Source organism: Streptococcus sp. SK140 (genome assembly GCF_000259525.1).
In the GTDB taxonomy this organism is placed as follows: Bacteria; Bacillota; Bacilli; order Lactobacillales; family Streptococcaceae; genus Streptococcus.
The window spans coordinates 1-57,671 of sequence record NZ_AJML01000040.1 but is presented as its reverse complement, the minus strand read 5'-3'; the positions used below and the strand labels follow the sequence as shown (position 1 = coordinate 57,671).

49 protein-coding genes, 1 tRNA gene, 2 pseudogenes and 1 other annotated feature (1 of these 53 running past the window's edge) are annotated in these 57,671 nt (G+C 40.3%); of the genes and pseudogenes, 9 read left to right on the top strand and 43 right to left on the bottom strand.

Annotated features, from left to right (window positions below):
• Nucleotides 1-219: the 5' end (the start) of a CapA family protein gene (locus HMPREF1116_RS12025; RefSeq protein WP_000437960.1), read on the bottom strand. Its footprint begins 1,101 nt before the window's first position; only the first 219 of its 1,320 coding nucleotides appear in the window; its start codon is at nucleotides 217-219; its stop codon lies off the left edge, out of view.
• Nucleotides 220-379: 160 nt separating this feature from the next.
• On the opposite strand from HMPREF1116_RS12025, the gene def reads away from it, so the two are divergent.
• Both def and rlmB read left to right on the top strand, forming a co-directional pair.
• Nucleotides 380-991 carry a peptide deformylase gene (gene def, locus HMPREF1116_RS10850; RefSeq protein ID WP_001272934.1) on the top strand — a complete coding sequence of 204 codons (612 nt, stop codon included), beginning with the start codon at nucleotides 380-382 and terminating at the stop codon, nucleotides 989-991.
• 44 nt (nucleotides 992-1,035) lie between these two features.
• The gene (rlmB, locus tag HMPREF1116_RS10845; RefSeq protein WP_000855759.1) at nucleotides 1,036-1,764 is read left to right on the top strand and encodes a 23S rRNA (guanosine(2251)-2'-O)-methyltransferase RlmB; all 729 of its coding nucleotides are present in this window, start codon (nucleotides 1,036-1,038) and stop codon (nucleotides 1,762-1,764) included.
• Nucleotides 1,765-1,943: 179 nt separating this feature from the next.
• On the opposite strand, the gene trxB is transcribed toward rlmB, so the two are convergent.
• The 7 genes from trxB to HMPREF1116_RS10810 all read right to left on the bottom strand — a co-directional run bounded on the left by trxB (nucleotide 1,944) and on the right by HMPREF1116_RS10810 (nucleotide 6,299).
• Entirely contained in the window at nucleotides 1,944-2,855 is a 912-nt protein-coding gene (gene trxB, locus HMPREF1116_RS10840) for a thioredoxin-disulfide reductase (protein ID WP_000272327.1), read from the bottom strand.
• Nucleotides 2,856-2,920: 65 nt separating this feature from the next.
• Entirely contained in the window at nucleotides 2,921-3,145 is a 225-nt protein-coding gene (locus tag HMPREF1116_RS10835) for a DUF4059 family protein (RefSeq protein ID WP_000960970.1), read from the bottom strand.
• Between the two features lie 79 nt (nucleotides 3,146-3,224).
• On the bottom strand, nucleotides 3,225-3,968 hold the full coding sequence (locus HMPREF1116_RS10830) for an amino acid ABC transporter ATP-binding protein (RefSeq protein ID WP_000590980.1): 744 nt from the start codon (nucleotides 3,966-3,968) through the stop codon (nucleotides 3,225-3,227).
• Entirely contained in the window at nucleotides 3,968-4,768 is an 801-nt protein-coding gene (locus tag HMPREF1116_RS10825) for an amino acid ABC transporter permease (RefSeq protein WP_001103454.1), read from the bottom strand. Before HMPREF1116_RS10825 ends, HMPREF1116_RS10830 begins: the two co-directional genes overlap by 1 nt.
• A 156-nt stretch (nucleotides 4,769-4,924) precedes the next feature.
• Nucleotides 4,925-5,281, bottom strand: a complete 357-nt coding sequence (locus tag HMPREF1116_RS10820; RefSeq protein ID WP_000889099.1) for a Spx/MgsR family RNA polymerase-binding regulatory protein — start codon at nucleotides 5,279-5,281, stop codon at nucleotides 4,925-4,927.
• 12 nt (nucleotides 5,282-5,293) lie between these two features.
• Nucleotides 5,294-5,785 carry a methylated-DNA--[protein]-cysteine S-methyltransferase gene (locus HMPREF1116_RS10815; protein WP_155811959.1) on the bottom strand — a complete coding sequence of 164 codons (492 nt, stop codon included), beginning with the start codon at nucleotides 5,783-5,785 and terminating at the stop codon, nucleotides 5,294-5,296.
• Between the two features lie 13 nt (nucleotides 5,786-5,798).
• Entirely contained in the window at nucleotides 5,799-6,299 is a 501-nt protein-coding gene (locus tag HMPREF1116_RS10810; protein WP_000405823.1) for a GNAT family N-acetyltransferase, read from the bottom strand.
• A 134-nt stretch (nucleotides 6,300-6,433) separates the two neighbouring features.
• Between HMPREF1116_RS10810 and HMPREF1116_RS10805 the strand changes: the two genes are divergently transcribed.
• Both HMPREF1116_RS10805 and trhA read left to right on the top strand, forming a co-directional pair.
• Nucleotides 6,434-6,889 (top strand): DUF1836 domain-containing protein, encoded by a 456-nt coding sequence (locus HMPREF1116_RS10805; protein ID WP_000858715.1) that lies wholly within the window; start codon nucleotides 6,434-6,436, stop codon nucleotides 6,887-6,889.
• Nucleotides 6,879-7,526: a PAQR family membrane homeostasis protein TrhA gene (gene trhA / locus HMPREF1116_RS10800; RefSeq protein WP_001097751.1), complete on the top strand. Its 648-nt coding sequence runs from the start codon at nucleotides 6,879-6,881 to the stop codon at nucleotides 7,524-7,526. The genes HMPREF1116_RS10805 and trhA overlap by 11 nt, the downstream gene beginning before the upstream one ends.
• 32 nt (nucleotides 7,527-7,558) lie before the next feature.
• Here trhA and pdxT read toward each other — a convergent pair whose 3' ends face one another.
• From pdxT to HMPREF1116_RS10770, 6 genes are all read right to left on the bottom strand, one after another.
• Nucleotides 7,559-8,131, bottom strand: coding sequence for a pyridoxal 5'-phosphate synthase glutaminase subunit PdxT (gene pdxT / locus HMPREF1116_RS10795; protein ID WP_000689968.1), 573 nt, complete (start codon nucleotides 8,129-8,131; stop codon nucleotides 7,559-7,561).
• Complete coding sequence (gene pdxS / locus HMPREF1116_RS10790) at nucleotides 8,132-9,007, bottom strand: pyridoxal 5'-phosphate synthase lyase subunit PdxS (RefSeq protein WP_006153788.1); 876 nt, start codon at nucleotides 9,005-9,007, stop codon at nucleotides 8,132-8,134.
• A 138-nt stretch (nucleotides 9,008-9,145) separates the two neighbouring features.
• The gene (locus tag HMPREF1116_RS10785) at nucleotides 9,146-9,778 is read right to left on the bottom strand and encodes a Pr6Pr family membrane protein (RefSeq protein ID WP_000127873.1); all 633 of its coding nucleotides are present in this window, start codon (nucleotides 9,776-9,778) and stop codon (nucleotides 9,146-9,148) included.
• Nucleotides 9,779-9,780: 2 nt separating this feature from the next.
• Entirely contained in the window at nucleotides 9,781-10,119 is a 339-nt protein-coding gene (locus HMPREF1116_RS10780) for a zinc ribbon domain-containing protein YjdM (protein ID WP_001061595.1), read from the bottom strand.
• 139 nt (nucleotides 10,120-10,258) lie between these two features.
• Entirely contained in the window at nucleotides 10,259-10,930 is a 672-nt protein-coding gene (cmk, locus tag HMPREF1116_RS10775; protein ID WP_000849395.1) for a (d)CMP kinase, read from the bottom strand.
• 8 nt (nucleotides 10,931-10,938) lie between these two features.
• Nucleotides 10,939-11,427 (bottom strand): SAG1386/EF1546 family surface-associated protein, encoded by a 489-nt coding sequence (locus HMPREF1116_RS10770; protein WP_000410177.1) that lies wholly within the window; start codon nucleotides 11,425-11,427, stop codon nucleotides 10,939-10,941.
• A 45-nt stretch (nucleotides 11,428-11,472) separates the two neighbouring features.
• Between HMPREF1116_RS10770 and HMPREF1116_RS12020 the strand changes: the two genes are divergently transcribed.
• Entirely contained in the window at nucleotides 11,473-11,670 is a 198-nt protein-coding gene (locus HMPREF1116_RS12020) for a ferredoxin (RefSeq protein ID WP_075230460.1), read from the top strand.
• 105 nt (nucleotides 11,671-11,775) lie between these two features.
• Here the strand turns inward: HMPREF1116_RS12020 and HMPREF1116_RS10765 are convergent, their stop codons facing one another.
• The 6 genes from HMPREF1116_RS10765 to HMPREF1116_RS10740 form a co-directional block, all read right to left on the bottom strand.
• The gene (locus HMPREF1116_RS10765) at nucleotides 11,776-12,723 is read right to left on the bottom strand and encodes a glycosyltransferase family 2 protein (protein ID WP_000364637.1); all 948 of its coding nucleotides are present in this window, start codon (nucleotides 12,721-12,723) and stop codon (nucleotides 11,776-11,778) included.
• Nucleotides 12,707-13,726, bottom strand: a complete 1,020-nt coding sequence (galE, locus tag HMPREF1116_RS10760) for a UDP-glucose 4-epimerase GalE (RefSeq protein WP_001156558.1) — start codon at nucleotides 13,724-13,726, stop codon at nucleotides 12,707-12,709. The genes HMPREF1116_RS10765 and galE overlap by 17 nt, the downstream gene beginning before the upstream one ends.
• Nucleotides 13,727-13,829: 103 nt before the next feature.
• Nucleotides 13,830-14,927: an NAD(P)/FAD-dependent oxidoreductase gene (locus tag HMPREF1116_RS10755; RefSeq protein ID WP_000754688.1), complete on the bottom strand. Its 1,098-nt coding sequence runs from the start codon at nucleotides 14,925-14,927 to the stop codon at nucleotides 13,830-13,832.
• 16 nt (nucleotides 14,928-14,943) lie between these two features.
• On the bottom strand, nucleotides 14,944-15,741 hold the full coding sequence (locus HMPREF1116_RS10750; RefSeq protein ID WP_000647628.1) for a Nif3-like dinuclear metal center hexameric protein: 798 nt from the start codon (nucleotides 15,739-15,741) through the stop codon (nucleotides 14,944-14,946).
• On the bottom strand, nucleotides 15,728-16,405 hold the full coding sequence (locus HMPREF1116_RS10745) for a tRNA (adenine(22)-N(1))-methyltransferase (protein ID WP_007555963.1): 678 nt from the start codon (nucleotides 16,403-16,405) through the stop codon (nucleotides 15,728-15,730). The genes HMPREF1116_RS10750 and HMPREF1116_RS10745 overlap by 14 nt, the downstream gene beginning before the upstream one ends.
• Before the next feature lie 101 nt (nucleotides 16,406-16,506).
• Nucleotides 16,507-18,843 carry a cation-translocating P-type ATPase gene (locus HMPREF1116_RS10740; protein WP_000360029.1) on the bottom strand — a complete coding sequence of 779 codons (2,337 nt, stop codon included), beginning with the start codon at nucleotides 18,841-18,843 and terminating at the stop codon, nucleotides 16,507-16,509.
• Nucleotides 18,844-18,975: 132 nt separating this feature from the next.
• On the opposite strand from HMPREF1116_RS10740, the gene HMPREF1116_RS10735 reads away from it, so the two are divergent.
• Complete coding sequence (locus HMPREF1116_RS10735) at nucleotides 18,976-19,725, top strand: lysophospholipid acyltransferase family protein (RefSeq protein WP_000500175.1); 750 nt, start codon at nucleotides 18,976-18,978, stop codon at nucleotides 19,723-19,725.
• 117 nt (nucleotides 19,726-19,842) lie between these two features.
• Nucleotides 19,843-19,915, top strand: a tRNA-Thr gene (locus HMPREF1116_RS10730).
• A gap of 509 nt (nucleotides 19,916-20,424) precedes the next feature.
• Here the strand turns inward: HMPREF1116_RS10730 and pyk are convergent.
• The 15 genes and pseudogenes from pyk to HMPREF1116_RS10655 form a co-directional block, all read right to left on the bottom strand.
• Entirely contained in the window at nucleotides 20,425-21,930 is a 1,506-nt protein-coding gene (gene pyk, locus HMPREF1116_RS10725; protein WP_001042821.1) for a pyruvate kinase, read from the bottom strand.
• Nucleotides 21,931-21,996: 66 nt separating this feature from the next.
• The gene (gene pfkA, locus HMPREF1116_RS10720) at nucleotides 21,997-23,004 is read right to left on the bottom strand and encodes a 6-phosphofructokinase (protein WP_000820873.1); all 1,008 of its coding nucleotides are present in this window, start codon (nucleotides 23,002-23,004) and stop codon (nucleotides 21,997-21,999) included.
• Between the two features lie 81 nt (nucleotides 23,005-23,085).
• Nucleotides 23,086-26,187: a DNA polymerase III subunit alpha gene (locus tag HMPREF1116_RS10715; RefSeq protein ID WP_000561490.1), complete on the bottom strand. Its 3,102-nt coding sequence runs from the start codon at nucleotides 26,185-26,187 to the stop codon at nucleotides 23,086-23,088.
• A 117-nt stretch (nucleotides 26,188-26,304) separates the two neighbouring features.
• Nucleotides 26,305-26,705 (bottom strand): annotated as a pseudogene (locus tag HMPREF1116_RS12015) (phenylalanine--tRNA ligase beta subunit-related protein); the annotation flags it as partial.
• Between the two features lie 58 nt (nucleotides 26,706-26,763).
• Complete coding sequence (gene gloA / locus HMPREF1116_RS10705) at nucleotides 26,764-27,150, bottom strand: lactoylglutathione lyase (RefSeq protein WP_000157160.1); 387 nt, start codon at nucleotides 27,148-27,150, stop codon at nucleotides 26,764-26,766.
• Between the two features lie 57 nt (nucleotides 27,151-27,207).
• Nucleotides 27,208-27,567: a 50S ribosomal protein L20 gene (gene rplT, locus HMPREF1116_RS10700; RefSeq protein ID WP_000124830.1), complete on the bottom strand. Its 360-nt coding sequence runs from the start codon at nucleotides 27,565-27,567 to the stop codon at nucleotides 27,208-27,210.
• Between the two features lie 51 nt (nucleotides 27,568-27,618).
• The gene (gene rpmI, locus HMPREF1116_RS10695) at nucleotides 27,619-27,819 is read right to left on the bottom strand and encodes a 50S ribosomal protein L35 (RefSeq protein ID WP_001125942.1); all 201 of its coding nucleotides are present in this window, start codon (nucleotides 27,817-27,819) and stop codon (nucleotides 27,619-27,621) included.
• A 32-nt stretch (nucleotides 27,820-27,851) separates the two neighbouring features.
• Nucleotides 27,852-28,382: a translation initiation factor IF-3 gene (gene infC / locus HMPREF1116_RS10690; protein WP_000848177.1), complete on the bottom strand. Its 531-nt coding sequence runs from the start codon at nucleotides 28,380-28,382 to the stop codon at nucleotides 27,852-27,854.
• A 15-nt stretch (nucleotides 28,383-28,397) separates the two neighbouring features.
• Nucleotides 28,398-28,528, bottom strand: a sequence feature (ribosomal protein L20 leader region).
• 87 nt (nucleotides 28,529-28,615) lie between these two features.
• A complete protein-coding gene (pgdA, locus tag HMPREF1116_RS10685) occupies nucleotides 28,616-30,007 on the bottom strand; it encodes a peptidoglycan-N-acetylglucosamine deacetylase PgdA (protein WP_029694782.1) in 1,392 nt (463 codons plus the stop codon).
• 262 nt (nucleotides 30,008-30,269) lie between these two features.
• On the bottom strand, nucleotides 30,270-31,997 hold the full coding sequence (ezrA, locus tag HMPREF1116_RS10680) for a septation ring formation regulator EzrA (protein WP_001282633.1): 1,728 nt from the start codon (nucleotides 31,995-31,997) through the stop codon (nucleotides 30,270-30,272).
• A gap of 81 nt (nucleotides 31,998-32,078) precedes the next feature.
• Nucleotides 32,079-34,025: a DNA topoisomerase (ATP-hydrolyzing) subunit B gene (gene gyrB / locus HMPREF1116_RS10675; RefSeq protein ID WP_000134067.1), complete on the bottom strand. Its 1,947-nt coding sequence runs from the start codon at nucleotides 34,023-34,025 to the stop codon at nucleotides 32,079-32,081.
• Nucleotides 34,026-34,039: 14 nt separating this feature from the next.
• Entirely contained in the window at nucleotides 34,040-34,603 is a 564-nt protein-coding gene (locus HMPREF1116_RS10670) for an HAD family hydrolase (RefSeq protein WP_007555957.1), read from the bottom strand.
• A gap of 105 nt (nucleotides 34,604-34,708) precedes the next feature.
• Nucleotides 34,709-35,260, bottom strand: a complete 552-nt coding sequence (locus HMPREF1116_RS10665) for a DJ-1 family glyoxalase III (protein WP_001140916.1) — start codon at nucleotides 35,258-35,260, stop codon at nucleotides 34,709-34,711.
• 10 nt (nucleotides 35,261-35,270) lie between these two features.
• Entirely contained in the window at nucleotides 35,271-36,494 is a 1,224-nt protein-coding gene (locus HMPREF1116_RS10660) for an FtsW/RodA/SpoVE family cell cycle protein (protein WP_000830648.1), read from the bottom strand.
• Between the two features lie 32 nt (nucleotides 36,495-36,526).
• A complete protein-coding gene (locus HMPREF1116_RS10655; RefSeq protein WP_000980873.1) occupies nucleotides 36,527-38,980 on the bottom strand; it encodes a bifunctional DnaQ family exonuclease/ATP-dependent helicase in 2,454 nt (817 codons plus the stop codon).
• Between the two features lie 118 nt (nucleotides 38,981-39,098).
• Between HMPREF1116_RS10655 and HMPREF1116_RS10650 the strand changes: the two genes are divergently transcribed.
• Nucleotides 39,099-39,284, top strand: a complete 186-nt coding sequence (locus tag HMPREF1116_RS10650) for a hypothetical protein (protein WP_001068556.1) — start codon at nucleotides 39,099-39,101, stop codon at nucleotides 39,282-39,284.
• A 23-nt stretch (nucleotides 39,285-39,307) separates the two neighbouring features.
• Here the strand turns inward: HMPREF1116_RS10650 and HMPREF1116_RS10645 are convergent, their stop codons facing one another.
• The 8 genes and pseudogenes from HMPREF1116_RS10645 to HMPREF1116_RS10620 form a co-directional block, all read right to left on the bottom strand.
• A complete protein-coding gene (locus HMPREF1116_RS10645; RefSeq protein WP_001206769.1) occupies nucleotides 39,308-40,156 on the bottom strand; it encodes an NAD(P)H-hydrate dehydratase in 849 nt (282 codons plus the stop codon).
• 3 nt (nucleotides 40,157-40,159) lie between these two features.
• Nucleotides 40,160-40,984: a hypothetical protein gene (locus HMPREF1116_RS10640; protein WP_000636156.1), complete on the bottom strand. Its 825-nt coding sequence runs from the start codon at nucleotides 40,982-40,984 to the stop codon at nucleotides 40,160-40,162.
• 127 nt (nucleotides 40,985-41,111) lie between these two features.
• Nucleotides 41,112-41,171: pseudogene (locus HMPREF1116_RS12415) on the bottom strand (hypothetical protein); the annotation flags it as partial.
• Complete coding sequence (locus HMPREF1116_RS0102470; protein ID WP_025171310.1) at nucleotides 41,171-46,561, bottom strand: SIALI-17 repeat-containing surface protein; 5,391 nt, start codon at nucleotides 46,559-46,561, stop codon at nucleotides 41,171-41,173. The pseudogene HMPREF1116_RS12415 and the gene HMPREF1116_RS0102470, both read right to left, overlap by 1 nt.
• 171 nt (nucleotides 46,562-46,732) lie before the next feature.
• Nucleotides 46,733-54,640 (bottom strand): SIALI-17 repeat-containing surface protein, encoded by a 7,908-nt coding sequence (locus tag HMPREF1116_RS10635; RefSeq protein WP_000361153.1) that lies wholly within the window; start codon nucleotides 54,638-54,640, stop codon nucleotides 46,733-46,735.
• A 238-nt stretch (nucleotides 54,641-54,878) separates the two neighbouring features.
• The gene (locus HMPREF1116_RS10630; RefSeq protein WP_000192098.1) at nucleotides 54,879-55,733 is read right to left on the bottom strand and encodes a bifunctional methylenetetrahydrofolate dehydrogenase/methenyltetrahydrofolate cyclohydrolase; all 855 of its coding nucleotides are present in this window, start codon (nucleotides 55,731-55,733) and stop codon (nucleotides 54,879-54,881) included.
• 132 nt (nucleotides 55,734-55,865) lie between these two features.
• Entirely contained in the window at nucleotides 55,866-56,600 is a 735-nt protein-coding gene (locus HMPREF1116_RS10625) for an amino acid ABC transporter ATP-binding protein (RefSeq protein ID WP_000140935.1), read from the bottom strand.
• Nucleotides 56,600-57,283, bottom strand: a complete 684-nt coding sequence (locus HMPREF1116_RS10620; protein ID WP_001011628.1) for an amino acid ABC transporter permease — start codon at nucleotides 57,281-57,283, stop codon at nucleotides 56,600-56,602. Before HMPREF1116_RS10620 ends, HMPREF1116_RS10625 begins: the two co-directional genes overlap by 1 nt.
• A 196-nt stretch (nucleotides 57,284-57,479) precedes the next feature.
• Here HMPREF1116_RS10620 and HMPREF1116_RS10615 point away from each other — a divergent pair.
• Nucleotides 57,480-57,671: DUF1797 family protein (locus HMPREF1116_RS10615; protein ID WP_000443575.1), on the top strand; the 192-nt coding region annotated here is incomplete at its 3' end.

Sequence of the window (57,671 nt, the reverse complement as noted above, 5' to 3'; positions counted from 1 at the left end):
TGACTGTTGGTGTGTGGAACTTGGATCACTACTGCTTAAAGAAATCCCTCGAGCTCCTTCTACTAATAAAGTAAGCATCATCGAGATAACTACCGAAGTTAACAAGACCACAATAAAAGTGCGATTATTCCACTGCTTATAGTTCCTGAAAAACCGAACAGTATTTCTAATAGCTTGTAAAACGGGACCATTTTTTCTTCTACTACTACGTTGTTCCATAACTTTTCTCCCATAATTTTAAAGTCATATTTCTTATTCTATTATACCACAGACAAATAGGTATTTCCTTTTATTATATTATTTTTTAGCAACTTCTGTGACTTTCTTTCTCATCTGTTTTGTGTTATCATGTAATTGTAATGGAAGGAAAGGAAAGAATATGTCTGCTATAGAACGAATTACCAAAGCTGCTCATTTAATCGATATGAAAGATATTATCCGCGAAGGGAACCCTACTCTTCGTGCCGTTGCCGAAGAGGTCTCTTTCCCCTTGAGCGACCAAGATATCATTCTTGGAGAAAAAATGATGCAATTTTTGAAACACTCGCAAGATCCTGTTATGGCTGAAAAATTAGGTCTACGTGGAGGTGTTGGGCTTGCTGCACCACAGCTGGATATCTCAAAACGCATCATCGCCGTACTGGTACCAAATATCACTGAGGATGGCGAAACACCTCAGGAAGCCTATGACTTACAAGCTGTAATGTACAATCCTAAAATCGTCTCACATTCAGTCCAAGATGCTGCTCTAGGCGAAGGGGAAGGTTGCTTATCTGTTGACCGTGCTGTTCCAGGTTATGTTATCCGCCACGCTCGAGTAACTGTCGACTATTTTGATAAGAATGGAGAAAAGCACCGCATCAAACTTAAGGGCTATAACTCTATTGTAGTTCAACACGAAATTGACCACTTAAATGGCATTATGTTCTACGATCGTATCAATGAAAAAGACCCATTTGAAGTTAAAGATGGTTTGCTCATTCTTGAATAAAGAAAATCCCGTTGTAAGACGGGATTTTGTGTTATAATGAAGATATGAAAACAAACGATATTGTCTATGGCGTTCATGCCGTCACAGAAGCTCTCTTAGCAAATACTGGAAACAAACTCTACCTTCAGGAAGATTTACGAGGAAAGAATGTAGAAAAGGTTAAAGAACTGGCTACTGAAAAGAAAGTATCCATTTCTTGGACTTCCAAAAAATCACTTTCTGAGATGACTGAAGGAGCTGTTCACCAAGGTTTTGTCTTGCGCGTTTCTGAATTTGCCTATACTGAACTTGAGCAAATTCTTGCTAAGACACGTCAAGAAGAAAACCCACTACTACTAATCCTTGATGGTTTAACGGACCCACATAATCTCGGTTCTATCTTGAGAACAGCGGATGCAACCAATGTTTCAGGTGTCATCATTCCCAAACATCGAGCTGTCGGTGTTACTCCTGTCGTAGCAAAAACAGCAACAGGTGCGATTGAACACGTTCCTATCGCCCGCGTTACCAATCTCAGCCAAACCTTGGACAAACTCAAGGATGAAGGCTTCTGGACATTTGGTACAGATATGAACGGAACTCCTTGCCACAAATGGAATACCAAAGGAAAGATTGCTCTCATCATCGGAAATGAAGGCAAAGGTATCTCTAGTAACATTAAAAAACAAGTAGATGAAATGATTACTATTCCTATGAATGGTCACGTACAGAGCCTCAATGCCAGTGTTGCTGCTGCCATTCTCATGTACGAAGTCTTTAGAAATCGACTCTAATAAAAAGTGAGGTTGGGACAAAAGATCCCGACCTCACTTTTTATTATCAATCAAATTTTGACGCGGTAGCTGATTGAACTTTTTGTTCGTCTTTTAAACTCCAAAAAGCTCTAATCAAACTCGCGGGCTGGGACTACGAAATCGAGACTTTGTCTATCGATTTCTGTCCCACCGCCTTTTTAACTATGTTCAGTAATATATTTATAGGCCTCTTGACCTGCAATAGCGCCATCTCCGACAGCTGTTGTAACTTGTCGAAGGTCTTTCTGACGAACATCCCCAACTGCAAAGACCCCTGCAACGCTTGTCTTCATGTGGTCATCTGTCACAATCCAACCTGCCTGGTCTCGAATCTGCAACTCTTGGACGAAGTCACTAACAGGGTCCAATCCAACATAGATGAAGACACCACCAAAGGCTTGTTCTGTCACTTGTCCTGTTTTAACATTTTCAATGGCAACTGACTCTACACGGTTCTCACCCTTGATTTCTTTGACAACAGAATCCCAAATGAAATTGATTTTTTCATTGGCAAAAGCTCTATCTTGCAAGACTTTTTGAGCACGAAGCTCATCACGACGGTGAATGATAGTTACAGACTTAGCAAATCGTGTTAAGAAGATTGCTTCTTCAACTGCTGAGTCACCTCCACCTACAACCAACAAATCTTGGTCACGGAAAAAGGCTCCATCACAAACCGCACAGTAAGAAACACCACGGCTATTGAGTTCTTCTTCACCTGGAACTCCCAAGAGACGATGCTTAGAACCTGTCGCTACGATAACTGTGCGAGTTTCATAAACTTGGTCGTCTGTTACGACTTTTTTAAATTCCCCATGATCCTCAACATTTTCAACAAAGCCATAGAGATGTTCAACACCTAGATTTTCAAGAGGTTCAAACATCTTTTCAGCTAATTCAGGACCACTGATATTAGCATAACCTGGATAGTTTTCAATGTCAGAAGTATTATTCATCTGACCTCCTGGAAGGCCTCCTTCAATCAAAGCCACTTTCAGATTACTGCGTGCTGCATACAAGGCTGCAGTCATCCCAGCAGGACCTGCACCGATAATAATCGTATCGTACATTCTCTTTCCTTCTTTCTTGTTGTAACTATTTTTATTCTAACGAATTAAATCCCATTTTACAACTATTAAGCCTTGAGAACCAACAAGATGCTCATGGTTGCAAATGACAATACTGGAATGGTCAAAACTCCAATCATAATCATATCGTAGAGATGGGCTTGACGTGCTTTAGCAGTTTTGTCAACCCCCGACAGAGCTCTAAGTCCAATCCAGAGTCCCAAAATAATCAAGACCAGTAGAATTGTCAACACTAAACTCTCTAAATACAAAGCAAATAGCTGAACTAGCATGCTCTCTCTCATTTCTATTAATTTTAAAGAGTAAACCCAGTTAGCCTAGCCAACTGAGTCTTTCTTATCTTCTATTATATCAAATATAGGTCCGTTTGTAACTAGCAAAGAATTCTTTTGTTCGTTCTTCTTTAGGATGATTGATAATCTCATCTGGTGTTCCAGACTCAATAATCTTTCCTTTATCCAAGAATAAAACCTTATCAGCTACTTGAGAAACAAAGGACATATCGTGACTGACCAAAATCATAGTTTGACCTGATTTGGCAGCATTAGCGATAGATCTTTCTACCTCACTAACTAATTCTGGGTCAAGGGCTGAAGTAGGTTCATCCAAGAGCAAGATAGCTGGCTTCATGGCCAAAGCACGCGCCAAAGCTACCCGTTGTTTTTGCCCACCTGATAAGTGGCGAGGATAGTGCTGTTGACGATCTGAAAGACCAACCTTAGCCAGCTCTTCTTTAGCAATCTTAGTTGCTTCTTCGTCGGATAATTTCTTGACAACTACCAAACCTTCCTTGACATTGTCTAGAGCTGTTCTACGTTCAAATAAGTTGAACTGTTGGAACACCATGGACAACTTGCGACGAAGAGTCAAGATTTCATCTTGAGTAATTTGAGAAAAGTCAACTTTAAAGTCATCAATCTGAATGCTTCCACTATCAGGTGTTTCCAGATAATTTAGGCTACGAAGAAAGGTAGATTTCCCTGCTCCTGAGGAACCAATCAAAGCCACTACTTCCCCTTTTTGAATATCTAAATTCAGATGATCCAAGACGGTTTGACCTGAAAAGGATTTGCTTAAATTTGAAATCTTAATCATTAGCGAAGGTCTCCTTTCACATCTGTTTTCACATTATCTGGTGCTTCGATGGCCATTTTTCTCTCAATAAAGCGACCAAGATTTTCAATAGCGATATTTACCACCCAGTATACAAGAGCAACTGAGATGAAACGTTCGAAGTAACGGTAGTCTGCACCACCCAAAATCTGAGCTTGGGCAAAGACTTCTACAACACCAGCACTAAAGGCTAGGGAAGTACCCTTAGTCAAACCGATTAGGGAGTTAATCAAGGTTGGAGTCGCTACTACTGCTGCATTTGGAATAATTACCCGACGGTAAACTTGTGCACGTGTCATTCCAAGACTACGAGCGGCTTCAATCTCTCCAGGATTAACAGAAAGAATAGCGGCACGGATAGTTTCACTAGCGTAAGCTGCTTCGTTAAAAGCAAAAGCTACAATGGCAAAAGCTGCTGCCGGAATAGCATTGATATTAAAAGCAGTCCCCCATTGTTGATTCAACGCTTTTAATGCCAGAGGAATTCCATAGTAAGTCAACATCAGCTGCACTAGGATTGGTGTCCCTTTTAAGAAACTAACAAAGAATGCTTGTAATGGATAAAGAATTCTAACGCGATTAATTTTTACAATAGCAAAAACCAAGGCCAAGATTATACCAAAAAAAGCACCAAATACTGTCAACATCAATGTTGTTGGCAATTGTTGTACAATTCTTGGAATCCCATCAAAGACAGAACGAAAACTAAACAGTTTGCCGTCTGGAATATACTGCATCAAGTTTTGGTACCAATCTGATGCTAAAATTGTTGTAACATTCATAGAAACATCCTCTCCTGATAATGAATCATTCTATCATACTTCTGCCTAAATTTAAAATATTTGCTACGAGCAGAAGAGACTTTGTCTACCTACTAGTTTATCATACTTTAAAAGTGTGAGGTTATATATTTTACCTATCAAGGAGATAGAAAAAAACTATTTCAAATCCAAGTTGTCGTAGGTTTTACGATAACCAATCTGCTTCACAGCACCATTCTCCACTAATATTGGACGTTTTAATAACATACCATCACTGGCCAAGAGTTTGGCTGCTTCTTTATTGGATAAAGTCCCAACCTTATCTTTTAAGCCCAGTTCACGGTATTTAATTCCACTGGTATTGAAAAATTGCTTCAACTCAAATCCTGAAGTTTCAAGCCAATTTAAAATGACTTCTTCACTCGGAGTTTCTTCTACAATATGAACATCTTTATACTCTAATTCGAGTTGATCTAACTCTTTTTTGGCTTTTTTACAAGTTGTACATTTTGGATATTCGATAAATTCTAACATTTTCTTTTCTTTCTATTCCTTATTCTCTTGAAATACTGCACCTTCATGCTTTAAGAGCCAAGCCTTCTTGTCAATTCCTGAAGCATAGCCTGTTAGACGATTACCTGCACCTAATACGCGGTGACAAGGTACTAGGATAGACCATGGGTTGCGCCCCACAGCACCTCCGATTGCCTGAGCCGAAGCTATCTGCAAGTCCTTAGCTATTTGTCCATAAGTAACTGTCTGACCAAAAGGAATTCCCCGCAAGTAGTTCCAGACTCTTTTTTCAAAGTCACTACCAACAGGAGCCAAAGGTAACTGAGACAAATCCTGATTCTCCCCTTTAAAATAGGCTTCCAAATTACAAGCAATTTGACTTAAGATTGGATGACTTTCCACCTCAACTAGATTACCTACCGACAAGCCTCTCTCAAAATAACTCTGTGCTTCAACCCATATCCCATACAGATAGTGATCATCAGCTACCATAGATATGATGCCAATTGGAGAACTGTACAGCATCTTTGCATACTTCTTAGGCATTTGATTTTAATTTTTGGTAGGCCAAGCGTTCTCCATCTACTGGAACTTTACCGACCTGTTTAAAACCAAGCTTTTCAAAGATATGTTGCATGGCCTTGTTTTTAGCATGTGTATCTGAACGAAAATCTAGGTAATCAAAGCCTTCAATCAAGCCTTCCAAGAAGGTCTGGGCAACACCTTGGCCTTGGACATCTCTAGAAACCGCAATCCGATGAAATACAAGGCATTCCGGTTCTCTTCCCTCCCAACTTCCATTATAAATGGCTTCATAAGCTTTTTCTGGACTTTTAGTCACTGCTGCATAGGCTAAAAGTTCTCCTTCGTCCAAGGCTACATAAGCCTGACCAGAGATGATATCTTCAATAATCGTGTCGGCATTTGGGTAATCATTTTGCCACTGGGTGCTACCAGCTTCCGCCAAGCATTTTTTAGCATCCTCAATCACCTGCATAATTGCATCTACTTCGTTTGGAAAGGCTAAACGAATTTCCATCTTATCTCCTCTTTTCTGACTAGTTTCTCTCATCATAGCATAATTTAAAGCTTTCGACAAGCAGTTAAAACTTGACTTTTTATTTCTATTATTTTATAATCTAGTTATCAAAACTAGATAAACAGGAGTTGGAAATGAAAACTACTTTTTCCTACCCAGAATGGGACGAAATTCCAAATATTGATCTCTATTTGGACCAGGTCCTACTTTATGTGAATAAAGTTTGTTCCCCTATTTCTCTTGCTAAAGAGAAAGGTTTAACTGCATCAATGGTGAACAACTATGTCAAACACGGCTATATCAGCAAACCTGAAAAGAAAAAATACCAACGCAAACAAATCGCCCGATTGATTGCTATCACAACTCTCAAGTCTGTTTTTTCAATCCAGGAAATTGCTCAAACCCTGAATATCCTACACACAGAGACTAACTCAGAAGAGCTTTACAATGCTTTTGTGGACTACATGAACGAAGACATTGACCCAGCCAATCCTATTATCCAAGCAAGTTGCCAAACGGTAAAACTCTATCATCAGACACTAGCTCTTGTCTATACAGAAAATGAAGAGGAGGAAACAAATGAATACTAGTTTTAAACTTAGCAAACGCCTTAGTTTTGGAGAAGAGATAGCAAACAGTGTCACCCATGCTGTAGGGGCACTTATCATGCTGATTTTGCTCCCTATCTCATCGACTTATAGTTATGAAGCTCATGGATTTTTATCATCGATTGGGGTGTCGATTTTCGTTATTAGCCTCTTTCTCATGTTCCTTTCATCGACCATCTATCATTCTATGGCTTATGGTTCCACTCATAAGTATGTCTTGCGCATTATCGACCATTCCATGATTTATGTTGCGATTGCTGGTTCTTATACTCCTGTCGTTTTGACCTTGATGAATAACTGGTTTGGTTACCTGATTATTGCTATCCAATGGGGAACAACTATTTTTGGTATTCTTTATAAAATCTTTGCCAAAAAAGTCAATGAAAAATTTAGTCTAATTCTCTACTTAATCATGGGTTGGTTAGTTGTGGCTATCCTACCAGCAATCATCAGTCAAACAAATCCAATCTTTTGGACTCTTATGGTATCAGGTGGGCTTTGCTATACAGTTGGTGCTGGATTTTACGCTAAGAAGAAACCATACTTCCACATGATCTGGCATCTCTTCATCCTAGCAGCTTCAGCTCTCCAATATATTGCCATTGTTTATTATATGTAAAAAATAGGTCGAGACAAAATCCCGACCTATTTTTATTTGCACATATTGATAAAGTATTGATGCAAGCGAAGATCATTTGTTAATTCCGGATGAAATGAAGTCACTAGCATATTCTTTTCTTGAGCTGCAACGATTTGATTGTTCACTACTGCCAGAACATCAACACCCTTACCAACTTCACTAATAATAGGTCCACGGATAAAGGTCATGGGAATTTTGCCAACACCCTTGCACTCTGCTTCTGTATAAAAGCTTCCTAGCTGACGTCCAAAGGCATTGCGCTCAACTACTATATCCATAGTCGCCAGATGACTTTCCTCTTGAGAAGCGATTTGTCTCGCTAGCAAGATCAAACCTGCACAAGTTCCAAAGACTGGTAAACCATTGAGAATAGCATCTCTTAGAGGAAGTAGCATCTGCTGATCACGTAGGAGTTTTCCCATAGCTGTCGACTCACCTCCAGGTAAAATCAATCCTGACAGATTACTCTGATGCTGCTGAAAATCTTCTAGGTTTCGCAGTTCAATACTTTCTACTCCTAGTTTGGCAAGGACTTTCTCATGCTCTACAAAGGCGCCTTGCAAGGCCAATATTCCAATTTTCATCTATTTTCCTCGCTCAGCCATGAGAATTTGGATTTCATTCTCATTGATACCAACCATGGCTTCTCCCAAATCTTCTGAGATTTGAGCTAAAATTTGAGGATTTTGATAGTTTGTGACTGCCTTGACAATGGCTGCTGCACGTTTAACAGGATCACCCGACTTGAAAATTCCTGAACCAACAAAGACACCTTCTGCACCTAGCTGCATCATGAGAGCAGCATCTGCTGGTGTTGCAACTCCTCCAGCTGCGAAGTTGACAACTGGTAATTTCCCATGTTCGTGGACGTATTGAACTAATTCTACCGGAACTTGGAGTTCTTTTGCTGCGACATAGAGTTCATCTTCACGGAGATTTTGAATGCGACGGATTTCTTGATTCATCATACGCATATGGCGAACTGCCTGAACGATGTCTCCTGTTCCTGGCTCCCCTTTTGTACGAATCATCGATGCTCCTTCAGCGATACGACGCAAGGCTTCACCCAAGTCTTTTGCACCACAAACAAAAGGAACTTGAAATTCTTTCTTGTCCACATGGAAACGATCATCAGCTGGAGATAACACTTCACTCTCATCGATATAGTCAATCTCGATGGCTTCTAAAATCTGAGCTTCAACAAAATGCCCAATTCGAACCTTAGCCATAACTGGAATGCTGACTGCTTCTTGAATTTCCTTGATCATCTTAGGATCACTCATACGAGAGACACCACCGGCCGCACGAATATCAGCTGGGATTCGCTCCAAAGCCATAACTGCTGCTGCACCTGCAGCCTCTGCAATTCTTGCTTGTTCAGGGTTTTGAACGTCCATGATGACGCCACCTTTAAGCATTTGCGCCAAATTTTTATTTAATTCATAACGATTTTCAGTCATTTTTTCTTCCTCAATAGTTGTATTGGTAGCTACATATTTATTGTAAGGTAGAAATGACTCAAGAACAAGATAAAAAAAATTGATTTGTCCGGGTACAATTATTTCAATCATCAAAAAAAGTACCCACAGAGGGTACTTTTATTTCTTAGATTTTTTAATGTTTTTAACAAGATAAAACAGATATCCTGAAACCATGTAGACAACAAAGATAGTGGCTGCCCATTTAAAGACAAAGCCCCAACCATGTTTGGTAGCATTCAAAAAGAAATAAGGGAAGGGACTATCCTTAGCATTAGGGACATCCATCTTTAGAACAAAACCGTTTAAGAGGGCAAAAATCATATAAAGCAAAGGAAGGCTAGTCCAAAGCATGGGATCAACTAACTTATATTGACGACTCTTATCAAAAATGATGGTATCAACTAGAAACCAGAGGGGTACGATATAATGGCAAAGGAAATTTTCCAAACGGTAAAAATCTGTCGTCAAAGGAGCTAGCATGAAATGATAGATGACACAAGTAATCATAATACTCATAGTGACACCACCCTTGAGTCGCAAAAGACTTGAACTTTGCCAATGGTCACCCTCACGTCGCATCTTTAACAAAAGATAACCTGTAAAAATGACAACCAAAAGGTTGGAAAGGACTGTATAGTAAAGCAACATCCCTAAACCACCACGTTTGGTAATTTCCAGATAGACGCCTGTAAATGCTGCTAAAAACATGAAAGAGCGACTGAAAAAAATTATTTTATTCCAAGCAGTCATGATTAGATCTTTTTAACAAATTCTGATTTTAATTTCATAGCACCAAATCCATCAATCTTACAATCGATGTTGTGGTCACCTTCAACAATACGGATGTTTTTAACACGTGTCCCTTGCTTAAGGTCTTTTGGAGCGCCTTTTACCTTAAGGTCTTTGATCAAGGTTACTGTATCACCGTCAGCCAATTTATTTCCATTAGCATCGATGGCAACAAGGCCGTCTTCAACCTCTGCTTGCTCAGCAGGATTCCATTCATAAGCACACTCTGGACAGACTAGCAAGGCTCCGTCTTCATAGACATATTCTGAATTACATTTTGGGCAATTTGGTAGATTGTTCATTTTATCTCCTTCTATTTTCATGATGGTTTGATTGTCAAATTTTCGTTAACAGAATCTATTATACCTTAAAATTTAAAATTTGACAAATTGCTAAAAAACCGACTCACCACTATCGTGGTAAATCGGTTAGCATTTCAAATTAAAAATGTTTAACTGCTTCTGATTTAATTTTTTCGACAACTTCTAAAATACTTAGTCCAGTCGTGTCTAAATAGATTGCATCCTCAGCCTGTTTAAGAGGCGAAGTTTCACGATGACTATCTTTATAGTCACGCGCAGCAATCTCTTCTTTCAAAGTTTCCAAATCTGTTTCGATTCCCTTTGAAATATTTTCCTTATAACGTCGTTCTGCACGTTCATCCACTGAAGCAACAAGAAAAATCTTCAATTCAGCCTTAGGCAAGACCACTGTACCAATATCTCGACCATCCATGACGATTCCGCCTTGTTGGGCAATTTCTTGCTGAAGGGCTACCAATTTTTCACGAATAGCTGGAATGGCTGCAAAAGCAGATACAGCATTAGTTACTTCATTTTCTCGGATTGGATTTGTCACATCAACGTCCCCAACAAAAACAAGCTGTTCGCCTGTTTCAGCACGACCAAAGCTAATTGGATATTGTTCCAATAATTCAAGAAGTCGAGATGACTCTTCTGGGCTTACCTGATTGTTCAAAGCGATGTAAGTCGCAGCACGATACATGGCACCTGTATCCAAGTAGGTATATCCAAAGTCCTTAGCGATAATCTTAGCTACTGTACTCTTCCCACTGGATGCTGGTCCATCAATGGCAATCTGAATTGTTTTCATTCTAACTCCTATCTTGTCTTAAGGACATCACCAGGATTTGCAAACCAAGTACCTGAAGACATATGACCAGGGTTCAAGGCTTCAAGCTGGGCAATAGAAATGCCTGCTCTAGCTGCAATAGCTGCCTCACCTTCACCTGCAAGGACAGTAATGGTTCCTTCAGCATTTGTATGTTCCTCTGAACTACTTGAAGAAGTAGCTTCTGCTTCAGAACTTGATGCTTCAACTGAACTACTTGATGATGTTGAAGAAACTTCCTCTACCTTAGGCGCAGAAGAATCATGAAAATCTTTCAAGGCTGCCGTACGATCACTTCCACCAGATGACAGGTAGATTAGAATAGCAATCATTCCGACAACGATAACAAAGAAAATACAAGCCAAAATCGTTAAAATACGATTAGCTCCTACTCCTGATTCCTTATTTCCTCTGCTTCTGCGTTCCGAACGACTTTCCTCGATATCGTAAATATCTTCTTGCCATGGTTCCTTTTCCATACCTTACTCCTTGTTTTTTTTCTAATTTCTTATTACAATATAAATATGAAAATCACACTTATACCTGAACGATGCATTGCCTGTGGGCTATGCCAAACCTATTCTGATTTATTTGATTACCATGATAATGGTATTGTGCGTTTCTATGATGATCCTAATCTACTAGAGAGAGACATCCCAGCTAGTGAAGAGCTACTGGAAGCTGTAAAACAGTGTCCCACTCGCGCGCTCATCAAAGATTAATTTGTCATCAGTGGTAATTCAATTTCCAAATCCCACTTCCTCTAGTTTAGCATATTTTTCCAGAAAATTATAGTCTTTTGAAGGACTTATTTTTAGCAAATCTTATCATGACTCACTCTGTTCTTTTATCAGATAGAGGGGTCTTTTTTTCGTTTCCATATAAATTTTACTGATATATTTTCCGAGAATCCCAATCGTCAATAATTGGACACCACCAAGAAATAGAATGACAGCCATCAGAGAAGTCCAACCAGAAGTTGGATTGCCCAGTACGAGAGTACGGACAACTACAAACAATGTCATCACTAAAGCCAGAAAACACGACGAAAGGCCAGCAACAAAAGCTAATATCAAAGGAAAATCTGAAAAATTCACAATCCCTTCAATAGAGTAGAAAAAGAGTTGTCTAAAACTCCAACTTGTCTTACCTGCCTGCCTTTCAACATTAGGGTATTCTAAATAGTGAGTACGGAAACCAACCCAGGCAAAGAGTCCTTTGGAAAAGCGATTGTATTCTGTCAATTCTAACACTGCATCCACAACTGATCTTCTCATCATCCGAAAATCACGAACACCCGATGGAAGAGCTACTGGGCTAATTTTTTGCATAAAACGATAAAAAAGATCGGCGCAGAAACTACGTAAAAAAGGTTCTCCTTCTCGACTGGTTCTGCGTGTTCCAACGCAGTCCAAATCCGGATTCTGATCTAGTAGTTCTTTCATCTCAAGCAAGAGTCTTGGTGGATCCTGAAGGTCTGCATCCATAACTACCACCAAATCTCCTCTAGCTTGTTGTAAACCTGCATATAAGGCTGCTTCCTTCCCAAAATTACGCGAGAAAGAGATATAATGTACTGCAGGATTTTTCTCTCGATAAACCTTTAAAAGATCCAAAGTCTTATCAGTCGAACCATCATCTACAAAAATGTATTCGATTTCTGTTTCCAAATCTGGGATCAGTGCTTCAAGAGTTTGATAAAAAAGAGGAAGTACTTCCTCTTCGTTTAAGCATGGGACTATGATTGAAATCATCATCTTAGTCTTCAAATCCATTTGGATGCTTGCTTTGCCAACGCCATGCGTCTTCACACATCTCTGTAATACCAAGTTCTGCTTCCCATCCTAGCTCTTCCTTAGCCTTTGCTGGATCTGAGTAGCAAGCTGCAATATCACCCGGACGACGTTCAACGATACGGTAAGGAATTGGACGTCCGACTGCTTTTTCCATATTTTGGATAATTTCAAGCACAGAGTAACCTTTTCCTGTACCAAGATTGTATATGTTTAGACCTGAACCTTTTTGAAGCTTCTTAAGGGCTGCAACATGTCCTTTTGCTAGGTCAACAACGTGGATATAGTCACGTACACCTGTTCCATCTTCAGTATCGTAGTCATCTCCGAAGACTTGAACTTGTTCTAACTTACCAACTGCGACTTGTGTTACATACGGCAAAAGGTTATTTGGAATGCCGTTTGGATTTTCTCCTAGGTCACCACTCTCATGCGCCCCAATTGGGTTGAAATAACGAAGTAAAACAACGTTCCACTCTGAATCAGCTTTATAGATATCTGTCAAGATTTCTTCAAGCATCAACTTAGTACGACCATAAGGGTTAGTAGCTGAAAGAGGGAAATCTTCGAGGATTGGAACTGTATGCGGATCTCCATAAACAGTTGCTGAAGAGCTGAAGATGATATTCTTACAGTTAGTCTCTTCCATAACTTTCAATAGACTGACAGTTCCAGCAATATTGTTATCATAGTAGGCAAGTGGGATACGTGTAGATTCCCCTACAGCCTTCAAACCAGCAAAATGGATAACTCCTGTTGGTTCTTCATGTTTGAAAATATCACGAAGTGTATCTGTATCACGAATATCTGCTTCGTAGAAAGGAATTTCTACGCCTGTGATTCTTTCGACTACTTCAAGACTTTTACGACTACTATTGACCAAATTATCCACGACAACTACTTGGTGTCCAGCTTGAACTAGTTCAATGACAGTGTGAGTTCCGATAAAACCTGCTCCACCTGTTACCAAAATCTTTTCTTGCATTTTATTTCCTCAATTCTTGGATTATTTTTTTCATTCTACCATTTTTGATAGGGAAAGTCATTTACTTTCCTAACACTATCGTAAAATCTAAGTAAAAGATTTACTATTGTTTCTTTTTAATGTATCTTTCAGTCGGATAATCTGCTGGATCTAATACACCACTTCTCCCTTGAAGCATTTGAGCTAGATGATAACCGATAATAGGACCAGTCGTTAATCCTGAAGATCCTAGACCACTTGCTGTATAGACTCCTGATAAGTTTGGAACCTGTCCAAAAAATGGAGAGAAATCACTTGTATAAGCACGAATCCCCACACGTTCTCCAGATAAAATTGCCTCAACCAGGGCTGGATAAAATGGACTCGCCGCCTCAGCCATTTGTTGGAGCAAATTTTCATCAACTGTTAGGTCAAATCCCATATCATTTTCATGAGTAGCTCCTAGAGACAACTTCCCACCTGGAAATGGAATCAAATCCCACTCCCCTTCAGGCATAACTACAGGATAGCTTGCCATGTCTTGTTTCACTTGGTAATCTCTAAGTTGACCTTTTTGAGGGCGAACATCCACCTCATAGCCTAAAGGCTCCAAAATGTGTCCAAGCCAAGCTCCTGTGGACAAGATAACTTGGTCAAACTTTTGATTGTCTATTTGATAACCCGATGCTAAGGGTTTTAGACTGACCTCTTGCTTTACGACCTTCACTTGACTGGCTTCCAGTAAACGACTGACTAGGAGTTGTCCGTCTACTCGAGCGCCACCAGAAGCATAGAGTAATCTTTCAAATCCCACTAATCCAGGGAATAAGCTACTTGCAGCAGCTTGGTCCAAAATGGCTAATTCGCCAATTAAGGGAGATTCATCTCTACGTTGCAAGGCTAAGTCATAGAGTTCCTCGAGCTTGGAATCATCTTTTTTGAGAAGTAAGACTCCTGAGCGCTGGTAGAAATCAATCTTTTGACCATTTTTTTCTAAATCAGCTAATAAATCTACATAAAAGTCTGCTCCTAGGCGAGCCATCTTGTACCAAGCTTTATTACGTCGTTTAGAGAACCAAGGACTGATGATTCCTGCCGCTGCCTTGGTAGCTTGTCCGTACCCATGATCAAAGACAGTTACTTCGACATCTGCTTCCTTAGAGAGATAGTAGGCAGCTGTTGCCCCTACAATTCCTGCTCCTACAATGGCAACTTTTTTCATTGTCTTTACCTTCTAACTAGATATGATGGAATGGATTGGTAGAAGCCTGACTTGCGACTACTTCTAGCGACCAAGCATTCTCTTCCTTCCATTCGTTCAAGAGCGCTGCAATTCTTTCCACAAAAAGCACTTCGATATAGTGTCCTGGATCCAAAGCTAATAAACCATCTGACAGCATATCTTGGGCAGTATGATAATAAATATCACCAGTGATATAAAGATCTGCTCCTTTTGCTAAAGCATCAGAATAGAAAGATTGCCCACTGCCACCACAGATAGCCACTCTTGAGATTGTCTTTTGCAAATCCTTCTCTTGATAATACACCATACGAAGGCTATCTAGACCAAAGACTTCCTTAACATGGTCAGCAAATTCCTTAAATTTTTGAGGTCTAATCGTTCCAATACGGCCAATCCCACGTTCAGGACCTGTTTCTTGTATATAGGTTGTATCTTTAATATCTAACAGTTGGCAGAACCAGTCATTGAGACTATTTTCAACAATATCAATATTAGTATGACTGACGTAGACAGCGATATCGTGCTTGATGAGATTGATATAAATCTGATTTTGAGGACGACTAGCTACCAAGTCCTTGATTGGACGAAAGATAGGGGCGTGCTTAACGATAATCAGATCAACACCCTTGTCAATAGCTTCAGCGACTGTCTCTTCACGGATATCAAGAGCAACCATGACCTTTTGAATTTCCTTGTCTAGGGTGCCAATTTGCAGACCACGACTATCCCCTTCCATAGAAAATTCTTGTGGGCAATAGGCTTCATAACGCTTAATCACTTCACTTGCTTTCATGGTGCACCTCCTTGATGGCTTGAATTTTTTCTGCTAGAACTTGACGTTCTTCTTGATTTTTTTCTGGAATTTGACTAAGGGCAAACTCAAGCTTAGCAACTTCTTTTTGCCATTTTTGGACGAAGACTGGACTGACTTCTTTGGACAAGAATGGACCAAAGCGGACATCAGTTGCTGATAGATTCATTTTACCAGCTTCTGCAACTATGATCTCGTAGAATTTCCCAGCTTCTTCTAGAATACTTTCTGCTATGATTTGAAAACCATGTTCTTGTAACCAAGAACGCAACTCGTCTTCTCGATTATTGGGTTGAAGAATCAAACGCTCAACAGTAGCAAGTTTGTCTAATCCGTCTTCCAAAATCGTAGCAATCAAACGGCCACCCATTCCAGCAATAGTGATGACAGATACCAGATCACTTTCTTCAAATGCTGCTAAACCATTGGCTAAACGAACCTGAATTTTCTCAGTTAAACCATGACTTTTAACATTTGTAACTGCAGATTGATAGGGACCTTCTACAACCTCTCCTGCAATGGCACGATCGATGTGACCTTTTTCAACCAATTCAATGGGTAGATAAGCATGATCACTCCCGACGTCCAGTAAAACGGCTCCTTGAGGTACAAAAGAAGCTACCATTTCTAATCTCTTCGAAATCATTTTCTCTCACTTTCCAAAAGTCTATTTCTCTTTATTATACCATATTTTGTCTAGCAATCCTGTACCTAAAAAAGACCGCAATCATGGATTGCAGCCTTTCTTTATCTTCTAGCTTGATAACGACTTGTCAGGATGAAAATCACAGTAAAGATGAGCATCATGATGCCATAGACAGGTAATGTTTGTCCTGTCAGTGTTGAAATTTCAAGTAGTTTTTGGATTCTTGGGAATAGAGCCGTTCCAAGGAAGCCACCAACTGACCAAATAATCAAGAGGACACGCCATAGACTAAATGGCAAGCAAGCTCTAACTACAGACATGAAACCAATCGACGCTAGTAGATAATACAGAAGAGTCGAAATTTCAATGGCTGACCAGCCTTGACTGGTTCCAAAAATTTTAACAAAGAGAACACTAAAGACTACCATCAAGGCACTTGGTAGTGCACGGAGCATGGATTTTCTGAGGAAGTTTTGTTCGACTGGTTTAATATTTCGCTCAAAGGTCAATACGAACGGTGGGAATCCTTCCACAAACTGGTCAATCATGGTAATCTGAATCGGAATGAATGGGAAAATTAAAATCCATTCAGTACGTCCCAACAAAGCACTTGCAATACAGATGACTGCAAGCAGGAAGGAATAGATGGTCTTAATCAAGAAAATCGGAGCAATGTGGGCAATGTTATTGACCACACGACGACCTTCAAAGAGAATCTCAGGAACATCATTAAAGTCTGAGTTCAAGAGGACCAGATTTGCAATCTGACGAGTCGCTGGATCTCCTTCAGCCATCACGATGGAACAGTCTGCCTCGCGGAGAGCAAGGATATCATTGACACCATCTCCTGTCATTGCAGTCGTATGACCTGCTTTTTTCAACGTTTGGATGATCAGTTTCTTTTGATGAGGAGAGACACGTCCGAAAATCGCTGTCTCCTCAGCCATAGCAACCAACTCTTCATCAGTAATTTTCGAGCAATCTACGTAGCTGTGGTAGTCTGCAAAACCAGCTTTTTGAGCAATACTTGAAACGGTAACTGGATTATCACCAGAAATAATTTTCAAGCCCACTTCCTGAGAACGAAGATAGTCTAGAGTTTCAGCCGCCCCTTCTCGGATTGGATCTAGAATTTCAAGCAAAGCCAAGGCTTGAATATCAGATGGCTTTTGTGGCTTGTGGTGATCAAGTTTTTCTTGACTGAGGGCCAGAACTAAGACACGAGATCCTCGTTCAAGAGCTTCTCTAGCCTCAGGAACTTCAGCATTCAACAACATCTCAGGTGCACCTAGGAAAACAGTTCCGAGACCTTCCAACTCCATTGCTCCCCATTTACGATCGCTTGAAAATGGAAGACTAGAAATCATCGGATAAGCTACTTGACCTTGAAAACGTTGACGGATAGCTTGAGCTGTAGGATTTTTATCCTCGCTGTTTGCCATATAGCTGGTTAGTATGTCGGCAATAGCATCCTTGTCATAAGCCTGGGTCAGAGGAAGAACAGTCTCAACCTGCATCTTCCCTTGGGTGATGGTACCTGTCTTATCCAAGCAGAGCATATCCACGCGCGCTAGGGTTTCAACAGAGTACATCTCCTGCACCAAGACCTTTTTCAAACCAAGCTTGATAACAGCGGTTAAAAGAGAGGTAATGGTCAAGAGGGCAATCCCCTTAGGCAACATTCCCAAAAGAGCTGTAGAGGAATTCACTACAGAAGACTTCAGTGGTAAACCTTTCAAGACCAAAGCTTCAAGCAAGAGGGCAATTCCAAATGGAATGATGATTTTCCCAGTAAAGCCTGCAAGCTGGTCTAGCGATTTCATGATGCGTGAGTTGATCGGTTTAACTGTCTTAGCTTCAAGCATGAGTTTGGCTGCATAGTTATCTGCCCCTACATGATGAACTTGAGCAAAGACAGAACCACTGGCAAGAAAACTACCTGACAACATTAAGTCTTCTACTTCTTTTTGCACCAAGTCGCTCTCGCCCGTTAACATGGCTTCATTGACTTCTGCAAAGCCTTCTAATACAATCGCATCACTTGGAATTTGATCCCCTGCAGACAAGCGAATCACATCATCCAAAACAAGCTCTTCTGGATCCAAAGCAATCTCTTGTCCATCACGGATAGTCGTAATCTTTTCTTTATTCAAGAGATTGAGTTTATCAACCATATGTTTGGCACGTAGCTCGGTTACAATTCCTGAAAAAGCATTAAAACAGATAACTGCAAAGAAAACCAAGTTGCTCCAGGCTTGAACAAAAGCGAGCGCTAAAGCAATAGCAAAGTTTAAAGCATTAAAGAGAGTAAAAACATTTCGTTTTACAATCTGCCAAGTACTGGTACTAGCTGATGCTTTGAAATCATTGACCTGTCCCTGTTTCTGACGTTCATTAACTTCTGATTGGCTTAAGCCTATAATTTTATTTTTATCCATAAATTCTATCATATCATTTTTTTAAAAATAATTCTAATTTCATATGAAGAGCAATTCCGCCTAAACAAAAAAACATTTGCTTGTCCTAGTATGATAAGGTATAATAAAAGAAAGAAAATTGAAGGAGACACCATGTTTTATACTTATCTTCGTGGGCTGGTTATGTTGATTCTTTGGTCTATCAACGGTAATGCTCACTATCATAATACTGATAAAATTCCGAGTCAAGATGAAAACTATATCCTAGTTGCTCCCCATCGTACTTGGTGGGATCCTGTCTACATGGCATTTGCGACCAAACCAAAGCAATTTGTCTTTATGGCTAAAAAGGAACTTTTCTCTAATCGAATCTTTGGTTGGTGGATTCGAATGTGTGGTGCCTTTCCTATTGACCGGGAAAATCCTAGCGCTTCTGCCATTAAGTATCCTATCAATGTTCTTAAAAAGAGCGACCGATCTCTCATCATGTTTCCAAGTGGTAGTCGTCATTCTAACGATGTCAAAGGTGGCGTAGCTCTGATTGCTAAAATGGCCAAGGTTCGCATCATGCCAGTTACTTACACTGGCCCAATGACCTTAAAAGGACTCATCAGTCGCGAACGTGTCGATATGAACTTCGGAAATCCTATCGATATCTCAGACATTAAGAAAATGAATGATGAAGGAATTGAGATGGTTGCTGAACGTATCCAATTAGAATTCCAACGTCTAGATGAGGAAACGAAACAATGGCACAATAACAAAAAACCAAATCCTTTGTGGTGGTTTATTCGCATACCAGCACTGATTCTTGCTGTCTTAGTTGCGATTGTTACCATCATCTTTAGCTTTATTGCAAGTTTTATCTGGAATCCAGAAAAAAAACAAAATCAATTAGGTTAGAATAAAATGGCTGAGGGATATTCTCTTAAGCCATTTTAGTTTGACTGACAGCTGATTACTTTTAAATAAAACATTTTATTGACAAAGATTTGATTCTATAGTATACTTTTTAAGTAAGCTGATTTAGCTCAGTAGGCAGAGCGCATCCATGGTAAGGATGAGGTCGCCGGTTCGATCCCGGCAATTAGCATTGTTCATCAGTTCCTTGGTATAGGAACTTTTTTTATTGACATTTTATTGTCCTTATAGTAAAATAAAACTTGCGATGAGTCGATATGTAGCGAGAGCTACTATTGAGCAAAGGAGGTCATAACGCAGGAGCGGACCTTGAGAAATTGTGTGAACCGGTTTCTCACATGGAGATGCCTCTCAGGCTTTCTGGTTTTTCCAGAGAGCTTTTTTTTATTTTCCTAAACACTATTAAATACTATCTTTTAGCAATCCTTTCTGTCCAAATAGCAATAAGCTCAAGCAACAATCAAACACTTATAGACTTATTATCCAAAAAATCCTAGCTAGGTTTAGTCATAAAGATACAAAGATGAGCAATGAAATCTCTAATTACAGCAAAAGGTATAAGGGAAGCTGTTTTATATACCTTAGTATTGAAAGGAAAATGATATATTTTGCCCCTCGTCACAAAAAAAGACCTATCACACAAGCTAGAAAGCTTGATATGATAGGCTTTTTAATATTAGATTAACGTACAGTGCGGATACGCATTGTGTTAGTACGAACTGCTTCACCAAGTGGCACACCTGCAACGATAACGATATCGTCACCAGATTGTACAAGACCTGCTTCAACTGCTTTACGTTCAGCAATTTCAAACATGTCATCAGTTGATGATGGAGCTTCTGTCAACATTGGGATAACACCCCAGTTCAACATCAATCCACGTTCTGTCAATTCGTCAAATGTCAATGCCAAGATATCAGCATTTGGACGATATTTAGAGATCAAACGTGCTGTGTGACCAGTCTTAGTAAGAGTTACAACCAATTTGATGTCCATTGAGTTTGTAGCGTCTTTAACTGCTGAAGCCATAACTTCTGTCTTAGAGTTACGTTCAAATGAATCTGAATTCAAACGTCCGTATTCGTTAAGAAGCGTTTGAGCGTTCTTATCGATAGTTGCCATTGTACGAACAGACTCAAGTGGGTATTTACCATTTGCTGACTCACCTGAAAGCATTGTAGCATCAGTTCCGTCGATAACAGCGTTGAATACGTCTGATACTTCTGAACGAGTTGCACGTGGTTTTTCAGTCATTGTTTCAAGCATGTTTGTTGCAGTGATAACAACTTTACCAGCAGCATTCACTTTAGTGATGATCATTTTTTGGTAAACTGGAACCATTTCAAATGGTACTTCGATACCCATGTCACCACGAGCGATCATGATACCGTCAGCAGCTTCAATGATTTCGTCCAAGTTATCGATACCTTGTTGGTTTTCGATTTTAGCGAACAATTGAACGTGACCGTTACCAGTTTCTTCACAGATTGCACGAACTTCGTTAACGTCTTTTGCAGTACGTACGAATGAGATCGCGATGAAGTTGATACCTTGTTCAAGACCGAAGCGGATATCAGCGTTATCACGTTCAGCAAGAGCTGGGAAAGGAATTTTAGTGTTAGGGATGTTTACACCTTTTTGTTTAGCGATAACACCGTCGTTTTCAACTTCAACGACAAATTCACGAGTTGCATCGTCTTTTTCTACAACACGAAGACCAAGTTTACCATCGTCAACCAATACTTGGCGACCAACTTCAACGTCATCATAGATGTCAAGAGCTCCAGCAACGTTCAAAGCAATCACTTCACGAGTTGATTTGATACCTTGTTTAGTTGCAACACGGATTTTTTCACCAGTTTTGTATGAGTACTCTTTAGCTTCACCTTCAAACAATTCAGTACGGATTTCTGGTCCTTTAGTGTCAAGAAGGAAACCAACTTTTTTACCTGCAAGTTTTTCTGCAAGTTTAACAGTTGCCATACGGTCACCTTGTTCTTGGTGGTCACCGTGTGAGAAGTTGAAACGGAAAGTGTTAGCTCCTGCTTCAATCAATTGAGCAATGTTTTTAGCTGAAGCTTCAACGTCAAGTTTTTCACCCCAATATCCGTCTTCACCGAATTTTTTACCACCACGGATTTCTACCGCAGGACCCAAAGTTGCAACGATTTTTACACGTTTGTTCATGATTTTTGTGACTCCTTTATATAATTTGACCTTTTATGGTCATTTTACCAGTTTAGTTAAAGTTGATTATGACAAGCTCTTGTTCAAAGCAGAAAGTTCAAGGTCAGCTTTATGAGGATTGTTAACAACAATCTTACCATCAGCTGTTAGGCTAAACAAAGCTCCTTCTTCTGCAGTTCCAAGAATTGGATTTTCAACCATTTTCTCGTTACGGATACCAACAGCGACACCACCGATTCCTTGTTTAAGAAGTTTAACAGCGTGTGCTCCCATACGTGACGCCAATACACGGTCACGAGCAGTTGGAGATCCACCACGTTGGATATGACCAAGTTCAGTTACACGAAGGTCGCTTGTATCTCCAGCTTCTTTTAGTTTTTGACCAAATTCAGCCGCTGACATAACACCTTCTGCCAAAACGATAATGTTGTGTTTCTTACCGTGTTCATATCCAGCTTTGATACTTGCTACGATGTCTTCCATCTTGAAGCCTTCTTCAGGGATGATAATTTCATCAGCACCAGTGGCAATACCAGCCCAAAGAGCGATATCTCCAGCATTACGTCCCATAACTTCAACTACGAAAGTACGACGGTGACTTGATGAGGTATCACGAATCTTATCGATGGCATCCATTGCAGTTGTAACTGCAGTATCAAATCCGATTGTGAAATCAGTACCTACGATATCGTTATCGATTGTTCCTGGAAGTCCAATAGCAGGGAATCCATGCTCAGTCAAGCGCATTGCTCCGTGATAAGAACCGTCACCACCGATAACTACGACACCTTCGATACCGTGTTTTTTCAACTGCTCAATCCCTTTAAGTTGACCTTCGAGTTTTGCAAACTCAGGATAACGAGCAGAGTGAAGGAAAGTACCACCACGTGAAATGATGTCTCCCACTGAAGCAGCATCAAGTGGATAAATTTCGCCTGCAACCATACCTGCGTATCCATCATAGATGCCAAAAACTTCCATTCCTTCTGAGATTGCTTGACGAACTACTGCACGGATGGCAGCATTCATACCAGGGGCGTCTCCACCACTAGTCAAAACAGCAATACGTTTCATTTGGTTTTGCTCCTTTTTCTTTTAACATTCTAACTGATTATACCATAATTAAAGTTAAAATTCTTTTATTTTCATTGATTTTTAACGATAAATCGTTTTCATAGTTATTTGACTCAAAGATTCCTGCAAACTAACATCTTTTGCAACAAAATAACCCGGCAAAAGAACATTTTTTTGTTCATTTTCGTAGCGAATAATGACTGGAATTTGTCCCTTGTATTGTTCTAAAATATGATAAATTTCAGAATCATGTTCATGATCAGCAGCCTGAATCCAAAATCGTTCACTCACTGCTTCTTTTAGATTATTTAATACTAACTGAAGGCGACCGTCTCTTGCCTGCACTTTTCCATTAAGGTAGTAAAATCTTCCTTCATGTAAGAGATTGTTAAATTGACGATACTGGTCAGAAAAAACTGTGACTTCAAGCTTCGTTTTACTATCACTAACTTTCAGAAAAGCCATGTTTTCACCTTTTTTAGTACGAATGACACGAATGGATTCTATCTCAACGAGTACTGTAGCTGTCTGTCCTTCAGATAGTTCAGACAAACTCACAATTGGATAGAGGGGATTCTTTGCTAAAACCAGTAAGGGATGCGGACTGATACCAACTCCAAGCCACTCCTGTTCCTTACGAAACTTCTCGACTTGCGTAAAATCCTCACTCTCAAGCCAATTGTAGCTATTATCTGCAAACAAACTCCCCAATTCTTCCACAAAAATAAACAAAGTAGGTAAATTGGATAAGATTTTTTGGCGATTTTTTTCAAAACTATCGAATAAACCAATCTCGACTAGGGGAGTTAAAAGACTCAACTTCTGATAATTTTTAGGCAAGCGAGTGACAAAATCTTCAACACTACTAAAAGGACGACTCTCTAAAATCCAATAGGCAAAATCTCGAGGCATCCCCTTGATACTCTTAAGTCCCAAGTAAATAGTCTTGTCTGTCAATTTATCCTGATATGGGATTGTATTGATAGAGAGTGATATCAGTTCAAAACCCATTTCAAGGGCATCGAGAATATAATCTCCACTGGCATAGTTGAGCATGACTTGATAAAAGATTTCTGGGTAATGTGTTTTAAAGTAAGCAAGTTGAAAAGCTAAAGCCGCATAAGCATAAGCATGTGATCGGTTGAAACCATAACCAGCAAATTTTTCCATGACAGCAAAAACCTGCTGAGCCTGTTCCTTTCCATGACCTTTTTCGAGTGCACCTTGGATAAAACTCTCTTCCATTCGGTGCATCTCAGCTGCGTTCTTTTTACCCATGGCACGACGTAAAATGTCGGCCTTCCCAAGGCTAAAACCAGCATATCGCTGAGCTACTTGCATCACCTGTTCTTGGTAAAGCATAATTCCATAAGTTGGAGCTAAAATATCTTCCAAAACTGGGTCCAGAACCGTCACCTTTTCTTTACCATGTTTTCGAGCCACAAAGTTATCAATATAGTCGCTCGCACCTGGTCGGTTTAAAGAAGTTGTTGCTACTACTTCTTCAAAGTTTTGTGGCTTCACTCGTTTCAATAAACGGATAGCTCCAGGTTGTTCAAATTGAAAAATCCCCTTGGTCTTTCCAGCTGCAAAGAGGGCTAAAGTTTCCCTATCCTCAAGGTCAATTTCCTCAATCCTTAGCTGAATTCCTTGAGTTTCAAATAAGAGATCCTGCATTTTTTGAGCGAAAGTTAGGTTTCTTAAGCCCAAGAAATCCATCTTGAGCAAGCCATTTCCCTCGACTCCATGAGCATCATACTGGGTAATGAGCATATCCTCACCATACTTAAGAGGAATATAGTCCGTCAGATTTTTATCACTAATCACGACACCAGCAGCATGGATGGAAGTCTGTCGAGGATAGCCTTCTATCTTTTTGGCAATTTCAAAAGCCTTTTGGTACTCAATCTTACTTTGAATCAGTTGTCTAAATCCTAGATTGCCTTCATAGGCGCTTGTCAAGGTATCTTTGAAACCAATTTTCTTGGTTATGGATGTCAACTCGTACTCGGGAACACCATACCGTTTAAAAACATCTCGGATAGCCTGTTTGGCACCAAAAGTCGAGTAGGTGACTATCTGAGCAGCGTGAATACTACCATAACGGTCACGAACATAGCGTATAAATTCAGGACGATAGATATCGGGAATATCGATATCGATATCAGGCATGGTATAGCGTTCACGATTTAAAAAGCGCTCAAAGATAAGATTCTTAGCTACAGGATCAATACCAGTAATATTTAAGGCATAGGCCACTAGACTTCCAACTGCAGACCCACGTCCCATTCCCATATAATATCCCTGAGAACGACCAAAACGTAAGAGATCCCAGACAACCAAGAAATAGTCATCGAATCCCATGTCATGAATCACAGATAGTTCTTCTTCCAAACGAGCCTGATAAACTGAATCGAGTAAGCCTTTCTGTTCCAAGCCCTTAATAGCTCTTTCGCGCAACTCTTCAACAGCAGGACGCTCTGGATTGAAACGTGGAAGCTTGAGACTACTATCAATCTCATAAGTAGTTGCTCCAATCAGTTCAGAAAGATTTTCTAAGGCTTGCGGAAACTTTTCTTGAAATACTTGCTCTAAGCGATAAGCAGGTAAAAACAAGCCTTGTTGCGATTGAACATCTACCTCTCGCAAGATCACATTTTCCTTAATCGCCTTGAGCATTTGAAGCGTTTCTAAATTCTCAGATTCGAAGGAATTAACACGATAAAGTGGGAGAATGGAGTGAGAAAAATTCGACTGAGGTGTATCTGGATACACTCCGATATAATAGTCATGCCCTAAGTCCAAGGAATCAATTGCAGAATAATAGGGAACAATAACACAAACATCTTCTAGATAGGGAGAAAAATCAGTCCATTCCTTTTTACCTGTCATTTTTAGAGTCGAAAGCTTCATGAGATTTCGATAGCCATGATTTGACAAGGCTAAAAATCGAAGGTTGACGAGTTCCTCCTTATGATGAACGGTCACCTCAAGACCTAATACAGGCTGAATCTCCTGCTTTTGGCACTCTTTGATAAAATAATAAGCTCCATATAGATTGTCAACATCCATGATTCCAAGTGCTGAGTAGCCGTATGCTTTTCCTTGATCAACATACTTCCGAATGGAAATCATACTCTCCATGAAACTATAAACCGTTTTTGTATCAAGTTGTGCAATCACTCGCTATCACCTCCCTTTTTCTCCTTATATTATACCATTTTAAAAAATAGAAAAACAATTTCTTTCTTCCCTTGAAGAAAAAAGAACCACAGTTGAATTAACCGTGATTCCCACTTATCAATCTATTTCCAAGATAGGATTTGTAGTTGTTAAGTGGCTGATCTTACCACTGACACCGAAATATTTACCAATTTTAGTATGTAGTTCTAGCATTGCTTCCCGAGCTCGTGATGCCTGCTCTTCATTGATAGCTTCAATGACTAAAATAGCATCTTTGGTTTCTTGCGTTAACATGGTTCTTTGGGCTTCACGCCAGTTTAAACAGCGACAAACCGCACCGTGGCCATCAAAATAAATCATTTCATCAGCTAATGCAGAAGCCTCACTTTCAGACCCTAGTGGAAGAAGGATTCATTCCCTTGAGCTCTTCCTTGACTCACACGCTTTAATAAACCTTGAATAGAAGAACGAGCACATTTTTTGGTTTTGAATTTTGTGAATGCCTGACGCCATTCTTTTTCTTTCATTCTGCTACAAATTAAAAAAACGAGTAGCATACAAGCTACTCGATAGGAACTATAATGAATTCTCACGAATTACTTCTACCTTGTATCCATCTGGATCTTTGATAAAGTAATAGTTTGGTTGAGTCCCTGGAAGTCCATTAGGTGCTGTCACTTCATAGCCTTTGTCGCTATGTTCTTTATGAAGAGCCTCAAGATCAGGTGTGCTTAAGGCGATGTGAGCAAAACCGTCACCGACAACATAAGGTCCGTGATCATAGTTGTAAGTCAACTCTAACTCATAATCATCACCTTCAAGTCCAAGATAAACAATCGTAAAAGCGTAGTCTGGAAAGTCTCTACGACGCAATTCCTTAAAACCAAAAGCATCTTGATAAAAAGCGATTGATTTTTCAAGATTTTCTACTCGCAAGCATGTGTGTAGCATTTTTGAAGCCATTTTTTTCTCCTTTGTTTAAAAAAGACTGGGACAAACTTGCACCAGTCTTATGAATAATTATTTACCAAGTTTTGCTTTAGCTGCATCTGCAAGAGCTGTGAAAGCTGCTGCATCGTTAACAGCCAAGTCAGCAAGCATTTTACGGTTAACTTCGATCTCAGCCAATTTCAAACCATGCATCAATTGTGAGTATGAAAGTCCGTTCAAACGAGCTGCCGCATTGATACGTGTGATCCACAATTTACGGAAGTCACGTTTCTTTTGACGACGGTCACGGTATGCATAGTAGTAAGAGTTCATTACTTGTTCTTTTGCAGTACGGAACAAGATGTGTTTAGCTCCATAGTAACCTTTTGCTAATTTAAGAATACGTTTACGACGTTTGCGTGATACAACGCCACCTTTAACACGTGCCATGTTTTATTTCCTCCAAATATTTCCTAGAATTGTTTACTTACAAATACGCGATTATTTCAAGCGAGTAAGCATTGCTTTGATACGTTTGAAATCTCCTGAATGCACCATAGATGCTTTACGAAGATGACGACGTTGTTTTTTAGTTTTTCCGTGGAAACGGTGAGATGTGTAAGCACGGAAACGTTTAAGTCCACCAGAACCTGTACGTTTGAAACGTTTAGCTGATGCGCGGTGTGTTTTTTGTTTTGGCATGATTTTTTCTCCTTTATTTAACTTTCTGACAATTATTTTTTGTCAGTTGCTGGCGCCAATTGCATGAACATTTGGCGTCCATCCATTTTAGCACGTTGTTCAATGATAGCAATATCTTGAGTTGCTTCAGCGAACTCGGCTAAAACTTTTGCACCAATCTCTTTATGGGTGATCATACGCCCCTTAAAGCGAATAGATACCTTCACTTTGTTTCCTTTTTCAAGGAACTTGCGAGCATTGCGAAGTTTAGTTTCGAAATCACCCTTGTCGATAACTGGGCTCAAACGAACTTCTTTCACGGTCACAACGCTTTGTTTTTTGCGTTGCTCTTTTTGTTTCTTCTGGTACTCAAATTTGAACTTACCGTAGTCCATAATTTTCGCAACAGGAGGTTTAGCTTGAGGTTGAATGAGAACCAAGTCCACATTAGCTTCGTCCGCAAGTGCTTGCGCTTCGCTTAGTGGTTTGATACCCAATTGCTCACCTTCAAGACCGATTAAGCGAACTTCGCGTACACGAATTTCATCATTGATGAATAAGTCTTGCTTTGCTATGGTTTTCACCTCTTTTTTTAATTTAGAGAAAAACAAGAGCGGACTTGCTAACGCAAACCCGCACTACATGATTGTATTTCATTTCTGAAATTTGATCCGTAGGGGCCAGACAACGTTAGTCGCAAGGCGAGAAGTTCTCACTTCTGCTTTTCTCAACTTTTATATGATATCAAGTTTTCCCCTACTTGTCAAGATTAAAACTATCTTTTTTTAATTTTTTTAAATATTTGCCTACTGAGAACTTACTGGTTACGAGAATAGTAAATCTCATGTGGCTTCAAACGAGTGTTGAGTAGATCTGATACAGTCACAAAACTATATCCTTGTCCCTGTAGATACTCAATTACTTTTGGTAGTGAATTAACAGATGTTTGATGGATATCATGCATCAAAATGATAGAGCCATTGCTTACCTGACGCTGAATTTCTGTCAAAATCGCAGCTTCATTTTTACTCTTCCAATCCAAACTATCCACATCCCACATGATAAAGCTTAAATCAAGGCTATTACGAATATCATCTGAGATTGCACCGTATGGTGGACGCATCAATTTAGAGCTTTTGCCAAGAACTTTTGTAATAGCATCTTCGGTATCTGTAAGCTGTTTCTTAGCATCTTCCAATGACAGTTTTGTTAAAACCGGGTGATTCCAACTATGGTTTCCAACTTCATGACCTTCAGACTGCATACGTTTAAGAAGCGACTCATTACCTGCAATATTCTTTCCTTGTACAAAGAAGGTTGCTTTGACTTTGTATTTGGCCAAAATATCTAATGCTTGTGGAGTTGTATTTCCATCCGGTCCATCGTCAAAGGTAAGAGCTACTACTTTTTTATTTTTCTCAGCCTGAGCCTTCTTATAAAGTTCTGCATCCTTTTCAGTTAGATAGGACGATTGGATAACATCAAAGAAGTCTGAAATAGGCAAAGCTATTTCTTCTACATTATTGGTTGCTTTGATTGGATAAAGAACCAATTGACTATCTTTGTAAGCAAACTTCCAAGATGATAAATCGCTAGCTGAAAAATCGGCTATTACTTGATCAACAAGAGTTTGTTCAATCTTTTTATCTTGGAGCGTTGACTTGATATCCTCAAGAAACTTCTCTTTAGCTTTGCTAGCATCTGTAAAGAGCTGATCTAATGTAAACAGGGTCCCATCTTCCTTAAGATAAAGCTGATCTAATGAGATATTTTCTAATTCCACAACAGTAGAATCACTCAGGTCATAGGCCTGTTTTTTTACAAGATGGCTCTCCACACCTTTGATGGAAGAAGAATCTTTTTCAGAGTAGTAAAAAATCAAATGTTCTTTATCTTCTACCTTATCCGTAATATCTTTTACAATGATATCCTGAACAGAGGTAATCACCTTGTCCCCCGTCATAGGATAGTAAGTGATGATTTCTGCCTGCCCCTTACGAAAATGATCTTTCTGACTTCCTTGTGAATAGGAATCATCTTTTTCCTTTTTCAGTGCTTCAATTTTTTGCTCAAAAGCTTGCTTCGTCAAGACTTTATAAGCAATACCAGCACCTAATGTTAAGATTGTGAAGAATAGAAGCCCCACAATAATCCACAAATTTCTTCTCTTCTTGTCGTTTGCTTTACGGTTTGTTCTTTTTTTTGTCATAGTTTTATCATATCAAATCAGGCCTATAATTTCAATGATAAATAGGAAAATGTCCATTTTTTCAAAAAAGATAGGTAAAAGAAAGAGGTTGGGAAAAAAGATCCCTACCTCACTTTTTATTTACAATCAAACTTTGATGCGGTAGCTGATTGGACTTTTTGTTCGTCTTTTAGGCTCCAAAAACTCCTAATCATCTTCGCGGGGCTGGGACTACGAAATCGAGACTTTGTCTACCGATTTCTGTCCCACCGCCTTTTCTTAATTAAAATCGAATGATTTCTCTTGTTTTTTCATATGAGGAAACAAAGCGATTTGTTACCCCTGGTTCAGCAACTTCCAAAGCTTGGGAAATCTTTTCGAAAGATGCTTGATAATCAAAGGCATTTTCAAAGATTTCTAAAGATTCATGGAAGGCTTGTTGAATCCCTTCATCAAATGATCTGTAGCGATTAGAATATTGAAGCAATTGCTCTGTCAAGGTTGCATATTGCACAATACTGTAAGTTTCTGTTTCCAAAACTTCCATATCATGTGATGCGATTTCTAGGATACGATTAACAGACTCAATGTTGACTTGTGACTGTTCTAACTCTGCCATCAAATCCTCAGTACTATGGCTAGCAGCAAAGAACAATTTCAAGAAGTTCTGTGGAATTCCTGGAAGATTTCTCTTTTCCATGTAGCGCTTAATCGTGTGGAGACGATTTACGTAAACATTTGCCTTTTGACGAGCATTAACATCATCTTTTTCAATCTGTACTAAACGTTCGCTCACTGAAACTTGATCATCTTCAATTTCTTTTAATGTAGCTTGAACATTTTCTAAACGTTCTTCCAATACAGAGTAAGCTTCTGAATATTCCTCTTGTTCTGAAGTCAAATCGCTAACTGTAAGTTCTAGGGAATCCAAATCCACTTGAAGACGACGAACATGATTGACATCACTCTCAGCCATCAAGTAGGTCTTGCTCAAACGCTCGATATCTTTCACCAAGACTTGGTTGTTGTCTTTTAAATGGTCAAGGTAGGTTGGAAGTGTTGACAACAAGTTTTCAACAACTTTTTGAGAAGCAATCTCTCGTGTGAAAATATTATAGAGAGCATTGATTTCTTCTTGAATCTGATTATTTTCATATTCAGCATTGTCCAATTCCAATTTTTTAATATTTTCTTGGTTATTTTTCAAGGCTTCATACAACAACTGCAAACGTGATTCAATGTCAGTTTCTACAAAGTGATAGTTGGCATCAAGCAACTTACGATAGCCAGCCTCTAGATCTTCAAGTTGATCAGGGAGTTCAGTAGTTAGTTTAGTAACAATTGCCGGAATTCTCTCTACGATATGTGTCAAAGCGAGAATATGGTTTTCCGCATTATCCAAAATTCCTGCTGCTTCAACTGGATCTCCTGAAGAGTTTAGAGTCACAAATTGAGAAAATTCTGATTGGATGTTCTCAATTTGTTTTTCAATTTCAAGGAGTGCTTGACCATATTTCTCAGAATCTTCCACGACCGATTTCTGTAGGCTTTCAAATAAATCTAAAGCATGCAAGACACGACCACTATTTTTGGATTCTTGTTTTTCTAGATCTGCCAAAGCATTTCGAATGGAAGCAATATCTTCTTCGATAAGGGTAATCTGGCTTTCGATTTGATCAATTTTGTGTTGAGCTTTCAAGAAACGGAATGAATTATTGTACCCTTCTGCTTCAAACAGATTATTCTCAATATCTGCAAATGAGTTGAGTGATAGGTCTACCCATTTTTGATTCCACTCTCTAAATGCAATCTGACTTTGACCAATCAGATGCATATTCTTAACAGCTTCTACTTCATCGTTAACTGGAAGGTTATACAACTCTTCCTTTCTTTCTTCTAATACTGCGAGCCTCTTTTCATTGCGTTTGCGTAACAAAACTGCCACAACATATGCAATAATCAGAAGAGCCGCGATTGCAATCATAGTAATAATCAACAGATTATCAGACATATCAAACTCCTTTTTATACATGAAACAATTGTAATGATTATATCATATTTTTCAAACCATGGGAACTATTTCCCAATTTTTTTAAACGTCAAGCGTACTGTAGACAGCATTTTCTTCGATAAATTCTCGACGTGGTTCTACGCGGTCACCCATGAGCATATCAAAGATTTTATCTGCTTCTGCAGCATCATCAACTGATACACGCGCCATGAGACGATGTTCTGGGTTCATGGTTGTTTCCCAAAGTTGATGGTCATCCATCTCTCCAAGACCTTTATAACGCTGAATAGTTGGTTTTGAACGTCCTTCACTATAGCGAGCTAAGGCTTCCTGTAGACGGATTTCTTGATCTGCTCCAGGTTGGATGTATTCTTTAATTTCACTGCCGACCTTAACACCGTAAATTGGTGGTTGAGCGATATAAACATAACCTGCTTCTAAAACGGGTTTCATATAACGATAAATCAAGGTTAACAAGAGGGTACGGATGTGAGCTCCATCGACATCGGCATCCGTCATGATAACGAGTTTTTGGTAACGGGCCTTGCTAACATCAAATTCAGCACCAAAGCCTGTTCCCATAGCTGTGAAAAGGCTACGAATTTCTTCATTGGCAAGGATTTTATCCATGCTGGCCTTTTCAACGTTGAGGATTTTACCGCGAATTGGTAAAATCGCTTGGAATTCACGGTCACGACCAGACTTTGCAGAACCTCCCGCTGAATCTCCTTCGACGATGAAAAGTTCAGTCTCAGCTGGATTGTTTGAAGAACAGTCTGCTAATTTCCCTGGAAGATTTGAAATCTCTAGACCAGATTTCTTCCGAGTAACCTCACGCGCACGCTTGGCTGCTACACGCGCCTTTGCTGCCAGAATCCCTTTTTCAACAATCCGCTTAGCAATCTGAGGATTTTCCATTAGAAAGTCTGAAAATGCTTCACTAAAGAGACGATTAGTAATCTTGACAACTTCACTATTTCCAAGTTTAGTTTTCGTTTGTCCTTCAAACTGAGGATTTGGATGTTTCACAGAGATAACGGCAGTCAATCCTTCACGGACATCCTCACCTGTCAGATTATCTTCATTGTCTTTGAGGAGTTTGTTTTTACGAGCGTAGTCATTGATGACACGAGTTAGGGCTGTACGGAAACCTTGTTCATGTGTTCCACCCTCATGTGTATGAATGTTATTGGCGAAACTCATGACATTTTCATGGTAGCCAGTTGTGTACTGCATGGCTACTTCAACTGTGATGTCATCCATTTCTCCATCAGTGTAGATTGGCGTATCAAAAATGACATCCTTGTTTTCATTGATATACTCAACGTAACTCGCAATCCCACCTTCGTAGTGGTAGTGTCTTGTTTGTTCAAGTCCCTCACGTTTGTCAGTGATGGAAATTTGAAGGCCACGATTCAGAAAGGCGAGTTCTTGGATTCGCTTGTTTAATTTATCAAAATCAAAAGTTGTTGTTTCTGTAAAAATCTCTGGGTCTGGCGTGAAGTGTACTGTTGTACCTGTTTTATCTGTATCTCCAATCACCTCAAGGTCAGCAACAACATGTCCACGACGGTATTCTTGGTAATGGATTTTTCCATTTTTGTGAACACGAACATCCAACTGAGTTGAAAGGGCATTTACAACCGATGAACCTACACCGTGGAGTCCACCTGAAACCTTGTAACCGCCACCGCCAAATTTACCTCCAGCGTGAAGAACGGTAAAGACTGTTTCAACGGCAGGACGGCCTGTCTTTTCTTGAATATCAACAGGGATACCACGTCCATCATCAACAACCGTGATAGAGTCATCTGGCTCAATAAAGACCTGAATATGACTAGCAAATCCCGCCAAGGCCTCATCGATAGAGTTATCAACAATTTCCCAGACTAGGTGGTGAAGACCTTCTTTTGAAGTCGATCCGATATACATTCCAGGACGCATACGAACGGCTTCCAGACCTTCCAAAACTTGAATCTGACTGGCATCATAATCCTGTGCCTGTTGGTTTTTGATTTCTTCTGTCATTTTTTCCCTTTTTCTTAAATTTCTAATACTTGTCTCAATGTCACGATATTTTTAAAGAGATGCGTCGCTAAGCCTGCTGCTTGTCCAGCTTCAATATCGATAGAACGGTCACCAATAACGATACCAGAACTAATCTTATACTTATCTCGCAAATAGATCATAGACTCTGGATTTGGTTTTCTCTTAAAACCAGAGCTAGCTGTTACTACTTCTGTAAAATAGCCAGCAATACCTGTCTTTTCAAGAATATCCAAAACTTGGTCATTGCGATGCGAAACTAAAAAGTTCCGTCCTCCCTGGTCTGAGATTTCCTCCAATAAAGCAGGTACTCCCTCAAACAAGGCAGGATGCTCAAGCTCTCGCGCTTCATTTTCCTTGTATTTTTCTAAAAAATGCTCTATTGTTGGGGCAAATTGGTCAATCGCAAAAGCAGTTGACACTTTCAAGGCATTGTAAACTTTATCATGTTCTTCTTCGATTCCAAATTGAGCTAATGTTTCCACAAAAGCCGCGGTCGAAGTCTCATAATTATCAAGTAAAGTTCCACCTAAATCCCAGATGTAATCGTGATATTTCATACCCTTCATTATAGCATTTTTTTATCAAAAAAGCGACGATTTCCTTCTATTTTAACAGTAAAAAACGAGAAGAATCCCCTAATTGATAGATTCCTCTCGTTTTAGTTAATCTATTCCAAACACATCACGATAGAGCATGGCTTCTCTCAAAGCATTTGCATCTCCACCAAGTTGTTCTACTAAATTATAAGCAAAGGCAAGGGCAGTTGCTGGACCGCGACTGGTAGTCAACTGACCATCGACAACTACTGTTTCCTTGCGATAGTGACCATCAGCAATTTGCTCTTGGACACCATCATAGCAGGTAAACACTTTATCCTTGAGGAGACCAGCTCGATTCAGTACAATTGGTGCTGCACAAATGGCTGCTACTTTTTTACCAACTTGCTCAAATTTTTGAAGTTCAGCAATCAATTGCTCATTATCACGCAAGTGAGCTGAACCTGGCATACCTCCTGGTAAGACAATCATGTCGTACTCAGATAAATCACCATCAAACACACGATCTGCTTGTACTTGGATGTCATGTGATCCCGTCACTCGGGCTTCAAAACCAACCATATGACAAGCAATATTGGCACGACGTAATACGTCCACAACTGTTAGAGCTTCGATTTCTTCAAAGCCATCTGCTAAGATAACTGCTACTTTAGCCATGATTTACTCCTTATTTAACTTTTTTCAAAACAACTTTCTTCCGTTTAAATCTTGTCTTACCGCTCTTTTCTTCGGCTAGATGCGTTTGATAACTCATTGATAAAAGCAATCCAACACCAATCAGATTACTGATAATGGCTGATCCCCCTTGGGAAATGAATGGCAGAGGAATCCCAGTCAAAGGGAGGAGGCCTGTCACTGCACCAATGTTTTCAAAGATATGGAACAAGAGCATCATAATGAAGCCAGTTGAAATGTAGGTATAAAATTGATTATTGGACTTCAGAGTGATTTTTAACATTCGATAGATAAGTAGGAGATAAAGCGTAATTACGAGGACAGAGCCGATAAAACCAAAATCTTCTGCAATAACTGTAAAAATCATATCACTCTCACGAACGGGAATGAGGAGATTGGATACATTAAATCCTTGACCAAATAAACCTCCACTTCCGATGGCGATTTGCCCTTGGGCCTGTTGATAGGTGGTCGTTTGTGCATAATCAAAGGGATTGAGCCAAGCAAGGATACGGTTGATCTGATAGGTTGGCATCCCAATCTGATGCATAAAGGCACGCCCATCTTTAGTGATGAAAATTGCCAAAAATCCTGCAATTCCTGACACAACTGTCGCAAAAATTGGAATGATAATTTTCCAAGAAACACCAGAGAGCAAGACGAGTCCAGCAAAGATGGCGACAAAAACCAAGGCCGTTCCTAAGTCACTCTGCAAGGCCAGTAAAACTAAGACTGGCAGTGTGAAGACAATCAACCACAATATCAAGTGAAAGTCAAATGCAATCGTACGTTCTTTTTCCTTATGTTTTTGTGTGAATTGGACAACGACCCGAGCCAAGATTAAAATATAGGAAATTTTCATGAATTCGGAAGGTTGGAAAAGTGTCACTCCTCCAATTGACACCCAGTTTTTAGCCCCTGTTGCCGCCACTAAATTAGGATTGTAAAAAATCAAGGGTAAAACCATAAGGGCTAGACCTAGAGCGTAGAGATATGGGGTCGCCTGCCATAAAAATTTTGTATTAAAAAACATGACTACAAAGCTGATGACAATTCCCAAGACGATCCATGCTAGTTGCTGACCGAGAATAGGCCAAATATTTTGAGGATAGTCATGACTGACAGCTATGTAAATAGCCACCACTCCAATCACCAGCAAACAGAATACTGGTAAAATCAAACTGTAATCGACCCGAGAGTCGAGAGAACGTTTCATAAAGGTCTCCTTCATTCTTTCAGATGTTTATTTTATTTTGTGTGTAAAAATTCTTGAACTTTTGAGAATACTTGCTCTTTGCCAACTTCTCTCACTCGACTAGTCTGTGACAAGGCCTTGCTAATCTGCTTTCCATATCGTTTGCTTGTCATTCGGCTATCCAAGATAAGGACAGATGAGCGCTGTCCAAGACGACGCATGGTTCTACCAATCGCTTGTTTGAGGCGAATAATAGCCATCGGCAGTTGATAGTCATAGAAAGGATTTTTCCCTTCAAGACGCAGTTCCTGATTCATTTTTTTCGTAAAGGGATCTTCTGGATTTTGGAAGGGCAAGCGTGTCACCACTTCAATCACTCGAGGATGAGTCGCAAAATCAACTCCTTCCCAAAAACTACCTGTCCCTAGTAAGAGTTGAGAGTCTCCTCTTTCAAATCGTTTCTTGAGTTGAGCAGGATCTCCGTTCTTATACTGGGCTAGATGAGAAAGAGATAGAGAGTCTGATACCTGCAACAAAAGGTCTTTTGAAGTAAATAAAACGAGCATGGCTTCCTCAAGATAGGACAAATCTTCCAGCACTTCTACGAGAGCCTGAGCATAGTCTTCTTGAGAGGTTTCTGTCACCAATGGAAAATCCTTGACGACCAAAATTTCTTGATTTTCTTGAAAATTCTCATCCAATTTATCAAAAGCTGCATGTGGGAATCCCATTAGTTCTGGTAAAGATACTCTGCTACTAATTTCCAAGGTTGCAGAGACAGCTAAGAGTTGACAGCTTTCTGGAAAGATCTCCGAAAAGAGCAGACGTTGATTGCGACTGGAAGAAATGACAACCTTCTTGCTAGACAAGTCTGAGGCTGATAGCCAAAATTCTCCATCAGTGCAGAAAAATCGCTGATAGTCCTGAAAACCTTGAACTTCTAACTCTGAGAAATCCTGTTGGAGTTGTGCCATGGTTGTCGCAGGGCACATTCTACGCTTACCAGATAGGAACTGATCCATCAAGTGACAAAGCTCAAAGCGAATACTCTCCATCAAGCGTCTCTGAAGCGTCCCTTCTTCTCGAACTAGGGCTTGATCTAGTTGGTCTACTATGTCGTTTAATACGAAACTCTTCTGCGAAAGATTTTCCAAAGTTAATAGGATCTTCTGGGCTTCATCCAAGATCAAGAGACGGCCCTCTAACAGACTGGGATCGTCCTCAAGTCGGGTAACGAGATAAGCATGATTGGTCACAAGTAGCTGGCAAGAGCGAGCTTTTTTCTGCCCCCGTCTCCAAAAATCCTCTAGCCAAAAGAGAGAGGCTTTGGGAAGGTTCCCATCATGTACCAAGTTTGGTAAAAACTGCTGGTAGCGATAAAGCTGACCAATCTCATCTAAATCTCCAGTTTCTGTTTCAGTCAACCAAACTAGAAGTTGCATCTTGAAACGTGTGTACAAGCGATTGGACTCTTCTTCCTCTAGCGCTGCATGAAAGGCATCTAATTTTAAGTAATTTTGTGGTCCTTTCAGACTATGAATTGAAAGGTGAAAGACCTCTTCCAATCTACGAGCCTCTTCTTGCATCACTTGATTTTGTAGAACTTTAGTAGGAACACTGAGGAGGATTCCTTTTTCGTTTTCTAGTGATAAGGCTGGCAGGAGATAGCCGTAGGTTTTTCCAATTCCAGTCTGAGCTTGCACAAAGGCAATTTTCTCATTCTGTAGAAAATCTTGAACCTTTTGAGCAAAGCTAGCTTGCGGGGCTCTGTCTTCCAAATCCAACAAAGCAATATTGGTCTGGAAATCTTTTGATAGTTTTCGTGGAGAAAGGGCTGGCTTTTCTTTTCTTAAAAATAAACCTTGCACCTCTACCAAGTCATGTTCAACTAGGATCGACTGCTTCTGATAAACTTCCTCAATGACCAGATAAGACTCATATAATAAACCATCTGACAAACTTAACAAGCGCTCCAATAAGCCTTTTGGCAGTTGAAACATTTTTTGTCGCATACAGAGAAAGAGTTCTGCTGTTGCTTGAGCATCTGATAGGGCCGTATGGGCTTGTTCTAGTGAAATACCCAACTCTTGACAGAGAATTCCAAGATTATACTTCTCAAGTTGAGGATAAAATACTTGAGCCAACTCAACCGTATCGATACGAGGAGTGCGTAATTCATAACCTTCAAAAAATAGGAATTCTGCCAACAAATTGGCATCGAACTGGACATTGTGCGCAACAAAAACACCGTCCTTGACCAAGTCAAAAATTTTTCCAGCCACCTGAGAAAACTCTGGTGCCTCTGCCAGTCGCTGATCGGTCAAACCCGTTAAGTCTTTGATATGAGAATCCAAGGGTTCGTGGGGATTGATATCCGTGGCATATTGGTCAACAATCTCGCCATTTTCAATGACCACGATTCCTACTTGGATAATTTTTGCCTTGCTTCCGGTACTGGTCGCCTCTAAATCCACGACAACGTACCGATCATTTCTAAAATTCATCATTAAAAATTATATCAAAATTTACAGCATTTGACATCCATGAACTTTATTGGAAGGGTCAAGTTTCTTGCAAGTTTTTTCAAAAAATGATTGAATAGAAGTGTAGAAAAGGAGTGACATCATGAACCCATTAGATTTGTTTAATCAAGTAAAAGAGCTAATCGAGAAAAAAGATTTGGCTGCCGCAAAAACCTTTGTCGAAGCAAATAAGGACCAACTCGGTGAGTATCTTAACCAAGCACAAGTTTTGGTTTCAAGCTCAGAAGGACTTAACGGTCTTGTAAATAAGGTCAAAAGCCTCTTCTAATAGTCAAAAGGCACCTGAAAACCTCAGGTGTCTTTTTGTATTTTCTTCATGAATGCTGGGATATGTTGACTAATCGTGGTTGGCAGAACTACAAAATTGTCCTCAGCCAGTTCTTGGGCAATTGCTGAATGTAAATAAGTCGCTACCGTCACTCTTTCATAGAGACTTGCTTGTGGGAATTGACCTGCAAAACCGGCAATCATCCCAGCTAAGGTATCTCCCATTCCTCCAGTCGCCTGATAGGGACCTCCAACACCCAGCTGATAAAAATCAGCTTGATCAGCTTGCCAGATTCGAGTCGCAGGACCTTTTTGGACTAAAATCGTTCCTGAAGGAAAACTCAGCAAAGCCTCTCTTGTTTCCTCGGTTCCATGGGAATCCAAATCTAAGCCTGACAAGACTTGCCATTCCCTTAGGTGAGGCGTTAAAACAAGCTGAGCTTTAGGAAATTTCATTCCCGTCTTCGCTAAAATGGATATGGCACCACCATCCAGTATGAGAGTCTGGTCTTGATTTGAATGATGAAAAACTGTTTGGAGTAGCTGTTCTCCGCGCCCATTATCCACTAACCCAGGTCCAACCAAGACAATGTTAGCCTTCTGCAACTGTTGCTCAAGTAATCGCTGATCATCAAGGCCAAAAGCCATAACCTCCGGCAGATGGCTATGTAGAGCTGGAATATTCTCTTTATCCGTAGCTACTGTAACCAATCCTGCGCCACTTCTAACAGCCCCTAAGGCAGCCATAATAATGGCTCCCCCATAGGGATACGTCCCCCCAATCAAGAGAAGACGACCATAGTCTCCCTTATGACTAGAACGAGAACGCTCGATGATTACTTTTTTTAGTAGAGCTTGATCAATCTCTCTCATACACTACCCCTTCAACTTATCCTTACCATGCAGTACTTGATTAACCTTAGTATTCCAAGCCTGTAACCCTTCTCCCTCATAGTCTAGGTAAATCACTCTATCTTGTAATTGACAAGGAATCAAACCTTCAAAACAAGACTTATCTTTTGAAGGAATAACACACAAATGAAGAAAGGTATCCAAATCTAAACTATCTCTTACCTTCGCAACATGATAGCCATCAAACATATAGCCTGGTGCTTGAATTAATTCTTCATACAGAAAATGAAAACTAACGCCAGGAATGAACTTTTCTTGTAATTCCTCCTCAGACGGTGCCCGTCCTAACAAACGCTCCATAGCGAGTCGGTAACCCGAAGTCGTATTAGACCATCCGAACATAATATAGTCAAAATAGTCTGCTGGATCAGAAGCTGCATTACGACTATCTGTAACTAGCTCAGCCCCACTTTTACCAAATACTTTTACCGCCGACATGAGTTTTCCAGTCTGAAAAATAGCCTGAGCCACCTCAACTGTGCAAGTATGACTACAATAATTTGAAGTAACCAACTTCCTCTGGATATCATAGGTAGAAGCTACAAGCCAATGACTTGGTCTGTACGGAGGAAAAAAGCTATGCCCTTGCAAGTAATCATGAACTCGTATATTAAATTCATGATTCTCACATTCCACAATGGTCTGACGATGATGGTCCTGTTCGTAAGCAATAAACTTTGCTAGCTTCTCCAATTCCCATTCTTTAATCTGAGGATAGTTTTCAAGAGCAAATTGATACATCCCATCCCACTGGAGACTAAAATCTGCATTACAAACTTTTACAATCATGGTCCTTCTCCTCACATTCTCTTACTTTCATTATACACCTCACTACCCAATTAATAAAGGAGAAGACTATGCTATCTTCTCCTTCTTTTATAATGATTAGCTTTTTCAGAGCTGGGAGTTTTCAACCTTACTTTTCTTTACGTTTAACAGTTAGTAGAGCTACTGATAAAACAAGACTGAGACTTGCTAGGAAGGCAGCTGTATCAGATCGACTTTCACCTGTTTCTGGAAGTCTTCTGAATCTACTTTCTCTGAAGCATTTTCAAAGTTTTCTCCATTAACTGCTGGTTCATGAACTTGATCTACTGGTTTTAATGGTTCTTGGTTTTGTTCTTTATAGACAATCGCATAAAGTCCTAGATCTTTGGTTGTAAATTCAATCATATCACCTACAAGCGTCACCTTTTGAACCTGCAAGCCTTGATCTAAGCTCATGTGATAAACCTCTTGAACCTGACCCTTGACTGGCAATCTCACTAGGACAGCACCTTCAAGTTCAACTTCTTGGTTGTCCTTATCTAGCAATTTCACTTGATAAGCATCGTAGTGTTTACCAACTAATTCTTGTCGTAGAACCTTTTGCACTTGAAGCTTGAGGTCTTTAGATAACTCTTTAGTTAACCCTGCTACCAGAACTCCAGTTTCCTTATCAGACAAGATTCGAACCTCTGCAGCTGGTCTTTCCACACTTGGGGCTGGCTTGTTCCCCACTGTAGCCACTGTTCCTGTGTATTCTGGTAATTCATTCTTAGCCGCTTCTAGCGCATTGACGCCACCTGTAAATTCTGGGATTTTTACTACTGGAGCTGGTTCGTCGCCTACTGTGCCAACTGCCTCTGTGTATTCTGGCAATTCATTCTTAGCTGCCTCTACTGCATTGACACCACCCTTGAATTCTGGGATTTCTACTACTGGAGCTGGCTCGTCGCCTGCTGTGCCGATTACATCTGTGTATTCTGGCAACTCGTTTTTAGCTGCTTCTACTGCATTGACGCCGCCCTCAAATTCTGGGACTTCTACTACTGGTGCTGGCTCGTCGCCTACTGTGCCGATTGCATCTGTGTATTCTGGCAACTCGTTTTTAGCTGCTTCTACTGCATTGACACCACCCTCAAATTCTGGCACTTCTACTACCGGAGCTGGTTCGTCGCCTTTACTTATTGTCGGTGCTGGCTCGTCTACCACTTCTTGATAGAAAGTAGTCATTTCGTAGAACTCTGGTTCTCCACCTTCCCAAGAAACTTTTACATCGAGAATCCGTGGATTTTTTCCTGAAAGGGCAAAGGTTTGGAAACTTGATCTTACTTCACCCAAATTTTTCCAGACTGATTCACCAGCATCATTCAAGGTACGAACTTGGACATTTACTTTTGCACCTTCAGGCAAGTCAGCAATCAAGCGAACATGATTGACCTTGGTTTCTTCAGATAAATGATAAACAAGCTCTCCTTTTTCTTCAGTAGCTGCATAGCTTGTCAAGACATTTCCGTCAGTCATATTTTTCTTCAGATTATCCGCTTCTTCACTACCAGTTCCTGTCACTGTAGGATTATTTTCAGGATTGATAAATTCACCATCATTAATCACGATTTCGCTAAATCCTACAAAACGAGCATTATAGTCCGCTGTAAAGAGAACACGCATAAACTTAGCAGTTACAGGTTGATCCAGAATACCTTCAATATAACGATTTCCTGGGTTTGCAGAATCATGTGTCCAGCCGTCGGTCAAGGAATTATCACGAATTTCATTTTCCACACCATCTCCGACTGTTACAACATCCGTCCAATTCTTACCATCTTCACTGACTTGAATCTTTCCATCACGCAAATAATTACGCTGAGCATCCTGAATATAGGCACGAATCTTCTTGATTTGACGAGTGGTGCCTAGTTTCATGACAATTTCCCCGTTTTTACGTTGGTAATCAGAAAATTCTACAAAATTATTAAAGTCTCCATCAAAAAGTTGACCAAGGTTGTGTACGCGACGAACATCATTAGCACCATAATATTGGTGGATACCCATAGTGGTTGATAAGAGTTCAGTTGGATCCACTTCTTTTGTCTTGACGACTAATTTTCCAGTAGGAAGCGCTTGGTCCTTATCTGTCTTGTTCACGATGCGTACATAGCGCACTAAGGCGTGTTCTGAAAGTTGGTCAGCGCTCATCCATTCTACTTCATTTGCTGAATATTCCAGCGTCAATCCTGTTTCTCCTGCACCTTCAAGTGCAATTGAACTAGCTTCATGGAGGCGATCCAATTTCAAGCCAAGATAGCCATTTGCTGGAAGATGATTCCCTTGAGGTAAGGCCATTTCATAACGACCACGACTGTCTACTACTGGCGTTTCCTTCAGGCTGTCGACATTGGTGACGGTCAAATCAGTATTTGGTGTATCGACGTCAACTCTAAAGTCCGCAATTCTCCACCATTTGCTGAGAAGCTGTGTATTACGAACACGAACGTATTGGGCTGTGAAGTTTTGGCTAATATCTGAAATTCGATCCCCAGCTAAGGTCTGAAGTGCCTTCCAGTTTGTACCGTCTGTAGAATATTCGATGACACCAGCTGCTAGTTTATCACCTTCCCCTTGAACTAGATGAACATGTTTCACTTTCTTAGCTCCACCCAAGTCCATTTGAACCCAAGCATTTTCTGGAGTCACATTTGTTTGATTGGCATGAGCCATCATAGATTCGGTGTTATCTTTGCCATCTTGCATTTGAAGCACACTGGTTCCATACTTGTAAACCAGATTTGGACTTAAAGTAATGGTCCCTTTTACCTTCTTGCTTCCAAGTTCGAGCGGTCTATTGACAGCAATCTCACGCATGGCAAGCCAAGCATTATCTTTTTTAGCAGTGGCACGCATACGAACTGCTTGTGCCGTAATATCAAGATTAGTAAATTCAAGCGTACGTTCTCTACCTGTGTAGGCTGGACTTGTGAGAGCTACCCAGTCGCCCTGTTCGTTTTGATACTCGACAAGGGCATTTCCAAAGGTATAATTATCGGCTGTCTTTGTACCTGTAGCAAAACCTAGCGTATGGACCTTAATGGCTTTATTGAAACGAAGTCCTACATAATCATCTCGTTCAATAACGGTGGTCGTCTTGACAATCGCATGAGTATCCAAGTCGCCATCTGTTACTTCTGCAAGACCTCCTTCAATCCCCGCACGGTTGGTAATAAAGGTGGTCACAAGTTTATCAGGATGCAGCATGGTCTGGATATGTGTTGCCAAGTATTCCTTTAAGTTATTGATAAATGGACGAATATGTTGCACTCCAAACTCTGCCCGTTCATAATGGTCTACATAGAAGAAAGAGTAACTAATAGACTGATCGTAATACTTAACCCCAGCATAGTAATACTCCCATACTTTAGCATCATTCTTTTCAGCCAGACCTTCTGTCGCTGTCAGCAAGGCTTCTAAAGCATCCATCTGATCCACTGTATTGTCTAACCAGTAGTGGATTTGGTCAATAAGCTTCTTGTCTCCTTTTTCTTTCAGAAGGAGGGCGTCAGCCTTCAAATTTGCAAAGATACCCTTTAATTCTTTTCTCTCTGCATCTACGTTTTGACCAGTCTTCAATTTATTATAAAAGTCTGTCAATTTAGGTGCAAGATCAACAGATTCTTCCAATTTTGTGACATGTGGAGGGCGGTTTTGGTTGCGCATATGCTTACCAAGTTCACGAAAGGCTTTTGATACATCACTTTCCTCAAAATTTCCATTGACCACATAGTTAAAGGCCATATCATTGATTTTTTCAGCTTCTTCCGCACTTCTCCATTGTTTCCAACCATACTGTGCCACATCAAAGAGTGCTACCTTTGAAGCTTCTGATTGTTGCATCGGATTTAGCATGATGCCCTGCGCCAAGGACAAATCAACATTGGGATGTAAGAATTTTTCACCACCACCTAGAATCAAGTGTTGCTTGGTATTATCATTACAAGGCCAGTTTATCCAGAAATGAATCGGACGATACTTCTTGCCACCTTCTGTCAAATTCTTCTTCAAATTTGTTAGGAAGGTTTGGTCAACTGCACCCCATACCTTACCCCCTGTTAGGGTTAAATGAACCGTTTCTGGAAGGCGTTCGTTAAGCGTGCGAAGTTCATCTTCTGTCCCTTGTCCCATATACCAGGCTGGCACGAAAATCATATCTTTACGAAGGCCGCTGTATTTTGTTTCTTGTTCAGTTAGCCAATTTGTCAGGTCAGTCATTAACCGAACATAACTATTGTAGCCACCAACAGGCCAGGCCGCATCATCAGCTAGAACACCAAATTCACGCACACCTGCATCCAGCAATTGGGTGAATTTCGCTTTAATGACATCTAAATCCTGTTTATATAATTCATCCGTGTCAAAACGCATCTTGTTATGCATAAATGGATGGATGGTCCATACATAGCGAGTTTTTGTTTCATTCCCCACACGAGCTAGATCACGAATCTCTGACATTTTTTCTTCTGGATAGAGTTCACGCCATTTGGCATTGTGATAGGGATCGTCTTTAGGCGCAAAGAAGTACTGAGTTAGCTTTAAGTCGCCACCATAGCGCATCAACTCTTCACGGTTTTCCTTGGTCCAAGGATTTCCATAATATCCTTCGATAAAGCCACGGTTCTTCACTTCTGCATAGTCTTCTACGGTCACATCTCGAAGAACTGGAACAGGACTCTCCTTCAGCATCTGTTTCAAGGTTGTTAGTCCAAAGAAGACAGCATCCGTATCCTTTCCGACTATCGAAATCTTATTGTCCTTCACGCGCAAGACATAGGCATCAATTTTATCGTATAGACCAGACGAAATATCTTGGACTTCTTTTTCTGCCAGAGGAGCTTTCCCACGCACTCCAAGGAAAATGTTGGTTGCCCCTTCTGTAGCTTTTGTACTGGTAGTGTAAGACACATTACTAGCTTGGAGAACTTCTTTGGCACGGTTACGTGTATAGATATCTAAGCCATCGCTAAAGACAAGGTTTACCTTTCCTTCTAGAGCAGTAACCCCATCGCCATAAGTAACCTTTTGAGGTCTTGGAAATACCGTATATTCCTTTTTAGCTACTTTATTTTTGGCGGCATCAATTTCTGCTTTACTTGCAGGTTTATCTGCTGTAAATGAATCAGCTTTCTCCACCGTTCCATTTACTTCAGCTGGTTTCGTAGGTTTTGTTACTGCATTGGTTTCAGTAGGAGCTACTTCTGTAGAAGCATTTTCTACGGTTGTACTTTTCTCCTCTACTGTAGAATTTTTAGTTTCTAATGGTTTTGAAGAAGTTTCTTCAGGAGCTTGGGACTTAGTAGCTACCTCTTCCACTTTAGTCTCTGAAACAAAGGCTACCTCTGCATCTTTAATAGCGCCTGCCAAATCTGATGATAACTTATCCTCTGGTGGAAGCTGTTTAAGACTTGTTTCTGATTCTAGTGCAAGCTCTGTCTCTGCAGCTTGTACCATACTGGCTCCAAAGATACTCGCGCCAACCATAACTGAAGCTGCTCCTATTGCAAATTTTCGAATACTATAATGACAACGTTTCTCAAAAAATTGATGATCCATCTTTCTTCTATTCCTTTCCTCCAACCACTCATCTAAGCGATTTCATCCCTATTTTAAAAAAATAGAGAGAACCAAAAGGTCCTCTCCATATGGTTGTAGCATTTTTCAATCCTATCCTCTGGGATAGTCCAAGTATTTCTACAATCAATCAGCAATGTAGAGTTCCAAACTCTATTTTTCTTTACGTTTAACTGTTAGTAAAGCCACTGATAAAACAAGACTGAGACTTGCTAGGAAGGCAGCTGTATCAGATCGACTTTCACCTGTTTCTGGAAGTCTTGCTGAATCTACTTTCTCTGAAGCATTTTCAAAGTTTTCTCCCTTAACTGCTGGTTTATGAGCTTGTTCTACTGGTTTTACTGGTTCTTGATTTTGTTCTTTATAGACAATCGCATAAAGTCCTAGATCTTTGGTGACAAATTCAACCATGTCACCTACAAGCGTCACCTTTTGAACCTGTAAGCCTTGATCTAAGCTCATGTGATAAACTCCTTGAACCTGTCCCTTGACTGGTAATCTCACTAGGACAGCGCCTTTGAGTTCAACTTCTTGGTTGTCCTTATCCAGCAATTTAACTTGATAAGCATCATAGTGTTTACCAGCTAATTCTTGACGTAGAACCTTCTGCACTTGAAGCTTGAGGTCTTTAGATAACTCTGTAGTTAGCCCTGCTACCAGAACTCCAGTTTCCTTATCAGTCAAAATTCGAACCTCTTCGGCTGGTTTAACAAGACTTGGTGCAGGCTCATTTCCAGCTGTAGCCACTGTTCCTGTGTATTCTGGCAACTCATTCTTAGCGGCTTCTACTGCATTGACACCACCCTTGAATTCTGGAACTTCTACTACTGGTGCTGGCTCGTCACCTACTGTGCCGATTACATCTGTGTATTCTGGTAACTCATGCTTAGCGGCTTCTACTGCATTAACACCACCCTTAAATTCTGGGATTTCTACTACTGGAGCTGGCTCATCGCCTACTGTGCCAACTGCATCTGTATATTCTGGTAACTCGTTTTTGGCGGCTTCTACTGCATTGACACCACCCTCAAATTCTGGCACTTCTACTACTGGTGCTGGCTCGTCGCCTACTGTGCCAACTGCATCTGTGTATTCTGGCAACTCGTTTTTAGCGGCTTCTACTGCATTGACTCCGCCCTTGAATTCTGGGACTTCTACTACTGGAGCTGGCTCGTCACCTACCGTGCCGATTGCATCTGTGTATTCTGGCAACTCATGCTTAGCAGCTTCTACTGCATTGACACCGCCCTTGAATTCTGGGACTTCTACCACTGGAGCTGGTTCGTCACCTGCTGTGCCGATTGCATCTGTGTATTCTGGCAACACATGCTTAGCTGCTTCTGCAGCATTGACTCCGCCCTTGAATTCTGGGACTTCTACTACTGGAGCTGGTTCATCACCCTTACTTGTAGTAATGGCTGGTTTGACCTTAACTTCAACAACTCGATCTTGCGCCTCAGTTGTATCTGTATGAACAGTGGTACGGTTAGATCCTAGAACCTCAACATAATCAACTCTTTCACCCTTCTTACCTTCTGAGATTACTCGACGTTCATCTTGAGCTAAGTCATTGTTTTCACGAATAATTTCCTTAAATGGAATTTCGGTCTTGACAACTTCTAAACTTGGTCGTTCGAGAACAGGACTTTGGTCGCCTTCTTCAGGAACAATACGGTGACTAGGTTTGAAGTGAATACGATATTCCTTGACAAGACTACCATCCTTAGCAAGAAGACGAACAAGGCTAGGAAGATTATCCTGACTAGACTCAACAACCGTTGTCACACCGTGACCACTTGCTTGAGCAGTCACCTGTGGTTTAGTGCCATTTAAGTTCACTGTATAATCTGAAACCGCAGGATCAAAGTTTTCCAATGCTTTTCCAGCAACCGAAATAGTCACTGAAGGAGTTTCCACATCGTTTGCTTTAGCAGGAGAGTAAGCACTAAATTCGACCATTGCTAGACCATTAGTTGTAGATTTACGAGTCATGCGTGCTCGAATAGCTGTTGTCTGAATTGGATCAAAGGTAAATTCGATTGGTTTACCAGCCACGATTTCTCCAGATGCTTTATAAGGAATTTCTTGCCAGTTTTCTGCCTTATTAAATGGATGATCCGCATTTTCTTCATAACGAGAAATGGTACTTGGTTCTGTATAGGCAGGCCCAACATATCTTTCTAATACCATTGTCGCTGGTGCGTCTGTTCCACTGTCTTTAAAGAACTGAATAGCTACTTTTCCAACAGACTGAGGTGTAATCTGACCATTCTTCTTAAAGAGAATTCCCACAGATGTTTCTTGGTCTTTCGGAGTACGAGACCAGTTAGTCCAACGTCCATCTTCGTTAAAGTGACCATCGTTGATATAGAAAATTTTATCCCGAGAAGCTGCTTGTGTATCATTTGTAGTAGACGCAAAGGCTTTAGAATCTGTCGCATTATTGCTTGGATTTTCTGAGATAACTTGATTACCTTTTGTAACAACTGTTACTTGCATCTTGGTTGTTAAGTCTGTTCCTAGAACATGACCAAGCACTTCAAAGTTACCTTCTTGGGCAGTCGCATGTTCTGGAACTGCATCCCATTGGACAGCAAGGTTAGCTTTAACCCAGCCAGCTTGTGATGGATAGTAGACTGTTACTTCGGCAGGCAATTGAAGTTGATCGCCAACATTCAAGGTCTGGGCACTATTTTCCGCAGCTACTGGTTGTGTTGACTCTTTTTCGTCATCGCGGAAGATACGATATTCTTTAAGAACAGTTCCATCCTCAGCTTTCAAAATAAGACGTGTCGCACCTTTTTCACTTGTTGCAGGAACAACCGTTACCAAACCGTTGTTGCTGGCTGTGGCAGTGATTTCCTTGCTTGCTTGAGGAATATAATAATCTGTCTTAGATGGATTGAAATGTTCGAGCTTCTTACCATCTACTTGGATAGAAATTTCTGAGCTGGTAGCACTTGGAACCTTACTTCCTAAAATAGTAATTTCTGTTAAACCAACACCAGCCTTTCCATCTGCCTTCTTCATACGCATACGAACAGCATAAGTTTCAACCTTGTCAAATGTAAAGTGGTTTGTTTGACCTGCAGATAATTGTCCTGGAGCTTTGAGATGTTCAACTTCTTTCCAGTTGGCAGCATTATTAAATGGATGCTTGGCATCTCCTTGAGCATGATTGACATCGTTTGGAAGATCAGGAACTTCTTGACCAACATAGTATTCGATGACATATTCTTTTGGAAGTCCGATAGCTCCGTCTGTGTAGAAATCAACGGATAGATTATCGACAAAGCGTTTGGTCAAATCTCCTGAATTACCAAACAAGATAGACGCCCAATCATTATCTGTACCTGTTTGCCATGTAGTCCATCGATTCTTAACATCTGTATTGGCTCTTGAAACTGTCAAATCGTTCAAGGTATTTGCCGAATCATCACCACCCGTATTGGATACAATAGCAGCTGGCAATTGAGAACCAGTCCACTGTTTAGAGATATTATTTCCAGCAACAACTTGACTAGAAACACGGACATGGGCCTTGGTAGTCAGATGGCTACCCACTAATTGACCCTTGATTTCATAGATGCCTTCAGTCTGACTAAAGTTCTCAGGAACCTTGTCCCAAAGGACATCTTTATAGACAGTTGTTCCATTAGAATGGTAGGCACGTACGTTAGCTGGCAATTGAACAGTTTCACCCTTAGGTAGTGTTAAACTGATTTCTTCTGCAACCTGCAAACCTTCAACAGTTACATTTGCTAAAGCTTCAATATCTGTACCTTCGACATGACCTTTAAGGGTAAAGCTATGATAGTAACCAAGTTCTTTGGCATCTACCTTGTCCCAAGTTACAGCTACCTTACGAGGCAAGCCCTTATCAAATTCTGCTCCGATTTGATCAGGCAAATTCGGTTGCTGATTGATATCTGTAGAGATAGAAACAGGATGCAGCTTGACAATTTTCTTGTCTACTGTATTTTCTTTTATCACAAGTTCAGTTGCTACAGACTGAGTCTTATCAGTTTGATTGTCAATACGAGGAGTGAGGGTCACACTACCTTTCGTATAAAGCAGCAAGTTCTGACCATTCACCTCAAGATGACCACCATCAGCTGACTTAGCTTCCAAATGGATATCTGACGCTGAAAATTCAGTATGCGAACCATCCTCATAATGTCCAATGACATGATAAGGGAGGACTTGATCTTCTGTTGCAGTCTCTTTTCCTTCAACGCTTACTTCCAAACGTGTCAAGGCAGGCGCTTCTTTCACAAATTGAATCAAGTAAGTTTGAACCAATTCACCCTTTTGGTCACTCAAAAATACAGAAGCCTGATAATCATTAGCTGCTGAAGATTGTTGAACAGTTACTTGATAGCCAGTAGTTTGTGCACCAACATTTGGAATTTTAGCTGTATAAGGAAGGGATACTCGGTAGTAAGTCTTTCCAGGCTCAAAGTTTTCAAGAGACTTGTCACCAACCGTGAGACCTGTAACAGTACTTTCTGTTTCCTTATCACTCGCGATAAAGGTTGCCGTAACCTCGTAGTCATTGCCTTCCAATTTACCAGTTGCTTCAGTACGTCCACCTTCTTTTGTCAAGGCAGATGGATCTTTCAAGGTCCAAGAAACGACATTCGCATCAACCAAGTTACCATCTGACAAAACAGCCGTTACAGTCTTGTCCAAATTTTCAACAGCTGTACCAACTGGGACAGTTGCTACTTTTGGCAACCACTTATCAAGCGCAACTACCTTGACAAGGGCTTCAGCCTTGGCTTCGAGTCCTTCTACACTACCAAGGACTTTTTTCTCACCAGCACTTGAAAGGAGATCTTCTGGGATGTCCCAAGTCACAGCTTTTTCTTCGACACTACCATCGCTATAAATAGCTGTCACAGTCTCTGGCAATTTAGGATATTCGCTGACATCAGTTCTTGCCTTCACAGGGGCAAAAGCGACAAAATGGCGATTTTCTTTCTTGCCTGAAACGGTTGTGACTGTTGCCTGATCTGAAGCCAAGCCTGCAGAATCCGCATAAAGAGTGAATTTACCTTCTTTTTCAGTAGATTTTACAATGACAACACCTTTACCATTGAAGGCTTTTCTTTGCCATGTACCATCTTTCTGAGCCTTATAACGTTCACGGCTAGCTTGTTCCCCATTGTCCACACCAACGATTTGCCCTTGCCCATGAAGATTGAAATGAACAAGATTATTGGCAGTTGGCACAACATTACCGTCTTCATCAACGATTTCATATTGGATATAAGACAAATCTTTACCGTCTGCAGTGATAACATGTTCTTCCTTGGTGAGACGAACTCTAGCTGGCTCCCCTGCTGTTGTCACACTATCACGCGCAATCTCCTTACCATTTTCATCGCGAGCAATAGCTGTTAAGGTACCTGGTTTATAGTCCACCAACCACTCAAGATACAATTCACTTGGTTTAGCTCCCTCGTGATAAGGGCGACCATCTTCAGTTGTTTTCTTAACAAATTCTTTCTTACCGAGGGACTCATTGTTCAAGAACAATTCTACGCTGGCGGCATTTGAGAAGGTCCGAACTGGAACTTTGCCATTGACCAGCATATTACGTTCCTTGAGCGTTTCTTCAGTCCAATTCCAGTGAGGCATGATACGAACTGTTGGTTTTTCTTTGGCACTATACCATTCACTACGATAGAGATAGAAATCATTCTTAGGCAAGCCTGCCGTATCAATGATACCAAAGTAAGAACTTTTTACTGGTGTGTTATCTTGGTTATGCCATGGTGTTGGTTCACCGATATAGTCGAAACCAGTCCAGATGAACTGACCTGCATAGCCAGCACGATCACGATCAAAAGTCCAAGATTCAGTAGCTGTTCTACCCCAGGCTACACGGTCATTACCATAGTCTGACTGTTCATAATGACGATTTGGACGATTGTCGTGCCAGAGTAAATGAGCAGGATCAAAATAAGAATCTCGAGTTCGAGTCGCTGAAGAGGTTTCAGAACCATAAATCAACCAATCTGGATGTTCCTTACGAACCGCATCATAATTCCGTTCCCCATAGTTCATACCAACAGCATCCATGATTGCTGCCAATTCTAAGAACAAGCCGCTTGATCTACGACTGAATTTGTTTTCCCCCATGGTCACATAGCGTTCTGTATCGATTGCTTTGATGATGGCTTTCAAACGCTTGGCTGTTTCTAGCGAACGCTCACCACCATCTGCTTCATCAACTTCGTTACCGAGGGACCACATAACGATAGATGGATTATTTTTATCACGTTCGACCATGGTTCTAAGGTCAAAATCAGACCACTTTTCACCCTTCTTGGCTTCTGGGTGAGTTGCATCTTGGTCAAAGAAACGTCCATAGTCATACGTTTTCTTACCACGATACCAAGTATCAAAGGCTTCTTCTTGCACCAAAAGTCCTAGACTTGCCGCAGCATCAAGCAACTGTGGACTTGCTGGATTGTGGGTTGTACGGATAGAGTTAACTCCCATATCTTTCAGAAGTTTTAATTTACGGTAGGTTGCCTTATAGTTTTCTTCTGCCCCCAAGGCACCGTTATCATGGTGGATACTAACTCCATGGAATTTCATTCTCTCACCGTTCAAAGAGAATCCTTCTTTGGCTGTCCAGTTAAAATAACGATAACCAAAAGTATCTTCTGTCACATCAACTAGTTGACCTTCTTTATAAACTTTGGTTTTCAGAACATAGAGCTGAGGATGATAACTTTTGGTTGTCCAGAGGGTTGGCTTATTAACTAAAATCGTTTGCTTAAAGTCAGCTGTCTCATTTCCTGCTAGGCTCTTAGTTACAGAACGAACCAAATCTGAAACAGCTTTACCTTCCTTAGTAAAAATCTGTTGCTCTACAAATACCTTGGCTAATGTCTTGGCAGTATTTTTAATCTTGCTTTGGATTTGTGTTTCAACATTGCCATCTTTTTGTTCAGCCAATTTTGGAGTTGTAATATGATTTCCATTTTCAGCTACCTGCACCTTGTCGCGATAGCTCAGAGTTACATCACGATAGATACCACTTCCTGAGTACCAACGACTACTTGGCTGTTTATTGGTAACTTGGACAGCAATGGTATTTTCACTACCATCTTTATTTAAAAATTCAGTAATATCGTATGAAAAATGATTGTAACCACTTGGATAATGACCTACAAATTTACCATTGACATAGACCTTAGAGTCCATGTAGACACCATCAAAGTTGATCCGAACATCCTTGTCCTTAGCAGCTTCGTCAACCGTGAAGGTCTTGCGATACCAGGCAGTACCCCCGTTTAATTGACCACCTTCATTTCGGGCAGGAGACTTGTGATCAAAATCAAAATAGATACTCCAATCATGAGGAAGATTCAACTTAGACCAATCATGAACATCTACATCTTTCTTAGAAAAGTCACCTTGAGCGTTTAGTTTAAAATACCAGTCTTTGTTGAAATTTTGTTTTCTTTCTTCAAGGAGTTGATTTTCTTTTTCCTTCTCTTTTGTAGCTTGAGGTGATTCACTTGCAGAAGCTTTTTCTTCCTTGCTTTTATCATCCGTTACAGGTTTATTTTGATTAGGTGTATCAGTATGTTCTTCTCGAACTGTTGGCTTTTCAGCACTTGCTTTTGAAACTGTAGACTCTTTCCCATTCGCTTCAGCAGCAGATTTTTCAGTTTTTTCAACTTTGTCTTCTTTAGGGCTGACTACTTCTGCTTCCTTTTCTACCTTAGGGCTTGTTGCCTCAGTTACCTTTTCTTCACTTGCTGGTTTTGCGGATTCAACAGTATCATTTTCTTCTTCAGTAGCGTTATCTTGTGGGCCATTTTGCTCAGCTTTTGCAATTGCTGCAGCAACCTCATCTGGAAGCTTATCTAAAGGTTGAACTTGATGAATCGTTTCCTCACTGGGACTTGCTGTTTCGGTTTCAGCTGCTTGAGCCACCTGAAGACCAAATATACTAGCTCCAATCATAACTGAAGCCGCACCAATGGCAAATTTACGAATACTATAATGACACCGTCTTTCAAAAAATCTCTTATCCATTATTGTTCCTTTCCAATGTTCTAGTAAGCGATTACATTTTACTCCAAAAAATAAACCTCCCTCTAGACGCTTACTTATTTTATCCATATAAATATTGATACTTTTAATATATCAAAATAGTAGAGTTTTTTCAATAATTTGTAGAAATTTTACTGTAATTTTATTAAAAGAAGTGCAAGAAAAAAACAAGTTCATTTTTGAGAACTTGTTTCTTCACTATATAAAATCAATGCTTGTATTATCTATCCAAACTACGCAATGCCGCCTGATAAGTCTGCTCCATCAGCATGGTAATGGTCATAGGCCCAACTCCACCAGGTACAGGTGTGATATGGCTAGCGATTGGTGCAACGGCATCATAGTCAACATCTCCACAGAGCTTGCCATTTTCATCTCGGTTCATCCCCACATCAATAACAACAGCCCCAGGTTTGACAAAGTCAGCAGTCACAAACTTAGCACGACCGATTGCTACGACAAGAATATCCGCCTTAGAAGCTACCTTGGCAAGATTGTGTGTTCGTGAGTGGGTTAAGGTTACAGTTGCATTCTTAGCTAATAACAACTGGGCCATTGGTTTACCGACGATATTTGAACGACCAATGACAACTGCATTTTTACCTTCTAGTTCAATCCCATACTCGTGAAACATTTCCATGATACCAGCTGGAGTTGAAGGGATCATAACTGGATGACCAGACCAAAGGCGCCCCATGTTGAGCGGATGAAAACCATCCACGTCCTTTTCTGGATCAATAGCCAATAAAACAGCTTCTTCATCGATGTGTTTTGGTAATGGCAACTGCACCAAAATACCATGCCAAGCTGGATCTTGATTGTATTTGGCAATCAAGTCCAACAATTCCTCTTGGGTAATGGTCTCCGGAACTCGCACGACTTCACTTTGGAAACCTGCAGCTATCGCTGAACGTTCCTTGTTACGAACGTAAACCTGACTGGCTGGATTTTCCCCAACCAAAATAACCACCAAACCAGGCACCAAACCTGTCTCTTCCTTCAATTTCGCAGTCTTTTCAGCCAATTGTCCTTGTAGCTTGGCTGCTAAAGCCTTGCCATCAATAATCTGTGTCATGTGTTTTCTCTTTTCTAACAAATATCTTCTATTATATCAAAAAAACACTTGTCCCTCTAACACTTCTTACCTAAGAGACCTTATAGTCTGAAACTATAAGAAAAAGCCCACTTGGAGCTTTTCATGATATTCTTACAAAACCTTACTCAAGAAATCCTTGGTTCTTTGTTCTTGGGTTTGTTCAAAGACTTGCTCTGGAGTTCCATCTTCGACAACAACACCGTCAGCCATAAAGATGACGCGGTCTGCCACTTCACGCGCAAAGCCCATCTCATGCGTCACGATGACCATAGTCATTCCTGACTTAGCAAGTTCTTGCATAACCGCTAGTACTTCCCCTACCATTTCTGGGTCTAGGGCAGAAGTCGGTTCATCAAAAAGTAGGACATCTGGTTCCATGGCAAGACCACGAGCAATAGCGATACGTTGTTGCTGCCCACCAGACAAACTTTGTGGATAAGCATTTGCCTTATCTGGTAAACCAACTTTTTCCAAGAGCTCATGCGCTCTCTTCTCAGCAACTTCCTTACTTTCCCCTTTGGTCTTGATAGGAGAAAGCGTGATGTTATCCTTCACTGTCATATTGGGGAAGAGATTGAACTGTTGGAAAACCATTCCCATCTTTTCACGCATGGCAAAGAGGTCGTTTTTCTTATCTGTAATGTCTACTCCTTCAAAGATAACCTTTCCTTTTGTCGCTTCTTCGAGGAGATTCATAGAGCGAAGGAGGGTTGACTTACCGCTACCAGATGGTCCGATAATGACCACAACTTCCCCTTTTTTGATTTCAAGATCAATACCTTTTAAAACTTCATTTTTTCCAAAGCTTTTATGAAGGTTTTCAATTTTTATAAGCGTTTCAGTCATTATTTTTTCTCTCCTTGTCCCATACGATTTTCAAAAGCTTTCAAGGCTAGTGTCAAGATAGAGGTCATAATCAAGTAGTAAAAGGCTGCAAATAAAAGTGGAGTTAAAGGCAAGTAGGTGGTTGTTGACACCGTAGTAGCTCCATTCCACAATTCCATAACACCGATTGCTGACAAGAGTGAACTATCCTTGATAATGGTAATAAACTCATTCCCCAAGGCTGGCAAGATATTCTTGATAGCCTGTGGCAAGATGACATAGCGCATGGCATTTTTAGGACGAATCCCTAGAGAGTAAGCCGCCTCTAATTGTCCTTTAGGTACTGCATTGATACCAGCACGAACTGTTTCTGATACATAGGCACCACTATTCATAGAAATAATGATAATCCCTGGAATCAAACGTGAAAAATCAACTCCCAAAACTCCAATTTGAATAGTCGGGGCATTGATATGCATAAGAGCAAAAGCAATCATGATCTGAACCATCATAGGTGTTCCACGGAAAATCCAAATATAAACATTGGCAAGCCAAGCTATGGGCTTTATTTTAGAACGTTGAGCAAAAGCCAAGACTACCCCTAAAATTGTCCCCAAAAAGACAACCAAAACAGAGATCAAGACTGTTACAAGAGCACCATAGTTAAAATATGGCAGATATTTAGGTAAAAAAGAAAAATTCATAAATCCACTACTTTCTAATTTCTAACTTAAAACTTGTATGAGTATAACATGTTTTGAATAAAAATGCAATCTTTTTCCTTTTATTTTCAATAAAATTTCAAAGAAAACAGAAATAGTGAGAAATCTTAGTTTTTTCTAGTCAAGTGGATACTCTTTATGGTAAAATAGTAACGATAAGAAATGGAGGAGAATCAAAATGGAATCACATTTGGTTAGAATCATCAACCGCCTAGAAGCAATGACAAAAGATGGTGGTAACTTAAAACGTAACTTTGAGCGCGAGGGAGTTGTTGTAGCTGAAGTTGCTTTTAACCATGATGAAGAAAATGGCCCAATCTTTACACTTCGTGATGTTGAAGCGCGTGAAACATATACTTTTGACAGCATC

Excerpts from the sequence above, each read along its gene's own strand:
- HMPREF1116_RS10645 (WP_001206769.1), bottom strand. The coding sequence starts at position 40,156 with ATGAGAGAGATTGATCAAGCTCTACTAAAAAAAGTAATCATCGAGCGT.
- trxB (WP_000272327.1), bottom strand. The coding sequence starts at position 2,855 with ATGTACGATACGATTATTATCGGTGCAGGTCCTGCTGGGATGACTGCA.
- HMPREF1116_RS10825 (WP_001103454.1), bottom strand. The coding sequence starts at position 4,768 with ATGAATGTTACAACAATTTTAGCATCAGATTGGTACCAAAACTTGATG.
- HMPREF1116_RS10670 (WP_007555957.1), bottom strand. The coding sequence starts at position 34,603 with ATGAAATATCACGATTACATCTGGGATTTAGGTGGAACTTTACTTGAT.
- HMPREF1116_RS10755 (WP_000754688.1), bottom strand. The coding sequence starts at position 14,927 with ATGAAAAAAGTTGCCATTGTAGGAGCAGGAATTGTAGGGGCAACAGCT.
- HMPREF1116_RS10785 (WP_000127873.1), bottom strand. The coding sequence starts at position 9,778 with ATGACTGCTTGGAATAAAATAATTTTTTTCAGTCGCTCTTTCATGTTT.
- HMPREF1116_RS10815 (WP_155811959.1), bottom strand. The coding sequence starts at position 5,785 with ATGCTGTACAGTTCTCCAATTGGCATCATATCTATGGTAGCTGATGAT.
- HMPREF1116_RS12020 (WP_075230460.1), top strand. The coding sequence starts at position 11,473 with ATGAAAATCACACTTATACCTGAACGATGCATTGCCTGTGGGCTATGC.
- galE (WP_001156558.1), bottom strand. The coding sequence starts at position 13,726 with ATGCAAGAAAAGATTTTGGTAACAGGTGGAGCAGGTTTTATCGGAACT.
- HMPREF1116_RS10655 (WP_000980873.1), bottom strand. The coding sequence starts at position 38,980 with ATGATGAATTTTAGAAATGATCGGTACGTTGTCGTGGATTTAGAGGCG.
- HMPREF1116_RS10650 (WP_001068556.1), top strand. The coding sequence starts at position 39,099 with ATGAACCCATTAGATTTGTTTAATCAAGTAAAAGAGCTAATCGAGAAA.
- cmk (WP_000849395.1), bottom strand. The coding sequence starts at position 10,930 with ATGAAAACAATTCAGATTGCCATTGATGGACCAGCATCCAGTGGGAAG.
- HMPREF1116_RS10640 (WP_000636156.1), bottom strand. The coding sequence starts at position 40,984 with ATGATTGTAAAAGTTTGTAATGCAGATTTTAGTCTCCAGTGGGATGGG.
- pgdA (WP_029694782.1), bottom strand. The coding sequence starts at position 30,007 with ATGACAAAAAAAAGAACAAACCGTAAAGCAAACGACAAGAAGAGAAGA.
- rlmB (WP_000855759.1), top strand. The coding sequence starts at position 1,036 with ATGAAAACAAACGATATTGTCTATGGCGTTCATGCCGTCACAGAAGCT.
- rpmI (WP_001125942.1), bottom strand. The coding sequence starts at position 27,819 with ATGCCAAAACAAAAAACACACCGCGCATCAGCTAAACGTTTCAAACGT.
- HMPREF1116_RS10745 (WP_007555963.1), bottom strand. The coding sequence starts at position 16,405 with ATGATTTCGAAGAGATTAGAAATGGTAGCTTCTTTTGTACCTCAAGGA.
- gyrB (WP_000134067.1), bottom strand. The coding sequence starts at position 34,025 with ATGACAGAAGAAATCAAAAACCAACAGGCACAGGATTATGATGCCAGT.
- gloA (WP_000157160.1), bottom strand. The coding sequence starts at position 27,150 with ATGGCTTCAAAAATGCTACACACATGCTTGCGAGTAGAAAATCTTGAA.
- HMPREF1116_RS10780 (WP_001061595.1), bottom strand. The coding sequence starts at position 10,119 with ATGAACAATCTACCAAATTGCCCAAAATGTAATTCAGAATATGTCTAT.
- HMPREF1116_RS10770 (WP_000410177.1), bottom strand. The coding sequence starts at position 11,427 with ATGGAAAAGGAACCATGGCAAGAAGATATTTACGATATCGAGGAAAGT.
- rplT (WP_000124830.1), bottom strand. The coding sequence starts at position 27,567 with ATGGCACGTGTTAAAGGTGGCGTTGTATCACGCAAACGTCGTAAACGT.
- pyk (WP_001042821.1), bottom strand. The coding sequence starts at position 21,930 with ATGAACAAACGTGTAAAAATCGTTGCAACTTTGGGTCCTGCGGTAGAA.
- HMPREF1116_RS10820 (WP_000889099.1), bottom strand. The coding sequence starts at position 5,281 with ATGTTAGAATTTATCGAATATCCAAAATGTACAACTTGTAAAAAAGCC.
- HMPREF1116_RS10750 (WP_000647628.1), bottom strand. The coding sequence starts at position 15,741 with ATGAAAGCAAGTGAAGTGATTAAGCGTTATGAAGCCTATTGCCCACAA.
- HMPREF1116_RS10630 (WP_000192098.1), bottom strand. The coding sequence starts at position 55,733 with ATGACACAGATTATTGATGGCAAGGCTTTAGCAGCCAAGCTACAAGGA.
- HMPREF1116_RS10635 (WP_000361153.1), bottom strand. The coding sequence starts at position 54,640 with ATGGATAAGAGATTTTTTGAAAGACGGTGTCATTATAGTATTCGTAAA.
- ezrA (WP_001282633.1), bottom strand. The coding sequence starts at position 31,997 with ATGTCTGATAATCTGTTGATTATTACTATGATTGCAATCGCGGCTCTT.
- HMPREF1116_RS10735 (WP_000500175.1), top strand. The coding sequence starts at position 18,976 with ATGTTTTATACTTATCTTCGTGGGCTGGTTATGTTGATTCTTTGGTCT.
- HMPREF1116_RS10660 (WP_000830648.1), bottom strand. The coding sequence starts at position 36,494 with ATGAAACGTTCTCTCGACTCTCGGGTCGATTACAGTTTGATTTTACCA.
- trhA (WP_001097751.1), top strand. The coding sequence starts at position 6,879 with ATGAATACTAGTTTTAAACTTAGCAAACGCCTTAGTTTTGGAGAAGAG.
- HMPREF1116_RS10810 (WP_000405823.1), bottom strand. The coding sequence starts at position 6,299 with ATGGAAATTCGTTTAGCCTTTCCAAACGAAGTAGATGCAATTATGCAG.
- pfkA (WP_000820873.1), bottom strand. The coding sequence starts at position 23,004 with ATGAAACGTATTGCTGTTTTGACTAGTGGTGGAGACGCCCCTGGTATG.
- HMPREF1116_RS10665 (WP_001140916.1), bottom strand. The coding sequence starts at position 35,260 with ATGGCTAAAGTAGCAGTTATCTTAGCAGATGGCTTTGAAGAAATCGAA.
- HMPREF1116_RS10805 (WP_000858715.1), top strand. The coding sequence starts at position 6,434 with ATGAAAACTACTTTTTCCTACCCAGAATGGGACGAAATTCCAAATATT.
- HMPREF1116_RS0102470 (WP_025171310.1), bottom strand. The coding sequence starts at position 46,561 with ATGGATCATCAATTTTTTGAGAAACGTTGTCATTATAGTATTCGAAAA.
- HMPREF1116_RS10620 (WP_001011628.1), bottom strand. The coding sequence starts at position 57,283 with ATGAATTTTTCTTTTTTACCTAAATATCTGCCATATTTTAACTATGGT.
- HMPREF1116_RS10740 (WP_000360029.1), bottom strand. The coding sequence starts at position 18,843 with ATGGATAAAAATAAAATTATAGGCTTAAGCCAATCAGAAGTTAATGAA.
- def (WP_001272934.1), top strand. The coding sequence starts at position 380 with ATGTCTGCTATAGAACGAATTACCAAAGCTGCTCATTTAATCGATATG.
- pdxT (WP_000689968.1), bottom strand. The coding sequence starts at position 8,131 with ATGAAAATTGGAATATTGGCCTTGCAAGGCGCCTTTGTAGAGCATGAG.
- HMPREF1116_RS10835 (WP_000960970.1), bottom strand. The coding sequence starts at position 3,145 with ATGCTAGTTCAGCTATTTGCTTTGTATTTAGAGAGTTTAGTGTTGACA.
- HMPREF1116_RS10625 (WP_000140935.1), bottom strand. The coding sequence starts at position 56,600 with ATGACTGAAACGCTTATAAAAATTGAAAACCTTCATAAAAGCTTTGGA.
- HMPREF1116_RS10765 (WP_000364637.1), bottom strand. The coding sequence starts at position 12,723 with ATGGATTTGAAGACTAAGATGATGATTTCAATCATAGTCCCATGCTTA.
- HMPREF1116_RS10830 (WP_000590980.1), bottom strand. The coding sequence starts at position 3,968 with ATGATTAAGATTTCAAATTTAAGCAAATCCTTTTCAGGTCAAACCGTC.
- pdxS (WP_006153788.1), bottom strand. The coding sequence starts at position 9,007 with ATGACTGAAAATCGTTATGAATTAAATAAAAATTTGGCGCAAATGCTT.